The 57,671-nt window shown below is 64.6% G+C and carries 43 protein-coding genes, 5 tRNA genes and 1 pseudogene (1 of these 49 running past the window's edge); 21 read left to right on the forward strand and 28 right to left on the reverse strand.

The window, feature by feature from the left end; genetic code table 11:
* Positions 1-915 precede the first annotated feature (915 nt).
* Positions 916-2,268 (reverse strand): NADP-specific glutamate dehydrogenase, encoded by a 1,353-nt coding sequence (gene gdhA, locus Q0J54_RS03955; RefSeq protein ID WP_296304112.1) that lies wholly within the window; start codon positions 2,266-2,268, stop codon positions 916-918.
* Between the two features lie 239 nt (positions 2,269-2,507).
* On the opposite strand from gdhA, the gene Q0J54_RS03960 reads away from it, so the two are divergent.
* The 11 genes from Q0J54_RS03960 to Q0J54_RS04010 all read left to right on the forward strand — a co-directional run bounded on the left by Q0J54_RS03960 (position 2,508) and on the right by Q0J54_RS04010 (position 15,891).
* A complete protein-coding gene (locus Q0J54_RS03960; RefSeq protein ID WP_296304113.1) occupies positions 2,508-2,957 on the forward strand; it encodes a DUF134 domain-containing protein in 450 nt (149 codons plus the stop codon).
* Entirely contained in the window at positions 2,951-3,631 is a 681-nt protein-coding gene (locus tag Q0J54_RS03965; RefSeq protein WP_296304114.1) for a hypothetical protein, read from the forward strand. The genes Q0J54_RS03960 and Q0J54_RS03965 overlap by 7 nt, the downstream gene beginning before the upstream one ends.
* An 85-nt stretch (positions 3,632-3,716) precedes the next feature.
* Positions 3,717-3,971, forward strand: coding sequence for a hypothetical protein (locus tag Q0J54_RS03970; protein ID WP_296304115.1), 255 nt, complete (start codon positions 3,717-3,719; stop codon positions 3,969-3,971).
* 664 nt (positions 3,972-4,635) lie between these two features.
* Complete coding sequence (locus tag Q0J54_RS03975; protein WP_296304116.1) at positions 4,636-6,138, forward strand: phosphotransferase; 1,503 nt, start codon at positions 4,636-4,638, stop codon at positions 6,136-6,138.
* Positions 6,135-7,559 (forward strand): CDP-glycerol glycerophosphotransferase family protein, encoded by a 1,425-nt coding sequence (locus Q0J54_RS03980; RefSeq protein WP_296304117.1) that lies wholly within the window; start codon positions 6,135-6,137, stop codon positions 7,557-7,559. Before Q0J54_RS03975 ends, Q0J54_RS03980 begins: the two co-directional genes overlap by 4 nt.
* Positions 7,560-7,711: 152 nt before the next feature.
* Positions 7,712-10,252, forward strand: coding sequence for a YidC/Oxa1 family membrane protein insertase (locus tag Q0J54_RS03985; protein ID WP_296304118.1), 2,541 nt, complete (start codon positions 7,712-7,714; stop codon positions 10,250-10,252).
* A 93-nt stretch (positions 10,253-10,345) separates the two neighbouring features.
* Positions 10,346-11,443 (forward strand): hypothetical protein, encoded by a 1,098-nt coding sequence (locus Q0J54_RS03990; protein WP_296304120.1) that lies wholly within the window; start codon positions 10,346-10,348, stop codon positions 11,441-11,443.
* Between the two features lie 3 nt (positions 11,444-11,446).
* Positions 11,447-11,728: a hypothetical protein gene (locus Q0J54_RS03995; RefSeq protein ID WP_296304121.1), complete on the forward strand. Its 282-nt coding sequence runs from the start codon at positions 11,447-11,449 to the stop codon at positions 11,726-11,728.
* A 94-nt stretch (positions 11,729-11,822) separates the two neighbouring features.
* Positions 11,823-13,400 (forward strand): bifunctional metallophosphatase/5'-nucleotidase, encoded by a 1,578-nt coding sequence (locus Q0J54_RS04000; RefSeq protein WP_296304123.1) that lies wholly within the window; start codon positions 11,823-11,825, stop codon positions 13,398-13,400.
* 403 nt (positions 13,401-13,803) lie between these two features.
* Positions 13,804-14,658 carry a diaminopimelate epimerase gene (dapF, locus tag Q0J54_RS04005; RefSeq protein WP_296304124.1) on the forward strand — a complete coding sequence of 285 codons (855 nt, stop codon included), beginning with the start codon at positions 13,804-13,806 and terminating at the stop codon, positions 14,656-14,658.
* 9 nt (positions 14,659-14,667) lie between these two features.
* Complete coding sequence (locus tag Q0J54_RS04010; RefSeq protein WP_296304126.1) at positions 14,668-15,891, forward strand: LL-diaminopimelate aminotransferase; 1,224 nt, start codon at positions 14,668-14,670, stop codon at positions 15,889-15,891.
* 195 nt (positions 15,892-16,086) lie between these two features.
* Here Q0J54_RS04010 and Q0J54_RS04015 read toward each other — a convergent pair whose 3' ends face one another.
* The 11 genes from Q0J54_RS04015 to Q0J54_RS04065 form a co-directional block, all read right to left on the reverse strand.
* Positions 16,087-17,172, reverse strand: coding sequence for a radical SAM/SPASM domain-containing protein (locus Q0J54_RS04015; protein ID WP_296304127.1), 1,086 nt, complete (start codon positions 17,170-17,172; stop codon positions 16,087-16,089).
* A 34-nt stretch (positions 17,173-17,206) separates the two neighbouring features.
* Positions 17,207-17,713 carry a GNAT family N-acetyltransferase gene (locus Q0J54_RS04020; RefSeq protein WP_296304129.1) on the reverse strand — a complete coding sequence of 169 codons (507 nt, stop codon included), beginning with the start codon at positions 17,711-17,713 and terminating at the stop codon, positions 17,207-17,209.
* Between the two features lie 279 nt (positions 17,714-17,992).
* On the reverse strand, positions 17,993-18,892 hold the full coding sequence (locus tag Q0J54_RS04025) for a translation initiation factor IF-2 (protein WP_296304131.1): 900 nt from the start codon (positions 18,890-18,892) through the stop codon (positions 17,993-17,995).
* On the reverse strand, positions 18,885-20,741 hold the full coding sequence (locus tag Q0J54_RS04030; protein WP_296304132.1) for a TraB/GumN family protein: 1,857 nt from the start codon (positions 20,739-20,741) through the stop codon (positions 18,885-18,887). Before Q0J54_RS04030 ends, Q0J54_RS04025 begins: the two co-directional genes overlap by 8 nt.
* Positions 20,742-20,944: 203 nt before the next feature.
* Positions 20,945-22,462 (reverse strand): FliI/YscN family ATPase, encoded by a 1,518-nt coding sequence (locus Q0J54_RS04035; protein WP_296304133.1) that lies wholly within the window; start codon positions 22,460-22,462, stop codon positions 20,945-20,947.
* Positions 22,463-22,468: 6 nt separating this feature from the next.
* Positions 22,469-23,950 carry a FliH/SctL family protein gene (locus tag Q0J54_RS04040; RefSeq protein WP_296304134.1) on the reverse strand — a complete coding sequence of 494 codons (1,482 nt, stop codon included), beginning with the start codon at positions 23,948-23,950 and terminating at the stop codon, positions 22,469-22,471.
* A 28-nt stretch (positions 23,951-23,978) separates the two neighbouring features.
* Positions 23,979-24,974, reverse strand: coding sequence for a flagellar motor switch protein FliG (fliG, locus tag Q0J54_RS04045; RefSeq protein WP_296304135.1), 996 nt, complete (start codon positions 24,972-24,974; stop codon positions 23,979-23,981).
* Between the two features lie 139 nt (positions 24,975-25,113).
* Positions 25,114-25,314 carry a flagellar M-ring protein FliF gene (locus tag Q0J54_RS04050; protein ID WP_296304136.1) on the reverse strand — a complete coding sequence of 67 codons (201 nt, stop codon included), beginning with the start codon at positions 25,312-25,314 and terminating at the stop codon, positions 25,114-25,116.
* 1 nt (position 25,315) lies between these two features.
* Positions 25,316-26,959, reverse strand: a complete 1,644-nt coding sequence (gene fliF, locus Q0J54_RS04055; protein ID WP_296304138.1) for a flagellar basal-body MS-ring/collar protein FliF — start codon at positions 26,957-26,959, stop codon at positions 25,316-25,318.
* A gap of 325 nt (positions 26,960-27,284) precedes the next feature.
* Entirely contained in the window at positions 27,285-28,340 is a 1,056-nt protein-coding gene (locus Q0J54_RS04060; protein ID WP_296304139.1) for an NAD(P)-dependent alcohol dehydrogenase, read from the reverse strand.
* Positions 28,341-28,383: 43 nt separating this feature from the next.
* Entirely contained in the window at positions 28,384-28,662 is a 279-nt protein-coding gene (locus Q0J54_RS04065; protein ID WP_296304140.1) for a hypothetical protein, read from the reverse strand.
* 197 nt (positions 28,663-28,859) lie between these two features.
* On the opposite strand from Q0J54_RS04065, the gene Q0J54_RS04070 reads away from it, so the two are divergent.
* From Q0J54_RS04070 to mcrC, 3 genes are all read left to right on the forward strand, one after another.
* Positions 28,860-29,138, forward strand: coding sequence for a DUF1653 domain-containing protein (locus Q0J54_RS04070; protein ID WP_296304141.1), 279 nt, complete (start codon positions 28,860-28,862; stop codon positions 29,136-29,138).
* Between the two features lie 91 nt (positions 29,139-29,229).
* Positions 29,230-30,990, forward strand: coding sequence for an AAA family ATPase (locus Q0J54_RS04075; RefSeq protein WP_296304143.1), 1,761 nt, complete (start codon positions 29,230-29,232; stop codon positions 30,988-30,990).
* A 1-nt stretch (position 30,991) separates the two neighbouring features.
* On the forward strand, positions 30,992-32,137 hold the full coding sequence (mcrC, locus tag Q0J54_RS04080) for a 5-methylcytosine-specific restriction endonuclease system specificity protein McrC (protein ID WP_296304144.1): 1,146 nt from the start codon (positions 30,992-30,994) through the stop codon (positions 32,135-32,137).
* A 159-nt stretch (positions 32,138-32,296) separates the two neighbouring features.
* Here the strand turns inward: mcrC and Q0J54_RS04085 are convergent.
* Positions 32,297-32,372: transfer RNA gene (locus Q0J54_RS04085), tRNA-Lys, on the reverse strand.
* A gap of 229 nt (positions 32,373-32,601) precedes the next feature.
* Here Q0J54_RS04085 and Q0J54_RS04090 point away from each other — a divergent pair.
* The 3 genes from Q0J54_RS04090 (at position 32,602) to Q0J54_RS04100 (ending at position 34,993) form a co-directional block, all read left to right on the forward strand.
* Positions 32,602-34,611: a cytochrome c biogenesis protein CcdA gene (locus Q0J54_RS04090; protein ID WP_296304145.1), complete on the forward strand. Its 2,010-nt coding sequence runs from the start codon at positions 32,602-32,604 to the stop codon at positions 34,609-34,611.
* A 226-nt stretch (positions 34,612-34,837) separates the two neighbouring features.
* Positions 34,838-34,913 (forward strand) — tRNA-Val (locus Q0J54_RS04095).
* A gap of 3 nt (positions 34,914-34,916) precedes the next feature.
* A tRNA-Asp gene (locus Q0J54_RS04100) sits at positions 34,917-34,993 on the forward strand.
* Between the two features lie 188 nt (positions 34,994-35,181).
* On the opposite strand, the gene Q0J54_RS04105 is transcribed toward Q0J54_RS04100, so the two are convergent.
* From Q0J54_RS04105 to Q0J54_RS04140, 8 genes are all read right to left on the reverse strand, one after another.
* Complete coding sequence (locus Q0J54_RS04105) at positions 35,182-38,316, reverse strand: type I restriction endonuclease subunit R (RefSeq protein ID WP_296304146.1); 3,135 nt, start codon at positions 38,314-38,316, stop codon at positions 35,182-35,184.
* Positions 38,317-38,576: 260 nt separating this feature from the next.
* Positions 38,577-39,764, reverse strand: a complete 1,188-nt coding sequence (locus Q0J54_RS04110) for a restriction endonuclease subunit S (RefSeq protein WP_296304147.1) — start codon at positions 39,762-39,764, stop codon at positions 38,577-38,579.
* A gap of 3 nt (positions 39,765-39,767) precedes the next feature.
* Positions 39,768-39,971 carry a hypothetical protein gene (locus Q0J54_RS04115; protein WP_296304149.1) on the reverse strand — a complete coding sequence of 68 codons (204 nt, stop codon included), beginning with the start codon at positions 39,969-39,971 and terminating at the stop codon, positions 39,768-39,770.
* Positions 39,968-41,902: a class I SAM-dependent DNA methyltransferase gene (locus Q0J54_RS04120; RefSeq protein ID WP_296304150.1), complete on the reverse strand. Its 1,935-nt coding sequence runs from the start codon at positions 41,900-41,902 to the stop codon at positions 39,968-39,970. The genes Q0J54_RS04115 and Q0J54_RS04120 overlap by 4 nt, the downstream gene beginning before the upstream one ends.
* A gap of 417 nt (positions 41,903-42,319) precedes the next feature.
* Positions 42,320-42,404, reverse strand: a tRNA-Leu gene (locus tag Q0J54_RS04125).
* Between the two features lie 146 nt (positions 42,405-42,550).
* A complete protein-coding gene (locus Q0J54_RS04130) occupies positions 42,551-44,017 on the reverse strand; it encodes a hypothetical protein (protein WP_296304151.1) in 1,467 nt (488 codons plus the stop codon).
* Between the two features lie 179 nt (positions 44,018-44,196).
* A tRNA-Leu gene (locus Q0J54_RS04135) sits at positions 44,197-44,281 on the reverse strand.
* A 113-nt stretch (positions 44,282-44,394) separates the two neighbouring features.
* Complete coding sequence (locus tag Q0J54_RS04140) at positions 44,395-44,727, reverse strand: hypothetical protein (protein ID WP_296304152.1); 333 nt, start codon at positions 44,725-44,727, stop codon at positions 44,395-44,397.
* A 161-nt stretch (positions 44,728-44,888) separates the two neighbouring features.
* Between Q0J54_RS04140 and Q0J54_RS04145 the strand changes: the two genes are divergently transcribed.
* The 4 genes from Q0J54_RS04145 to Q0J54_RS04160 are packed head-to-tail and all read left to right on the forward strand — an operon-like array spanning position 44,889 to position 48,795.
* Positions 44,889-45,950 carry a DUF1786 domain-containing protein gene (locus Q0J54_RS04145; RefSeq protein ID WP_296304153.1) on the forward strand — a complete coding sequence of 354 codons (1,062 nt, stop codon included), beginning with the start codon at positions 44,889-44,891 and terminating at the stop codon, positions 45,948-45,950.
* 46 nt (positions 45,951-45,996) lie between these two features.
* The gene (locus Q0J54_RS04150) at positions 45,997-47,295 is read left to right on the forward strand and encodes a phenylacetate--CoA ligase family protein (protein WP_296304165.1); all 1,299 of its coding nucleotides are present in this window, start codon (positions 45,997-45,999) and stop codon (positions 47,293-47,295) included.
* Between the two features lie 8 nt (positions 47,296-47,303).
* Complete coding sequence (locus tag Q0J54_RS04155; protein ID WP_296304154.1) at positions 47,304-47,927, forward strand: DUF456 domain-containing protein; 624 nt, start codon at positions 47,304-47,306, stop codon at positions 47,925-47,927.
* Between the two features lie 37 nt (positions 47,928-47,964).
* The gene (locus tag Q0J54_RS04160; RefSeq protein ID WP_296304155.1) at positions 47,965-48,795 is read left to right on the forward strand and encodes an RNA methyltransferase; all 831 of its coding nucleotides are present in this window, start codon (positions 47,965-47,967) and stop codon (positions 48,793-48,795) included.
* A 737-nt stretch (positions 48,796-49,532) separates the two neighbouring features.
* On the opposite strand, the pseudogene Q0J54_RS04165 reads toward Q0J54_RS04160, so the two are convergent.
* The 7 genes and pseudogenes from Q0J54_RS04165 to Q0J54_RS04195 form a co-directional block, all read right to left on the reverse strand.
* A pseudogene (locus Q0J54_RS04165) lies at positions 49,533-50,174 on the reverse strand (DUF6056 family protein); the annotation flags it as partial.
* A gap of 40 nt (positions 50,175-50,214) precedes the next feature.
* The gene (locus Q0J54_RS04170) at positions 50,215-51,111 is read right to left on the reverse strand and encodes an NAD(P)-dependent oxidoreductase (RefSeq protein WP_296304157.1); all 897 of its coding nucleotides are present in this window, start codon (positions 51,109-51,111) and stop codon (positions 50,215-50,217) included.
* A gap of 352 nt (positions 51,112-51,463) precedes the next feature.
* On the reverse strand, positions 51,464-53,179 hold the full coding sequence (locus Q0J54_RS04175) for an SUMF1/EgtB/PvdO family nonheme iron enzyme (RefSeq protein WP_296304159.1): 1,716 nt from the start codon (positions 53,177-53,179) through the stop codon (positions 51,464-51,466).
* Complete coding sequence (locus Q0J54_RS04180) at positions 53,169-54,446, reverse strand: FtsX-like permease family protein (protein WP_296304160.1); 1,278 nt, start codon at positions 54,444-54,446, stop codon at positions 53,169-53,171. The genes Q0J54_RS04175 and Q0J54_RS04180 overlap by 11 nt, the downstream gene beginning before the upstream one ends.
* The gene (locus Q0J54_RS04185; RefSeq protein WP_296304161.1) at positions 54,446-55,165 is read right to left on the reverse strand and encodes an ABC transporter ATP-binding protein; all 720 of its coding nucleotides are present in this window, start codon (positions 55,163-55,165) and stop codon (positions 54,446-54,448) included. Before Q0J54_RS04185 ends, Q0J54_RS04180 begins: the two co-directional genes overlap by 1 nt.
* Before the next feature lie 183 nt (positions 55,166-55,348).
* Entirely contained in the window at positions 55,349-57,304 is a 1,956-nt protein-coding gene (locus tag Q0J54_RS04190; RefSeq protein ID WP_296304162.1) for a vWA domain-containing protein, read from the reverse strand.
* A gap of 10 nt (positions 57,305-57,314) precedes the next feature.
* Positions 57,315-57,671 carry the 3' end of a sel1 repeat family protein gene (locus tag Q0J54_RS04195; protein ID WP_296304163.1) on the reverse strand. The gene runs 687 nt beyond the window's last position, so 357 of the gene's 1,044 nt are visible here — the last part of the coding sequence; its start codon lies beyond the right edge, outside the window — the gene reads right to left on this strand; the stop codon is at positions 57,315-57,317.

Genomic DNA, 57,671 nt, shown 5'->3' on the forward strand with positions numbered 1-57,671 from the left:
TTTGTTTGCAAAACAACTGTCATGGGGCTTTCGTTTTTTGGCAAGCCCTCTGTTAACTTTCAATTTACAATCTGCCGGCGTGCCCCTCTACACCCCCTGCGACCCCCTACACCCCCTTGTCCGTGTGGCGTCGGGCGTCACTGTCGCCTGTTGTATACCTTGTCCGCCGCTCGCCGCAGGGGGCAGGTCGGCGCGCATCTTCCCGCTTCGCGGGTGATATGCGCGCCTGCTGCGGCGCTCCCGCGTTGCGGGGATCGCCTCCGCGCCCCGGCTCGCTGTGCCGGCGTTTTTTCTCCAGACTGTGCTCTGACCGACGGGGAGCATTTCCCCCCGGATGGAGCGTATTCCCCGGTGCGGGGTATCGCCTGACGGGGGGCTTTTTCTGCATGGGGCATTTCCCCAGTCTGCAAATTCTCTTTTGACGGGAAGGTTTTTTATTTTTCTGCCGCTGGCTTGCGGCTGCTGCCCGGCATGGGGCGTGCCCGTCAGGCGACGCAGGAACCTTACGGGCATCGACAGCAGGGATGCGGCAGGGGGCAAATTTGCTTCCGGCTCGCTGGTGAGGCGGGATGTTTCTCGGTCTGTGCGTTGGGCAGCGGGGAGCACCGTCCCGGCAGGAACGTTCCCGCATGACTGGCGGGGTGCGTATTTTCTTTTCCTCATCTTGCCGGGGGACGGGCAGGCGAAGGGGCGGCTTTTGTGTGGCGTAGTTTTTTCATCCTCCCTGATGAAGCGCGTTTGGGGAGGGATGGGGGGATGGGGGGGAAGGGGACCCCTTTACGCGCGAGCTAAAGGGGTCCCCTTCCCCCCGGACAAAAAAAAATCAGCCCGCAACGCTGTGAGCGTTACGGGCTGGAAAGCGGGGGAGGGGGCGCCCTCCCCGCACGATAGGAAGCGTGTGCCGGCGCCGGACGTCTAGCAGACGCCCTGAGCGATCATGGCGTCGGCCACCTTGCGGAAGCCGGCGATATTGGCGCCCAGCACGAGGTTGTGGGCGTTGCCGAATTCCTTGGCGGTCTCGGAGGCGCTGGTGAAGATGTGCTTCATAATGTCCTTGAGCTTGTTGTCCACGGTAGCGAAGTCCCAGGCCTGCATGCTGGCGTTCTGGGCCATTTCCAGCTGGCTGGTGGCCACGCCGCCGGCATTGGCGGCCTTGGCCGGGCCGTAGCAGATGCCCGCCTCGAGGAAGGCGTGCACGGCGTCGAGGGTGGAGGGCATGTTGGCCCCTTCGCTCACGCACTTGCAGCCGTTGGCCAGCAGGGCCTTGGCGTCCTCGAGGTTGAGCTCGTTCTGGGTGGCGCAGGGGAAGGCCGCGTCGCACGGCACACTCCACACGGCATTGCGGCCCGCGGGGTAGTCGGTCACGGGGGTGTATTTGGCGCCGGGGACCAGTTCGGCGTAGCGGGTCAGGGAGGCGCGTTCCACTTCCTTCACCTGCTTGAGCACATCCACCTTGATGCCGTCGGCGTCATGGATCATGCCGCGCGAATCGCAGACGGTAACGGGTTTGGCGCCGATCTGGAGGAGCTTTTCGCAGCAGTAGATGGCCACATTGCCCGCGCCGGACACCACGCAGGTCTTGCCTTCGAGGCTGTCGCCGCGGGATTCCATCATGCTTTGGGCAAAGTAGACGTTGCCGTACCCGGTGGCCTCGGTGCGGGCCAGCGAGCCGCCGAACAGCAGGTTCTTGCCGGTGAGCACGCCTTCATAGCTCCTGGTGAGCTTTTTGTACTGCCCGAACATGTAGCCCACTTCGCGGCCGCCCACGCCGATGTCGCCGGCGGGCACGTCGATGGTGTCGCCGATGTGGCGGAACAGCTCATTCATGAAGGCCTGGCAGAAGCGCATGACTTCCACTTCGGACTTGCCCTTGGGGTCGAAGTCCGCGCCGCCCTTGCCGCCGCCGATGGCCAGTCCGGTCAGGGAGTTCTTGAAGATCTGCTCGAAGCCGAGGAACTTGAGGATGCCGAGGTTGACGCTGGGATGGAAGCGCAGGCCGCCCTTGTAGGGGCCGATGGCGGAATTGTACTGCACGCGGTAGCCGCGGTTGACCTGGATCTCGCCCTTGTCGTCCACCCACTCCACGCGGAAGCTGATGGCGCGCTCCGGTTCCACGATACGTTCCAGGATTTTGTTTTTCTGGTATTTGGGATCCTTGTCCAGAGCGGGCTGGAGAGTCATCAGCACTTCCTGCACGGCTTGCAGGAAGACGGGTTCGCTGGCGTACTTCTGTTTCAGCCCATCCATGACGTTCTGTGCGTAAGACATCCTCTGTTCTCCTTGCGCTGCACTAAGGGTTGGGGGAAATAGCGTGAAAAACCCTGAATGTCATAGCTGAATCCCCAGCGGCTGGCAATGGCTGATCCAGGCCGGCATCGGCAAAATCATCCCTGCCGCCGGCAGAGGGCGCTTTGCCGGCAAACGGACGGGGGAGGCGTTTTCTTCCCTTGACAGGCCTGTGCCATGACCTTATATATGAAATATATTTCAAAACAGGAGGGCCGGACATGCGGCCGCAGAAGACCCGACATATCGAATATCCCCCGCTGTGGGAGCGCTATTTGCCGGAAGGGCGGCGGCAGGCGGCCGAGGTGACGCTGGGGCTGGACATGTACGAGGCCCTGCGCCTTGTGGATGCGGAAGGGCTGCCGCAGGATGCGGCGGCCGAACGTATGGGCGTTTCCACGCCGACGCTCTGCCGTCTGCTGGGTGAGGCCCGCCGGCGGGTGGCCACGGCCCTGCGTGACGGCTGGGCCCTGCGCTGCGAGGGCGGCAATGTGAAGGTGGGCCCAGGCGGCAGGCATGGTCAGGGGGGCCCGTGGCGTCATGGACGGCAGGCGGGCCCTGAACGCCGTGCCGAGGACTTGCGGACGGAAGGACCGGCCGCCGGCTGCGGACGACATGCCCGTGGCACGGGCCCTTGCCGTCAGGATAGGGAGGAAAGCGGATCATGCTGAGCAGGATGGGGCTGGTCATGCTGGCAGGCAAGGGCCTCCTGGGGACGCGGACTGGCCGCGCGCTCGTCGGGAGACTTGGCCGCCGCCTTGCGCGGACCGCGCTTGCCGGGATGGGCAGGACGGTTGCCGGAACGGACGGGGCGGAAGGGCCGCAGCCGGGCAGGCGGGAGGAACACCGCCGGGACGGGCAGGGCGGCCCGGGGAACGGGCGGGCCGGCGGCCACGGCGGAGGGCAGCGGCGGGGCGGACTTGCTGACGTGGCGCGGGCCCTGCTGTCAGCGACGGATGGGGCGGCAACCCGGCCCGTGCCTGTGCCGCCGGGCGATGCGGCCGCCGTATCAGCGGGTGAGGACACGACCGCCGGCATGAGGGCGGAGAGCGCCGCGGACTGGCGTCGGGCGGCCGCGCTGGAGGCGCTGGAGGCGCATATGGTCAGCTTCATCAATGGGCGGGCCCGTCTGCGCCATCCCGCCTTGCGGCTGGCGGCGGTGCATGCGCCCCTGAGGGACGCGCTCGCGCAGGCGGGATGCTTTACGGCGCTCATCTTTTCCGCCCGCACGGGGTCGCTCCTGCTGGAGTATGACGGCAGCCAGCTGTCCCGCGCGGATTTTTGCGCCGCGGCCTTGCCGCTGGGCTGGTTCCTGGCGCGGTGCGATGCGGCCAGCCGCGCGTAGACATCGGCGTTTGTGGAGCATGCCGGACCGGGGTCCGGCATTTTTCGGAACTTGTAATGAAATATGTTTCAAAAAGGAGCACATCATGGAAACGTTGCACACTGAACAAATGGCAGACGGACAGGAGCATCCGCAGCAGGAATGCGGTCGCGGCGAAGCGGAAAAGCGGGGACGGGGCGGAGAGGAAAAGCGGCATCGGCACGGCCAGTGCCACGGCAGGAGGAGGCAGGGCGGCTGCGGCGGCCATGCCGCGGCGGCTGCGTGTGCCGGACGGGCGGAGGATGCGCGGCAGGGGCATGGGCACGGCCACGGTCGCGGACAGGGCGGCCACGGCCTCTAGGTGTTGGGTTTCGACAGGCTGTTCACCCTTTCCTCCTCCGTCAAGCTGGAAGCTGCGCACAAACCCACGATCCAGCAAGGAGAGGGGTGAACAGCCATAAAAATGCCTAACTTGCGGCCAGAGGCCGAGAGGAAATGGGTAAGCGGCGGACAGCCCGCGGCGGACAGGCGCAGCAGCAGGCGAAGGCATTCCGCTCATCCCCCCTGCGTGCAGGAGGGATGAGCGCCATCAGGGGGGGGGCGTTTTCCGGGAGTGGCGGGGCCGTCTCCGTCGGCATGCGGTTCACAGGCGTTTCCTCCGTCATATTTTTCAGCGGGTCGCAGGCATCTGCCAGCACGATGCCGGCACTGCCGGCCGCATGCGTATGACCCGTCCGCCTGTCCCCTCTCTGCCGCGGGATGTCCTGCCGGCGGGGGAGGGGGCCTTGTCCGTGACGGAAATCGCACGCCGCGGCGGCAAAGAAGGATGGACAATCCTCACAAGATGTGGGAAAGAGGCAAAGGTATCCCTGTTGCCGCGTGACCGTGATACAGGTGAACCGCTTCAACTGTAACAAATTGTTTCCAATCGCGTCACGACGACGGCGATCGGGAACAGGTGGGGAAACAGCATCGTCCGTCATGTGCGGCGTTCTCTGGACCGTTTTGGACGGAGGCATGGCGCCATGATGTGTTTTGAAAGGGGAGATGCCTTGCGCGCCAATATCCTTTGCGCCGGTCTGGGGACGCGTCTGCGTCCGTTTACCTATATAAAGCCCAAGCCGCTGCTGAGCATCGGCGGCTACCCGCTGGTGGAGCGCACCATCCGCCAGCTCCGCGCCGACGGGGTGGACGACATCGCGCTGGTGGTGGGCTACAAGCGGGAGTGCTTTGAATACCTGCGGGAGCGCTACGGCGTGCGGCTCATCGTGTCCGAATGCTACGACACGGCCAACAACTTCTCGTCGCTGGAGCTGGTGGCGGACAGGCTGGGAGACAGCCTCGTCATCGACGGGGATCTCTACATCCGGCGGCCGCTGGTGCCGCTGGTGCGCCCCGGGGTCTCGCAGTTCATTACCCAGAAGACGGAACGCGGCAGGGAGTGGGAGCTCATCACCGACGCGACGGATCGTGTGGTGGCGGTGAAGAAGGATTCGCCCGACGGCTATGCCATGTCCGGCGTTTCGTACTGGACGGAGGAGGCCGCCGGCCTGCTGCGGCAGGAACTGGCCCGCAGCGGCCCGGACGATTACTGGGAGGACGCCGCCATCCGCATCCTGGACCGCGTGCCGGTGTACGCCACCCGGACGAAGCTGCTGCAATGCGAGATCGACAGTCTGGACGATGTGCTGTCGCTGGGCCTGCTTTCGGCCGACGAACTGGCCGACCAGTGCTCGGAAACAAGCATGGCCGAAAAGCTCAAGGGGTTGACCAACGATACCTACCGTATCCGGCTGCACGGCAAGGGCGTCGTGCTGCGCATCCCCGGCAGAGGCACGGATCAGATCATCGACCGCACGCTGGAATCGGCCATGCTGGGCCTGCTCGACGGCATGGACATCACGCCGCGCTGCAGCTTCTACTCCGGCGGCATCAAGACCACGGACTTCCTGGAAGAGTATGCGGTGCTGACCCCGGAAAGTCTGGACGCGTCCACCATCGCCGGCGTGGCCGGCATCATGCGGCGGCTGCACGCCATCGCCCTGCCGCAGGGCTTCAGGGAGCAGTACGGCCCCAATGCGGCCCTGTCGGTGCTCAATGAAGTCAAGCTCTACGAGCGCCAGAGCGGCATCAACCTGCTGGCCGATGAGGAACGCCGCCAGATCTACGATTTCGCCCGCGAGATGGACAGGGACGAAAAGCGTTTCTGCCACCGGGACTTCGTGCTGGAGAACATCCTTCGCCGCGGCGACCGCATGCAGCTCATCGATTTCGAGTACGCCTGTTTCTGCTCGCCGTACTGGGATTACGCCAGCTTCGTCACGGAGACGCGCCTTGCCGGGGAACGGCTGGAGACCTTCGTACGCCGCTGCGGCATGGACCGGCGGCGTCTGCTCAAGGCCATGATCATCGTGGACTACATCTGGGGTCTGTGGGGCTTCTACCGGGAGTGCATCGACTACGGCCGCGGCCGCATCGCGGAGATGGACAGGAATCTGCGCCTGTTGCAGGCGGGGGGCACGCTGTGAAGGCTTCGTCCGTTCCGCCGGCGCTGCGCTATCTCGGCCTGTTGGCCCTGCTGGAGGCGGCCTTCCCCGCGCCCGCGCAGGCCTACCTTGATCCCGGCACGGGCAACATCCTCGTGTATGTGGCCATCAGTCTGGTGGGAACCCTCCTCTATTTCCTGAAAAATCTGGTCTATGCGGTCATGGGCCGGGCCCGGGGCGAGCGGCCCGGCCGGCAGGAATTGCACCATGAACGCATCCTGCTTTTTTCCGAAGGGCGGACGTATTATTATACGTTCAAGCCCATCATCGAAGCCCTCCTGCGGCGGGGCATCCCCTTTTCCTATATCACGATGGATCTGGAGGATCCGGCCCTGACCATCGAGGACGACCTCATGGACTCCCGCTACATCGGCAACGGCGCGGCGGCCTACGCACGGGCGGCGGGCCGCCGGGCGGACGTCATGCTGTCCACCACGCCCAACATCGGCACGCCGGGCTTCCCCATGCCCCGGCCGCGCCGGGTGCGCTGCCTGGCCCATGTCTGCCACGGCGTGGGCGACATCGCCATGTATCAGAAAGGTTCTCTCGACCATTACGACGCCGTGCTCATGGTGGGGGACTTCATGCTGCCGGGCATACGCCGGCTGGAGGAGCTGCGCGGGCTGCCCGCCAAGGAATGCGTCTCCCTCGGTCTGCCCTATCTGGACGAGCTGGCGCGCAAGGCGAAGCCGAAGCAGGGGCAAAGCACGCCGCCCGTGGTGCTGGTGGCCCCGTCCTGGGGCAACAAGGGCTGTCTTTCGGTCTGCGGACCGCAATTCCTGGTGGATCTGGCCCGGGCGGGCCATGAGGTCATCTTCCGGCCCCATCCGCAGTCGCTCAAGGTGGAGACGGACATGCTGACCGCCATCCATGAACTGTTGCGCGATTTCCCCAACGTGCGGTTCGATACGGACATGGACGCCACGGCATCCATGAGCCGGGCCGACGTTATGATCTCCGACAAGTCCTGCGTGCGCTTCGACTTCGCTTTCCTCTACGAAAAGCCGGTTATCACGCTGGATATCCCGGTACGCAATCCCGAACTCTACGAAGTGGCGGACCTGGGCGTGATCTGGGAGGATACCGTGGCCGCCCGGCTGGGCGAGGTCGTCGCCCCGGATCAGTTCGACCGCATCCTGCCCGCCGTGGAGCGGGCCCTGGGCATGCCGTCCGCGGCTCTGGCGGCCTTTCGCGATCAGTGCGTGGCCTGCCGGGGCTGGAGCGGCGAAGCCATCGTGGACTGGACGCTGGATGTGCTGCGGCGTCACGACGCCCGCGAGGACGAGCGGACGACGGATGCCCCGCGGCAGGACGGCACGCCCGGCGGCCAGCCAGGGACGACGGCCGGAACGACGCCCGAGACGACATCGGGAGCGGCGTGCCCGGGACAGGCTTCCGCATGAGTGCCCCGCCCGGGCGAAGCCGTCCGAGGACCGCCGATCCTTCTGAGCCCGCCGCAACATGTTCATTGCCCCGGCCATCCCGCCGTCAGGCGGGATGACGCCGTACAGCCCGACGGCGACAAGCGCCGCGGGCCTGTGGAGAAAAGACATCCATGCTGTCATTGCTTTACGAGATATTCATCCTGCCCATTGAGATCATCTACCGCGCCATCTATCTTGGCAGCGTGCAGCTCACCGGCAATTACGGCCTGAGCATCCTTGTGCTCTCGGCCGTGAGCGCCGTGGCCTTCATCCCGCTGGGGCGGCTGGCCGTGGGCATGCAGGCCGGAGAAAAGAAGGTGCAACAGATCATGGCTCCCCAGATCGCCCGCATCCGCAGCGAGTCCAGGGGGGCGGAACGCCAGCGCCGCATCAACCGGCTGTATCGCCGCTATGCCTATCATCCGCTGCTGGCCATCCGCTCGGCCTTCGGCGTGGCCCTGCAGATCCCCTTTCTGACGGGCGCGTACTACATGATCCTGAGCCTCGACCAGCTGCGGGGGCAATCCTTCCTCTGCATCGCCGACCTTTCGCAGCCGGACGGTCTGCTCTGGGGCGTGAATTTCCTGCCTGTCCTCATGACCGTGGTGAACATCATCGCCACCTTCACCACCCCGGGCCTGAGCCGCAAGGACAGGCTCCAGGCCGTGCTCATCGCCTTTTTCTTCCTCCTGCTGCTCTATGGCGCGGCCTCGGCCCTGCTCATCTTCTGGACCATGAACAACGTCTTCTTCCTGCTCCAGAACCTGCGTCTGCCGGTGAAGCTGCCGCGCTTCCGCAAGCCCGTCTTTGTCCAGGGCGCCATGAGCACGGCCTCGGTCTCGCTGCTGCGCAGCGTGTACGGCCTGTCCTGCGCCGGGCTGGCCGCGCTGCTCTTCCTCTATGTGCCGTTCCAGACCTACGCCTCCGATCCGGCCTTCTTCGCCAGCGGGCCGCTGGACGTGCTGCTGGGCATGGTGCGCTATCTGTCGCTGACCTTCTTCATCGTCTTCGTGCTCTGGTTGTGGTTCCCCGCCCGGGGCAAGACCATCCCGGCCTTTGTGGCCTTCTGGGCCCTGTGTCTGGCCTTTGTGAACGTCTTCGTGCTGACCGGCGATTTCGGCGCGCTGGACGGCACCCGCTTCCTGGACGAGGCCCGCATCGGCCGGCCCATGCGGCTCTTTGCCGACGCCCTGCTGCCCGTGTTCGTGGCGCTGGCGGCGGCGGTCGCCGCCTTTGTCCCGGCGCGGGCGCGCCGGGCGCTGCCGGCCGCATTGTCCGTCGCGCTCTTTTCCCTGCTGGCCCTGACGGGCTATGCCGGCCTTTCCGCGCTGGGCGCGGTGGAGGAGGATACGGCCTTCACGCCGCCGCCCTACGCGCAGAGCATGCAGGCCTATTCCCGCGACGGGGAAAACGTCATCGTGGTCATCATGGACATGTTCACGGGCGGTCATATCGAAAAGATGCTGGACGATCCGTGGTTCGAGGACTTCCGGGCCGGCATGGACGGCTTCGTCTGGTATCCCGACACGGTGTCCATGGCCGACGCCACGGTGCTGAGCCTGCCCAGCATCTACGGCGGCCACGGCTACAGCCCGGCGGCCGTCAACGGGCGGCGCTCCCTGACGCTGGAGGAGAACATCAACAAGGCCTTCGCCCTCATGCCCCGCAACTTCGCGGCGCATGACTTCGACGTGTCCGTCATCAACGGTCTGGAATACTTCAATGAAGAACTCTACGCCCGGCACGGGGGCAAGGCGGACAACATCCTCACCGTGCCGCGCGTGCGCCGGACGTTTTTGCGCAAGTACTACGACGACGTGAGTCTGCGCGACTTCAGCGGTTTCTTCGCCATGCTGGGCCTTTTCCAGGCCTCGCCGGACATGCTCAAGCAGAAGCTCTACGACGACGGCAACTGGAAGAACGCCGGAGACGGCATCCTGGCCGCCAGCATGGATTTCTACAAGGAAGAGGACGCCTACTTCCGCTATGTGTTCACGTCCGGCATCACGGCGGACGCGCCGCGCAGCACGGCCAAGATCTTTTATACCATGCTCTCGCATTACATGTGGCATTACGCGCCCGACCTCGTGGACGGCACGCCGCGCATCGTGGCCGATCCCTGCCCGGAGACGGAAGGGCAGCTCCTGCACAAGGGCGGCGTCCTGCCGGAGCACTACTACGCGGAACGCCACCTCATGCGCTATCTTATGATCTTTTTCGCGCAGCTCAAGGAGGCGGGCGTCTACGACAACTCGCGTATCATCCTGGTCTCCGACCACGGCGAGCGGGACAGCCAGATGGTGGCCCGCGCCTACAACGACGGCAGGGAATTCGCCGACGGCGTCCCCTACGGCAGCGGACGCTACGCCCCCGGCCGGCCCCACGCCCTGCTCATGGTCAAGGAGCCCGGCCGGCGCGGGCCGCTGCGCATCAACGAGGCCTTCATGTCCAGCGCCGACGTGCCGCTGCTGGCCCTGAAAGGCATTGGCACATGCGACGAGTTCTCCCTGTATGACCCGGCCCGCGTGCCGGCGCCGCGTGTGCTGACCCACGCCCGCGGCGGCGCGCGCTGGAGCGAGCATAAGCGCAAGGCCTACATCTACGAACAGCACCGGCTGGAAGGGACCCTCTTCGACCCGGCCCGCAATACCTACGACGGGGACTATGAGTAGGGGAAACGGCACGACAGGAGATCGGGACAACAGCCCCGCGAGGGGAACGGCGCGGACGGCGGCGTCCGCCGGCATCGAGAAGGAAAAAACGATATGAGCACACAGGCATCACGGGTGGCGGACATCCCCAGCCCGGCGGCAGCGGCGGCGCGCAGGATACTCTTCCGGCGCTATCGTACATACGGCATAGCGGTAGCCGTGCTTTCCGGCATGTCCTATGGTCTGTATTCGGCCTTTATGACGCTGGGCATGAGTCTTGGCGTCTGGAGCGGCTGGTATGAAGGGGATTCCGGCCTGTCCCCCGTGGCGACGCTCTTTCTGCTCAGCGCGCTGGGAGCGGCCGTGACGGACTGTTTCAGCGCGCTCTGGGCGCTTGCGCTGGCCGCCGTCAAGGGCAAGCTCGGCGACGTGCCCCGCAGCTGGCGGACGCGCCCGGGGGCCATTATGACCCTGGCCGCCTTCATCGGCGGGCCGCTGGCCAGCACCTGTTATGTGCTGGGCCTGCAGAACGCCGGCTCGGTGGTCGTGCCGCTGAGCGCCCTGTGCCCGGCCATCGGGGCCATCCTGGGGCGGGCGATCTTCGGCCAGACGCTCAATGTGCGGATCATGGCGGGCATTCTCATCTGTTTTGCCGCCAGTTTTATGATCGGCAGCACCGGATTGACGGACGACGCCCCCGCCCACCTCTTCCTGGGGCTGGCCTTCGGCCTGCTGGCCGCGCTGGGCTGGGGCATCGAGGGATGCGTCTGCGGTTACGGCACGGCGCTCATCGATCCCGAGGTGGGCATCACCATCCGGCAGATCACCTCCGGTCTGTCCAATCTCCTGCTGCTGGTGCCGCTGTTCGGCTGGCTCGGCGGGGCGGATGCGGCGGGCATGGTCGCCGCCGCCTTTACGGACGGGCAGTCGGTGGGCTGGTTTGTGGTGGCCGGCCTCTGCGCCTATTTTGCCTTCATGCTCTGGTATCAGGGCAACGCCATGTGCGGGGCCGCCCTGGGCATGGCCTGCAACGGGGCCTTTTCCTTCTGGGGGCCGTTCTTCATCTGGCTCGTGCTGGGGGTCTGCCATGGCATGGAGGGCAAGAACATGCCGCCCATCGCCTGGCTGGCCTCGCTGGTCATGGTCGGCGGCATCTTCCTTATCGCCGTCGATCCGCTTGAACTATTCCGGCGCGGCCGGCAGGGGAGGTAGGGGATGAAGCCGCTCAACTTTGCCATCCTGGATTACATGACCACAGTTCCCGAAGCCTGCGCCGAGGATGTGGTGGAGGCGCTTGCGCCCAGGTACGGGAGATTCCGCGCCCTGACGGTGGAGTCCGTGCGTACGGCGCTTTTGACGGCCGCGGTCAACGGCCTGCTGGAAGAAAGCCGGTGCGAGCTGGACGACGACCGCGACCTGCGTCTGTATTTTCGGGCGCATCCCGAGGGGGCGGCCACCATCATCAAATACACCGGCGGCCCGCAGTCCCGCGACTGAGAGAAAAATGAGGCGGATCACAAGAAATCGCGGAAGCGACAAAAGGCTGCGGCGCGGGGCGGGGCTTGCGCTATGGGGCCTGCTTGCGCTGGGGATGGCGGACGGCCCGGCGCGGGCCGGCGAAGCGGCGGCGCAGGGCGGAGAACTGCGCATCCTGCACACCAACGACACGCACGCCTTTCTGGCCGGTCTGGACGACCGGGGGCAGGCCTGCTCCACGGATGCGGCCTGCCGGGGCGGCATGAGCCGCATCGCCGCCGCCATCGATGCCGCCCGGCGGGAGCGGGACAACGTGCTGGCCCTGGATGCGGGGGATCAGTTCCAGGGCACGCTTTTCTATGCCGTGGAAAAATGGCCCGTGCTGGCCGAATTCGACCGCCGCATGCCCTATGACGCCATGACGCTGGGCAATCATGAATTTGACGAGGGCTGCGGCGGGCTCCGGCACTTCCTGGACGCGCAGCCCATCCCCGTGGTGGCGGCCAATCTTGTGCCGGAACGGGGCTGCCCGCTGTTCGGCAGCCGCATCCGGCCCTTCCTGGTTCGGGAGGTGGAGGGCGAAGCCGTGGGCATCGTGGGGCTGGCCAATGACCGTGTGACGGCGCAGGCCCAGGCCTGTCCGCACACGACGTTCCGTGATGCCGCGCAAAGCCTGCGGCAGGCCGTGGCGGCGCTGGAGGCGCAGGGGGTGCGGCGCATCGTGGCGCTGTCCCATCTGGGCCTGCCCGCCGACCGTGCGCTGGCCCGGCAGGTGGATGGGGTGGACATCATCGTGGGCGGGCATACCCATACCTATCTGGGGCCGGGATCGACGGAGGGACCGTACCCCCTTGTGGAACGCTCGCCCTCCGGCCAGCCGGTACTGGTGGTGACGGCCGCCCGGGCCACGCGCTATATCGGCGATCTTTTTGTGACCTTTGATGCGCGGGGCATCCCCGTGCAGTGGCGGGGCGGGCCGCGCGAACTGCTGCCGGAGGCTCCGCGCCGGGAGGACCTCTCCGCGCTGACGGCGAGGCATGCCGCCGGGCTGGAACGCTATCAGGCGCAAAAGGTGGGCCGCCATGCCGTGATCATGCCCGACGGCATGGAGGCCTGTCGTTCAGGGGAATGCTTCAGCGGTCTGCTGCTGGCCGATGCTCTGCTGGATGTCGCGCGTCCGCAGGGAGCGCACATGGCGCTGGTCAACGCCGGCAGCATCCGTGCGGCCATCCCGCCCGGCGAGGTGAGCCGGGGCCTGCTGCTCACGGCCATCCCCTTCGGCAATGCCGTGGTGCTGCGTGAATATACGGGCAGACAGATCCTCCGGGCGCTGGAGCACGGCGTGGCCGGAGAGGGGGGGCGGGGCCCGGCCCTGCTCCAGCCGGCCGGTCTGCGCTACGCCGTGGACGCCTCCCGTCCCGCCGGCAGCCGCATCGTTGCCGCGGCCCTGCTCTCTCCTGACGGCAAGGCTGTGCCGCTGGAGGAGGAAAAGCGCTACCGTGTGGCGCTGCCCGCCTATCTGGCACGCGGCGGCGACGGTTACGCCATGCTGCGGGAGGGCAGCCCCCTGCCCCTGAAGGCCATGAAGGATGTGGAGGCCGTGGAGATCCACCTTGCGGCGCATTCGCCGCTGGAACGGATGTGCGGGGGACGCATCCGCCGGGCGACGGCGGAAAAACAGGTGGAGAAATGAGGGGGGGAGCCTGCTGTCCCCGTCCCTGCCGCCGCGCCGAGCGGCGCAAACAGCGCCATTATCGGCAAGACGAAGCAGCAGTAAAAAACGCTTGCTATTTGGTCTGATTTAACATATTGAATTCGTGTCTGTTTTTTCACAGACTCTGTGCAGGGCCCAAGATAGCCCATCACATTGCAGAGACCGGGCCTCAAGCCCGTTCAAAAATTGCCGGAAGCGGAGTGGTGTTATCCCGGGGGGGAAGATACGCTGCTCTGCTTCCGGCATTTTTGCATGCCGGCGGGGCCGGGCGGCAACGCGGGACTTCCTTTACTTTTTTCGGGGCAATGCCTATACTTTTATACTTCTGGAAGAGTCGAGCGCCGTCTGACGGCAGGGGGCGCAAGCTGCCAAAGGAAAAAAAATGAAAGGCATAAAATTTACCAAAATGCATGGGCTGGGTAACGATTATGTGTACATCAACGGGTTCACGTCACATGTGACCGACCCCGGCGCGCTGTCCAAACGGGTGAGCGACCGTCATTTCGGCATCGGCTCGGACGGACTGGTGCTTATCCTGCCGTCCAACAAGGCCGATGTGCGCATGCGTATGTTCAATCCCGACGGCAGCGAAGCGGAGATGTGCGGCAACGCCATCCGCTGCGTGGGCAAGTTCGTCTTTGACAACGGGCTGTGCACCAAGGACACCATACAGGTGGAGACGGCGGCCGGCATCCGCATCGTGCGTCTGCTCAAGGACGGCGGCATCGTGACCGGGGCCACCGTGGATATGGGCGCGCCCATCCTCGTCCCGGCGGACATCCCCGCCATCCTGCCCGACGGCGTGGACAAGACCCAGTTCGTGGACTGCCCGGTCACGGTGGACGGCACGGTCTACCGTGTGACGGCCGTGTCCATGGGCAATCCGCATGCCGTCATCTTCCTGCAGGGCATCGACGACCTGGATCTGCCGGCGATCGGCCCCAAATTCGAGCATCATCCCCTCTTCCCGCAGCGGACCAACACCGAATTCGTGAAGGTGCTCTCTTCCAGCCGGGTGCGCATGCGCGTATGGGAACGCGGCACCGGCGAGACGCTGGCCTGCGGCACGGGCGCGTGCGCCGTGGCGGTTGCCTGTGTGCTCAATGAACAGACCGGCCGCACCGTGGACGTGGAACTGCGCGGCGGCGTGCTGCACATCGTCTGGGACAAAGCGGACAATCATGTCTACATGAGCGGCCCGGCCGTCACCGTGTTTGACGGCGAGCTGCCGGCGTAGGGGGGGGATATGCTGCGCATCAATCCGAATTTCTGTCGTCTGGAAAGTCAGTATCTTTTTGCCGACATCGCCCGCAAGGTCGCCGCCTTCCGGGAGGAGCATCCCGAACGGCGCGTCATCAGCCTCGGCATCGGCGACGTGAGCCGTCCGCTCATGCCGTCCGTCATCACGGCCCTGCACAAGGCCGTGGACGAGATGGGCACGGCCGCGGGCTTCCACGGCTACGGACCGGAGCAGGGCTATGCCTTCCTGCGCGAGGCCATCGTGGCGCAGGACTACGCCACGCGCGGCGTGAGCCTCCAGCCGGACGAGATCTTCATCAGCGACGGCGCCAAATGTGATGTGGGCAACTTCCAGGAGCTCTTTGCCCAGGACTGCGTGGTGGCGGTGATGGATCCGGTCTATCCGGTCTATGTGGACTCCAACGTCATGGCGGGCCGGGCCGGCGAGCTGACGGAGAGAGGCTGGAACAGCCTCGTCTATCTGCCCTGCACGCGGGATAACGACTTCGTGCCCGATTTCCCGGCCACGCGGCCGGACATCATCTATCTGTGCTACCCCAACAATCCCACGGGGACGGTGCTGCGGCGCGATGCGCTGACCGCCTGGGTGGACTACGCCCGGCGCGAAGGCTGCCTCATCCTTTATGATTCGGCGTATGAGGCCTTCATCCGTGAGGCTGACGTGCCCCACAGCATCTACGAGATCGACGGCGCGCGGGAAGTGGCCGTGGAATTCCGCAGTTACTCCAAGACCGCCGGCTTCACCGGCCTGCGCTGCGCCTACACCGTCGTGCCGCATGCCGTGCGCATCAGCAACGGCAAGGGCGGTACGGTGAGCCTCAATGCCTTCTGGAACCGCCGCCAGTGCACCAAGTACAACGGCTGCCCCTACATCGTGCAGCGGGCCGCCGAAGCCGTGCACAGCGAACAGGGCAGGCGGGAAGCGCAGGAGATCGTCGACGGCTATCTGGCCAACGGCGCCCGCATCGCCAATGCCGTACGCGGCATGGGGCTTGAGGTCTACGGCGGCAAAAACGCCCCCTACCTCTGGGTGCGCGTGCCCGCCGACACCACGTCCTGGGGCTTCTTCGACAGGCTGCTCCACAAGGCTGCCCTCGTCTGCACCCCCGGCGTGGGCTTCGGCCTCAGCGGAGAAGGCTATGTGCGCCTGACCGCCTTCGGTTCGCCGGAAGACACCACCGAAGCCATCGAACGCCTGCGCTCCCTCTAGCTCTGCTGTCGATGCCTGTAAGGCTCCTGCGTCGCCTGACGGGCACGGCCTGCGCTCGCCATTTGGTCGTTCATTAGCGCGAAAGGGGGTTCCCCCTCCCAACGCGCCTTATTCTGGAAGATGCACAGGGAGCGAGACGCGCAATTCGTCTCTTGCCTGATGGTCTCCCGGAGGGAGGAGGAAAGGTGGGGAGGGTCAGACAAAGCTTTCGTAGCGTTTGGGGCAGCGGAGGCAGGGGGGCGGAGGCACGTCGTGGCTCAGATCGCCACGAAAGTCGACGAATTCCGGCCGCCGCCAGACCTCCAGCGGATCGTCGTGCGGAAGTCGGCCGAATACCCACGGGGACGCCGTGGCCGAGGGCTGAGCGCAGGGCACATTGACGTAGATACAGGGGGAGATGTTGCCGTCGGCATCCACATAACAGCTTTTGTCGATGTCTTCGCGGCAGGCGTGGATGGGATGGGCTTGCGGCAGGCCGTAGCGGATGCGGCGGCCGTCGGCGGCGGCGCGGGCGGCCGCCGCATCCAGCAGGGCGCGTGCGGCGGCGATCTTTTCGCCTTCCTCCGGGGCAAAGGCCAGCCGGCGGTGTTCCGGCAGCACGGGCATGTCCAGCGTGCTCACCACGCAGACGGGCACGTCCCACTCCCGCATGAGTTCGGGCAGGCGGCGGGCGCTCTCCTCATTGCCCGCCAGCAGCAGATAGGCCAGATGGATGTGCGGCGTGTCCCGGCGCAGGCGTCGTTTGGCCGTCCGCACACAGGCCACGGCCTGCGCCACGCGGGCAAAGGGCACATGCCGCCGGGCCGCGTTGCCTGCCTCGTCCGTGCCGGCAAGCGAAAAGGCGAGGATGTCCATGCCGCCGCGCACGATGTCCCCGGCCAGCGCCTCGTCCATCCGCAGGCCGCAGGTGGTGCTGGAAACGGCGCAGCCCGCATCCCGCGCCAGCGCCACATAGTCCAGGAAACGCGGATGCAGGAGAGGTTCCCCCCAGCCCTGCAAATGGACACGGCGGCTGCGGCGCATGAGCGGCCAGAGCGCCGCAAAGGTGCTGTCGGCCATGTGCCGTGCCCGCCAGGTGTCGGCATGGACGGCGCGCGGGCAGTAACAGCAGGCCCCCGGGCAATGGGAGGTCACTTCCACCTGGATATGCTGCAGCGGACGGTCGTCCGTCCAGCGTTCCCGCAGCCGCCGCCACCAGCCCGGACGCTGGCGGGCGGCTTCGGCCAGCGGGTCGGGGGCTTGCGTCGTCGGCGTCCGTTGCGGCGAAGGGGGAGGGAACATGGCATACCTCCGGGAGAGCGGCGGGGCGCGCCGGTCATTCCATGATCTTTTCAAAAAGAAAATACTTTTCCGTTCCGGGCTGATGCGTGTCGTCGTGCGGCAAGTCCGGGTCGATGTGATGGGGATTGAAGAACTCGACGATGCGAAACCCGCACTTGTTGACGTAAAAATGGATGTTTCGTTCCTCAAAATACGGGGTGATGGTTCGCCAGACGCGTGTATCGGGATAGGCGGCCTCAATGGCGAGCCATGCGGCATGGCCGATGCCGCGACTGTGGTGCTCCGGCGAAATGAAAAAGAGCTCAAGGACGTTGCAGCGCGTTTTTTCGTCAATGGCAAGGACGGCCCCGCCCACGCGCTGCTCGTCCAGCACGATATGACACGTTTCCGTCCCCGCCTTGCCGACCGTTTTCCGTATATCGTCATCCGCAGGGACGACATCATTTCCGCCGAATTTTTCCCTGACGGCAAGGGAAAAGGCCTCCTGCAACTTCCTGATGAATCGCGGAAGTTCCTCCGGCGCAACCTTTTCCAATCGCATATGCGCATATCCCGTCATATGATATCCCTTTTCTCCTGTGGTGACGATTGTTAAAAATACTATTAAATTTTAACATGTTACATTATTCATCTTTCTCCATCCCGCCGGGAGACCAGCGAGCGAAGGGCCGGTTTTCGTGTTGCCCTGCCCTTGCATCCTCCTGAATAAAGCGCGCTGGGGAAGGGATGGGGGGACTGGGGGGAAGGGGACCCCCTCACGCGCGAGCTGAGGGGTTCCTCTTCCCCCCAGTCGGGCCGCCGCGAGCGTCAGTCGGGCCGCTTACCGATCGCCGCGCAGGAAGGCGAGCAGGCGCGCCAGGATGGGGGGGCGGCTGGGGGCGGCGATGTCCCAGGCGCATTCCACGAGGGGCAGCCAGGGTTGTGCCTGCCATTTGCGTTTGAAGAAGCGGATGCCGTCGTGGATGCCGAGCCCCAGATTGCAGCGGCGCTGGCCGCGTCGGGCGGCCTCTTCCAGCAGGGCGAGGAGGAGGGCGTCCGCCGTGCCGGGGGGCGCGTCGGGACTGCGGAAGGCGAAGAGGTAAAAGGCGGTGGCGTAGGCGGCGTGGTCGGCCACGGCCAGTGCGCAGAGGCTGCCGTCGGACAGGCGTCGGGCCGAGTAGCAGCGGGCCGCCGGGCCTGCGGCGCGCAGATAGTGCCCGATGCGGGTAAAGAGCAGGGCGGAGGCGTCGGAAAGGGTGCGTTCGCCGGGCTGGGCCAGCAGACGGCGGCTGGCCTTCAGCACGAGGTCCTCATGCTCGCCCGTCCAGCCTTCGGCGCCGTGCTGGTCGATGCGGATCTCCCGCAGGGCGCGGCGGATCTGATTGCCCAGTTTGCCGTGCGGCGGGGCCACGGGCAGGGAGACGCTCCAGCAGGCGTCCTCGTGGCAATGGGCCGAGGGGGGCGCGCAGCGGGGCCGGAAGGGGGCCAGCACCACCAGATGTCGTACCCAGGGCAGGGAGGCGGCAAGGGCGGCGGCCTCCTCAACGGATGCGCGCTCAGTCGGGCCGAAGGGCGGCTCCGTGAGCGGGAAGGCGGCCAGCACGAGATGGTCGTCCTGCCGCCAGCCGAGGCAGGAGCCCGCACGCAGGGGCTGCATGCCGCTCATGCCGCGCACATAGTGGACAAGTTGCTCGGGGATGAGCGCCCCCAGGCTGAACGTGCGCCAGTCGTCATCAGTCATCGTCATCCTCCCGCAGGCCGCGCCATTTTCGCCGCAGCCGGAAGAACAGGCCCCGGCCAGCGGGGGTGACGGTAAAGCCGTCTTCGCGCAGCATGTGCCGCAGATTGAGCAGATGGGCCGAGCCCACCAGCGCGCAGCAGCCGCCGCGCTCCAGATAGGGGCGCATGCGCTCGCGAAAACGCTGATCCCGTTCCGCGATTACCTGCCCCGTACGGGTGGGGAACTCCGTGCTGGTCCCCATCATGCCCAGGAGGTCTCCGGCCAGATAGGTACGCACATTGGCCCGCAGGTAGGCGGCCCATTGTCCGCAGGCCCGAAAATGCGCCACGGCCCGTGCGGGGGGGACGCTTTCCAGCGCGGCGATCTGTTCCGCGAGGTCCTCCATGGCCAGCACGCGTTTGCCCATGCCGTGGGCCGTGCGCCAGGCTTCCAGGTCCACGGAATACCGCCAGCCGCGCCGTTCCAGATAGGCGCACCAGAGGGAAAAGAAGGCGTACCACGGGCGCGTCCGGCGCAGGAACCAGTCCACATCGGCCTTGTTCTCCGCTTCCATGTTGAGGGCCCGCCAGAAGGGGCCCTCCGGCCCGCGGACCACCCGGGCCAGCGCGGCCCGTTCGGACGGCGTCAGCAGATCGTAGAGGCAGGCGTCCGGCGCGGGCGGGCGCTTGCCGGCCCGGGCGACCGTCTCCAGGCTGTCCTCGTCCAGATGGCCTTCAAAGAGGACGGTATCCACCTCACGGAACAGGCGCTTGAAGGCATTTTCAAAGGAATAGGGAAAAAAGTGAGCCGTGCCGCCCAGCCAGGAGATGCGGCCGTCCTTTTCCACCTTCCAGAGCATGCGGTAGGGGCGCTGCACCTGGGCGTGTTCCATCTCTCGCCGGGCTTCGTGCCAGGCGGCGTCAGGGGCGGTATGCATGCTCGCCAGCAGGGCCAGCATGAAAGCTTCGTCCCGTTTGGGCTCCTCCCAGTCGGCGCGCACATAGCGCAGGGCGGGGCGGCCGCCCCATTTGCGTTTGAAGCGGCTGATGCCCGCATTGACGCCCAGCCCCAGATGGATGAAACGCTTGCCGCGCTGCCGGGCCCGCTCCAGCATGAGGGCAAAGAGGGCGTCCGTGGCGTAGGGCGTTGCGTGTTCCCGCGAGTGCGCGCCCAGCAGATAGGTGTCGAAATGCGCCGGAGCCTCGTCCATGACGAGACAGGCGGCCAGATGCCCGTCGGCGTCGAAAGCATTGAGCAGACGGACGCGGCAGCGGGCGTCCCGCAGCAGATCTTCCACCCGGCCGTACAGCGCGCGTACGGACGGCGGCAGGGCGGCACGGCCCAGGAATTCCCCCCAGAGGCGGCGGTGGGCGGACGTGAACTCCCGCCCGGCCTCCAGCCGCAGCGCGGCCCGCGCGCGGGCCAGGGGCGTCCGCAGGCGCGCGGGCACGGGGGCCAGCGCCGACAGCACATAGTAGCGATCCGTTTCCGTCGTATGGCCGCGCAGAGAGGCAGGCAGGCGCGGCGCCATGAGATGGAAGATCCGCGCGCCGGTGCGGCGTTTCGCCTCCCGGAAGGCGGCCTCGAAGGCGGCGGGGGAGGATCCCCCCGTGAGGGCATAGCCGATGCCGATGAGCCGCTCCCCGGCATGGAGGAACAGATAATCTCCCACCCGTAGCGGCGTGCCGCCAGAGGCGACGGCCATGAGCGCCGGGGAATGCTCGGGGATGCGGGCCGGAAAAGCGGTGGGGGACAGATCCGGCGCAGACGTATCCGCTTCGTCGGGATGTCCGCCGGACAGGATGTCGGGCGCGCCCTCATCGTGCGGCGGAGCGGCAAAAACAGATGACGTGACGGAGGTTGTCGGCATGGCGGTACTCCTGCGGCCTGCCTTCAGCATAGCCGCCAATGCCGCCCTGCGCCAAGGGAAAAATGGGCGGTGGCCGGCGCATCGTTTTCCTGCCTGGGCATTGAGGGGGATGCTGGCCGGAGGAGGACGGAACCCCTCCCGCAGCGGCGCGGGACGTTTTTTCTTCAGGAACGCCCCCCCGGCAAAACGTTTTTCGCGTCGTTTCAGCCGCGGGAGGGCATGGTGATGGGCATCCCCGGCTGGACGGGCGGTTTGCCGGGCATCCCCGGCTGTGGCGACGCGGGCTGGCCGGAGGCGGCAAGGTCGCGCAGTTTCTGCATGCAGCTGTCGAGGAATTCGGGATCGGCCACATCCTGCCGCAAAAAGGCGTTGATGGCCGGCATCTTGGCGATGGCCTCGTCGATCTCGGGATTGCTGCCGCGGGCGTAGGCACCGATATTGATCATGTCCTCCACGCGGCGGTAGGTGCTCATATGGCGCGTCACCACGCGGCCGGCCAGCACATCCTCCCGGGTACAGATGTCCGAACGCAGACGGCTGATGGAGCGCAGTACGTCGATGGCCGGGAAATGGCCCTGGTCGGCCAGCTCGCGCGTCAGCACGATGTGGCCGTCGAGGATGGAGCGCACCGCGTCGGCAATGGGCTCGTTGAAGTCGTCGCCGTCCACCAGTACGGTATAAATGCCGGTGATGGTCCCGGTGGACGACCGTCCGGCGCGTTCCAGCAGCTTGGGGAGCTGGGCGAAGACGGTGGGGGTGTACCCCTTGGTGGTCGGCGGTTCGCCCACGGCCAGGCCCACTTCGCGCGCGGCCATGGCGAAACGGGTCACGGAGTCCATCATAAGCAGGACGTCCATGCCCTTGTCGCGGAAATATTCGGCCACGGCCGTAGCGGAATAGGCGGCGCGCATACGCACCAGCGGCGACTGGTCGGACGTGGCGATGACGAGCACCGAGCGGGCCATGCCCTCGGGACCGAGGTCGCGCTCCATGAATTCCACCACTTCGCGGCCGCGTTCGCCGATAAGGGCGATAACGTTGACGTCGGCCTTGGTGTAACGGGCCATCATGCCCATGAGCGTGGATTTGCCCACCCCGGAACCGGCCATGATGCCCACACGCTGTCCCTTGCCCAGGGTGATGAGGCTGTTGATGGCCCGCACGCCCACATCGAGGATGTCGGTGATGCGGGGCCGCATGAGGGGGCTCGGCGGATCGGCATAGATGGGGGCAAGCTCCGACTGCCATTTGGCGCGCGCTTCCGCGAGCCAGGCGGGCTTGAAGGGGGCCTGCGCGGCCATCTGGGACTCAAAGTCGGCCCTGCCGCCATCGGCGGTGCCGAGGGGCGACTCGCACAGTTCGGTGCTGACCGGCGGCCCGGAGTCCAGCGGCGTGCCGAAGGCGTCAAAGGCGCGGCCCAGGGAGTCCGGGCCCACGGGGAAGACGGGCGGCAGGCTGGTATTGCGGATGCGGCTGCCCGGGCGGATGCCGCGCATGTCGCCATAGGGCATGAAGAGCAGGTTCCCTTCGCGGAAGCCGACGACTTCGGCGGCGATGCCGTGGGCATCGTCATCGGGCAGCATGTGACAGACGGCGCCCAGCGGCGCGCGTATCCCGCTGCCTTCGGCCACGAGACCGACCACCTTGGTCACCTTGCCGTAGGAACGGACGGGATTGCTGGCCCGCAGCAGGCGGGAGCAGGCCTGGGGATCAAGCAGCATGGCGGGCTACCCCTTCTTTTCGCCGTCCGGCGCAAGGAAGCCCCCCCGCAGCAGGGCTTCGTCCATATCGTCTTCCAGCGGGAAAAGTTCCTCTTCCAGTTCCTCGAGCGTGGGATCCGCCTTCTTGCTGCGGGCGATGGTGGGAGGTGGGGGCGTCCGCCCGCCGTCATCCTCGCCCAGCGGCGGCAGATAGGCTTCGGGAACGATCTCCTGCGCTCCGGCAGCCGGGGCGGGCGCGCCCTTGCCGCTCGTCACGGGCGGCTGGCCGTCATCGTCAAGATCGGCGGGCAGGCTGTCGATCTCGTCATCATCGGGCAGGAGCGCTATGTCGTCCTCTTCAGCGGGAACGGGCAGTTCCCGCGCCGTTTCGTCAGGGGCCGGCGGCAGCGCCTCTTCCTCGGGCGCGGCTTCCGCCGTGTCTTCGGCCCCGGCCGGGGGCAGCGCTTCTTCAGTCCGGGCGGCCTCGGCAGGCGTCGCCTCCTCCGGCGTCGCGGCATCAGCCGCGGCCTCGGCGGCCGGCGCGCTTTCTTCCGCCTTCACCGGTTCGGGTCCGAGCTGGCGCGCCCGCTCCAGCAGCGTGTCCAGCAGCCGGGCTTCCTTCTCTTCATTGGCGCGATCCTCGTCCGTGGTTGGCAGGCCAAGATGAACCAGGATATTTTCCACCAGTTCCCGGAAATGTTCCCGGCGACAGTCCACGCTGCCGCTGCAACTTTCGGCCACAAAGCCGCCGGGCTCCATCGTGTCGTCCGTATTGACGATCCATTGCTGGAGTTCGGGCACGCGCTCCTTGGCCGCGGCGAACATGTCGGTGACGGCTTCCTCGTCTTCGGGATGCACGCGCACGGTGATGGTGGTGCGATCCTCCAGCTGCCGGACGGCGGTCAGCATGAGCGTACGCAGCACGTCTTCATGCTGGCTGCTGAGCACATAGCCCGTGCCCGCGCTGACGGCGGCCCTGGTCAGTTCCACCAGCGACTCGCGCCACTGGCGGCAGATGTCGTGCGTCTGGATCTGCACGGCCTGCATCATCCAGCCCACATACTGCGCCAGCTCGAAGCGGATCTGCTGCAGATCGCCGGCCACCTGATCCATGCCGTCCTTGTAGCCCTCGTCATGGGCGGCGGCGCGGATGCGCTCGGCCTCGGCCAGTTCCTTGCTGGTCTTGCCGCGCTCAAGCTGCATGGCCTCGTAGCCGTCACGCGTGGACTGCCGGATGCTCTCGGCTTCGGAGATGATGCGCTGGTAGCTGGCCTGCGCGTCCCGCTTGGCTTCTTCCAGCACGCGCTGGCGCTCGGCATAGGCTTCGCCGAGGATCTGGCGGGCACGCTCCACGGCGCGCGCCTTGACGCGCTCCATGTAGTCTTCCTGGTTCTGCTGCCGCTCCTGTTCCCTGCGGATGGGCTCCTGCATGGCTTCCAGCTGTGCCATCGAAGCCTCGCGATCGCCCATGAAGATGGTGCCCCATTTTTTTCGCAGATCCATAGACATGCTCCGTCACCCGCCCTGCCGTTTTCAGCTAGACAAAGATGTCCCCGCCGCCGCGGCTGACTACAAGCTTGTTTTCGGCCTCCAGACGACGCACGATCTTGACGATGTTCTGCTGGGCGGCTTCCACGTCCGACAGCTTGGTCGGCCCCATGTATTCCAGTTCCTCGCGGATCATGTTGCCCGCGCGTTCGGACATGTTGCGGAAGAACTTTTCCTTGAGCTCGTCGCTGGCCCCGCGCAGGGCAAGGGTGAGGTCCTCGTTGGAAATCTCCTTGAGCATCTCGCGCACGCCGCGGTCGTCGATATTCTTGCAGTCCTCGAAGACGAACATGAGGTTGCGGATATCTTCGGCCATCTGGGCGGAATCCTCTTCGATCTCGGAGAGCACTTCCTCTTCGGTGGCGCGGTCCACGGCATTGAGGATCTCGGCCACGGACTGGACGCCGCCCACCTTCTTGCCTTCCTTGCCGCCCATGGCGATGAGCTGGCTCGTGAGCACCTTGTCCACTTCCATGAGCATGTCCTCGGGCACGGATTCCAGGCGGGCCAGGCGCATGAGCACTTCGGCGCGCACGCCGGCGGGCAGGCTCGTCAAAAGATTGGCGGCCTGATCGGGATTGAGATGCCCCATGATGAGGGCCAGCGTCTGCGGGTGTTCGTTGCGCAGGATCTGCGAGAGCAGGCGCGGGCTGACCGATTCCAGCTCGCGGAAGGGCGCCGGGCCGGTATCCAGGTTCAGGGCATCCATGATGTACTTGGCCGTCTCGGGATCAAGGTTCTTGACCAGGAGGCGCTTCAGGATGTCGCTGCCGCCGGAGATCATGTCCACGCCTTCCACAAGGGACTCGTGGAACTCGCGCAACACTTCCTCCACGGTTTCCTTGGGCACGGAGGGCAGCTCCACGATGGCTTTGGAAATATCGGCGATCTCCTGCCGCTCCATACGCTTGAAAACATCCGCCGTGAATTTGTCGCCCATGGCGAGCAGCAGTACGGCTATGCGCTGTTGACCTGTCAGAACCATCCCGGACGTCTCCTTGGAACAATTTCAGCCTGAATCTGTAATGCACTTGCGCGCTGCTGTCCAGCCCGCCGAAGCGGCGGCGGGGACCCCGGCCACCCCCAGCGCAGCGAATGACGGGCTTTTCCGTCACTTTTTCCGTCTAGCGTTTTTTTGTCTTGCCGGGATCGGCGTCCATCCAGCGCTTGATGATCCGGATGGCCTGATCCATGTGCTGCTCCGTCATGCGGAACAGCCGTAACCGCAATTCCTCCACGCGCCGGTTGGTTTCCTTCTGGGCGTGGCGATAGGCCCGCAACTCCGCCAGCGAGGGCACATGGCCCTCGCCGGCGGCAGGCTCCATATTAGGCTGCTTTGGCTTCATTCTTCATCCACCCGCGCACAAGGGTCACCACCTGTTCCATATGCTGATCGGACAGGGAGAAGATGTGCGCCTTGAGAGCTTCGATATCCTTGAACACCAGTTCATCATCCTCGTCGCCGGCTTCGATGGCCTTTTCCTCGCCCTTGGCCGCTTCTTCCAGCGCCTCATAGAGAGCGAGCTGTTCTTCGGCGGCGGGCAGGCCTTCCAGGCCTTCCACCATTTCGCCGGCTTCCACCTTGGGCCGGATAAGGGCCAGCACCACGGGCCGGACGACCAGCATGAGGAAGAGGAAGGCCAGAAGGGCATTGAGCAGGGGCTTGCCCAGACGTTCGGCGTAGTCGGAGAGCAGGTCGCCGAAGTTGGGTTCCGCCGGCGGCTCGGAGCCGGAGAAGGGGATGGAGCTCACTTCCAGGGAGTCGCCGCGGGTGTTGTCCAGCCCCACGGCGTTGGACACCAGCTGCCGGACCTGCGCCAGTTCTTCCTCGGTGCGCGGCACGAAGGACCAGGCGCCGTCCACCTTCTGGTAGGTCCCGTCGATGATGACGGCCACGGTCAGGCGGCGCAGATCGCCCACGTTGGACACGATCTGATGTTCTTCCTTGTTGATCTCGTAGTTGGTGGTGCGGGTCTCGCGGCTGCCGTTCTGATTGGACACGGAACCGGTGATGCCGTCCCCGCGGAAGTTGGTGTCCGGCGCGCCGGCTTCCAGGTTGGCCTGGCCCTGCTGGGCTTCTTCGCTGCGCTGTTCGCTGCGGACGGCCGTCTTTTCCGGGTCATAGAGTTCGCGGCGGATGGTCTTCTGGCTGAAGTCCATATCCGCATTGACCTTGGCGATGACGCGGCCGGGCCCGAAGAGCGGCTGCAACATCTCCTCGATGCGGCGTTCAAGGTTGCGCTGCACCTGGAGGCGGTGTTCCATCTGGGTGCTGGACGCGCCGGCGAGGCTGTCCTCCTCGGGCTGATAGAGCACCTTGCCGCCGTTGTCCGTGATGGACACATGCTGCTTGTCCAGCCCTTCCACGGACATGATCATCATGTTGAGGATGGCGGTGATCTCCTTCTGGTCGGGCTTGGCGCTGGGGCTGTTCAGCTTGAGGACGACAGAGGCCGAGGGTTCCTCGCGCTCTTCCACAAAGAGGCTGCGCTTGGGGATGACCAGATGCACGCGGGCGCTCTCCACGCTGGGGAACTCGCTGATGGTGCGGGCCAGTTCGCCCTGGAGCGCGCGGGTGTAGTTGATCTTCTGCACGAAGTCGGTCTGGCCTACCTTGACCTTGTCGAAGATCTCGAAGCCGATGCCCTGCCCCACCAGGCCGCCTTCGCCGGCGATCTTGATGCGCTGGTCGTAGACCACTTCCTGCGGCACCATGATGGTGGTGCCGTTGTCGGCAAGTTTGTACGGGATCTTGTCCGCCTGCAGCATCTTGACGACGCGGTTGGCGTCCTCGCCGCTCAGATTGGAGTACAGGACGCGGTAGTCGGGGCGTGTGGCGTAGATGGACAGGCCAATGATGGCCGCCAGCAGCAGTACGGCGCCGCCGGCGGAAAGCACGCGCTGCGCTGTGCTCATGCTGGACCACGAGTCCCGGAAACGATTCACGGCATTGTTAAGAGGGGCTGGCATCGGCATAACGAACTTCCTTACTCCTGCGTTAGGCGGTCACGGACCGCGGACGGCCTTATTTTTGCAATTCGTATGCCAATTTTTTAATATACTGAAATCAAATGATTATTTTTAAAATTTTTGGCTATCCCCTTGTCGGCGTTCATATTTTGACGCCCAGGCCCGCCGGCCCGGTCGCGAAAAAACGCCCGCCGGCACGTCCCCGCCGGCCGGCGTGCGGCGACGCCGCCGGATCGAGGCCCGACGGCGTCGCAAGGAGCCGAAAAAGAAGGAAAAGCGCGGGGGAAACCCGGTTTCCGCCCTTCCCGTGCTTTTCGGGAAGGGGTTACAGCGTCACCACCGGCTTGATGAGGTCGCGCGGCTTGTCCTTCATAAGGAGGAGAGCCTCCTCGATATGCTCGAAGCCCTGGAAGCGGTGGGTCAGCAGGGGGGCCACATCCAGCCGGCCGGCCGTGATGACGGCGGCCAGCTTTTCCATGCGCAGCCGGCCGCCGGGCATGAGGCCGCAGGCGATGACCTTGTGGCTCATGCCGCAGCCCCATTCCACGCGCGGCACCAGCACATTGTCGCCGGAGCCCAGATAATTGACGTTGCCGATACGGCCGCCGGGCTTGAGCATCTTGATCACTTCGCCGATGGTGCTCACGTCGCCCCCGGCGATGATGGCCTTGTCCACGCCCTTGCCGCGCGTCAGTTCCCTGACCTGTTCTCCGATGTCGCCATCCCGGTAATTGATGATCTCCGTTGCGCCGTAGCCGCGGGCGGCCTCGGCGCAGACCGTGCGCGAGCCCACGGCAAAGATGCGGCCCGCCCCGCGCAGGGCGGCCCCGGCCACGCCCATGAGACCCACCGGGCCGATGCCGATCACCAGCACGTCGTCGCCGTACTGGATGTCGGCCAGTTCCGCGCCATGAAAGCCGGTGGGGACCATGTCGCAGAGCATGACGGCCTCGGCCGCGTCAAGCCCGGCCGGCAGGTGCGCCAGATTGCCGTCGGCATCGTTGACATGGAAGAACTCGCCGAACACCCCGTCCTTGAAATTGGAGAATTTCCAGCCGGCCAGCATGCCGCCGGAATGCATGGCAAACCCTTTCTGCGCTTCCAGCGAATTCCAGTCCGGCGTGATGGCCGGCACGATGACCTTGTCGCCGGGCTTGAAATCCCTGACCAGCGGTCCCACTTCCGCCACCTCGCCCACGGCCTCGTGCCCGAGGATCATGTTCGTGCGCTCGCCCAGCGCGCCCTCCCAGACGGTGTGCACATCCGATGTGCAGGGGGACAGGGCAATGGGGCGCACCAGCGCGTCAAGCGGGCCGCAGGCAGGCTTTTCCTTTTCGATCCAGCCGACCTTGCTGATGCCGAGCATGGCAAATCCCTTCATGGCTATCCTCCTTTGAGGTAAAAAGAGTTTATCAATGCCTACACTACGGAAAGAAAACTTTTTTGTACAGTAAAAAATTGTTTATTGTTATTGTTGTAACGCAACTGCTTGCAACATCCTTCACAATGCGGGGAACTTCATATTTTTGGCGCTTGTAATGGAAAAATACACAAAATGCCTTTCTTTTTCTCATGTGATGCCGTAAAAAAAGGAGGACGGAAGCAAAAAACGAGGGGACCGAGATATTTTCCGCCGGGGCCGCCTGTCCGCGGCCGCCGCGCCGCATCCGGTAACGCGCCGCGCTGCCGCGTTTGCGTGCCATGACGGCCGCCATCCGCGTTCCGGCGTCGGAAACAGGAAAACAGAGGGGCCCCGTATGGACGAACGGTCTGCCGAAAAAGACGCCGGCCGGAGCGATCGGCTCACGGGCGGCATCCCCCCGTCGCGGGACGCCGCTTTTCTGGCCGCCGCTCGATGCGGCATCCGCCCTGTCCGCTTCCACACCGAACAGGAGGACGTATGGCCGCCGTGTACCGGCATTTCAAGGGCAAATACTATCAGGTGGTGGGCGAGGGACTGGATACCCGCGACGATTCGCCCATCGTCATTTATCGGACGCTCTATCCGTCGGAGCACGCGCTCTTTTCGCGACCGAGGGCGGAATTCCTGGGCATGGCCCGCCTGCCGGACGGCCGGGAGGTGCGGCGTTTCACGCCGGTAAAAGTGGACGACCTGCCGGAAGAGGCCCGCGCCCGCCTGTGCGCGAGCTTGCCCGTGGCGGACGAGCCGCTGGCGTAGGGGAGTGAGCGCGGGCTTTTTGAAGAGACATCCTGCCCGGCGAGGCGAACGAAAATCCGTTGTGCGGCCGGAGAGCGAAAGGGGGAACTGTATGGAACTTCACAAGCAGGACATGGCCGCCTCCCGGCCGGGGAACGTGGAACAGACAGCCGGAGCAGAGGAAGAGTTCGCTTGGACTGTGTTTTATACGGCGATAGCCGACAAGCTCCTGACTTTTCGGAAAAGGCGCGGGGAACTGATCGAGGGCATCCACGCGATCGCATCTGATGTCGATTGCCTTTCCATCCTGCAGGACAAGCTGGCGGATGGGACGTCCGTCCCCTTGCGGGACATTTGTCCCTTCACGACGATCGGTATTTTCAATCGAGGCATAACATCGGCTAATCGACGTCTTCTGGCGGGACGGCTTGCCCGTTTGCTGGGCGTTTCAGAGGATGTCCCGCAAAGCTTCAACGGGGTTCCGTGTCTCAGCAATCAGAGGTCGTGGTTCTTTGCCTACAGCAAGAAGCGCGGGGAGGACGACATAGACGTGCTGTGGGACGTGTTCGCCAAGGCCATCGCCCTTGCCGACTTCGGCGAGGAAGCGGCGAGGGCGGACTTTTGCGCTGCCTATGATGAGGCGATCTCCCGGCCCTATGTCAAGTGGAACCTCAGCATCGGGCTGTACTGGACGCGCCCCTGGTTCTTTCCGCCTCTAGATAGTTCGTCCCGGGACTATATCGAAAAATACTGTGGCATCCACATAGAATATCCTTCCTCGGGGTGCTGCAACGCGGAAAAATATTTGGAAGTGCGGAACAAGCTTGCGGAGCAATTCCATAAACCGGACTCCTCCATCAATTCCTTTCCGGCCTTGTCATTTGCCGCTTATGACGGGGCGCAGGCGATCCCCACTCAGAAAGCGGCCCCGGTAGTTCCGGATACGCAGCCTGCCGTCTCCGCCATGCCGGCGGCGGATGCGTCCGGCCGGTATGACGTGGAGCGCATCCTGAAGGAGGGGTGCTTTGTTCCGCGGGAAAAACTGGAGATGATGCTTGCCCGCTGGCGCAACAAGAAAAACCTGATCTTGCAGGGGCCTCCCGGCACGGGGAAAACCTGGCTGGCCCGGCGGCTGGCCTATGCCCTGATGGGAGAGCGCGACGCCGACCGCCTGCGTGCCGTACAGTTTCATCCGAACCTTTCCTACGAGGATTTTATCCGCGGCTGGCGTCCGGCGGGCGAGGGCAGGCTCACATTGTGTGACGGGCCGTTCCTCGAGATGGCGGACATGGCCGGGAAGTCCCCCGACAAGGTGCATGTCGTCCTGATCGAAGAGATCAACCGCGGCAATCCGGCCCAGATATTCGGGGAGATGCTGACCCTGCTGGAAGCGGACAAGCGGACGCCCGATGCGGCGCTGGAGCTTGCGTACCGCCGCACGGACGGTGAGCGTGTCTACCTTCCTCCGAATCTCTACATCATCGGGACCATGAACATCGCGGATCGTTCCCTTGCGCTGGTGGATCTGGCGTTGCGCCGCCGTTTTGCCTTCATGGAGCTTGAGCCGGTCTTTTCGGATGCATGGCGGGACTGGGTCCATGCGCATTGCGGCGTGCCGAAGGATGAACTCGATAGGATAGGTCAAAATCTTAAGACGCTGAATGACAAGATAGCCCTTGAGGCTGGCCTTGGGCCGCAATACCGGGTGGGGCACAGTTATGTCACGCCACCTGCCGACAGCAAGATCGAAAATGTCGGGGAGTGGTTTCGTCAAATCGTGGCAACGGAGATCGGTTCGTTGCTTGACGAATATTGGTTCGATGCGCCGGACAAGGCCGACGAGGCCAAAAAATTGCTGTTGAAAGGATATTGATATGCAGTCCTCGGGCAGACGGGAGGTCATCCCTGGCGAATGCGAGAAAATCGGCGCCATTCCTGTACGCAATCTCTGGCTGCTCATGCTCTACGCCTCGCCGCTGTTCCGGGAACTCGACAGCGCCCATGTGGCAGTGGAGGACATGCCCGATGAGCTCCCGGACATATTGGCGGAACTGCTGTGCCGCCGTGTGGAAAAGCGCATCCGGCACAGTCTGCGTCCGGGCTATCGGCATCGCGAAGAGGTGCTGTGCCGTCTGCGGGGACGCGTCGATCTGCTGCGGACGGAGCGAAAGCATCTGTTGGAGCGCGGCAAGGTGGCCTGCCGCTATGACGAGCTGACCGTGGACACGGTGCGCAACCGTTTTGTGCTGGCAGCTTTGGAAAAAGCCGCCGGGCTTGTCCGCAGGGAAGAGCTGGCGTGTCGCTGCCGTTCACTGGGCCGCGCGTTGCGGCACATGGGCGTACGCGGGGAACGGCCGACACGTCAGGAGGTATCCCGTGAGCGTATCGGCCGGCATGACGCGGAAGATGGCGCCATGCTTGCGGCGGCGCGCCTGATCTTCGACTTTGCCCTGCCGTCGGAATCGGCGGGAGATGTCCTCCTTTCCCGCCCGGACAGGGAGAATATGCACTGGCTACGAAAGCTGTTTGAAACGGGCGTGGCGGGATTTTATGATGTGGCGCTTTCCCCTGACGGCTGGCGGATCGATCCCAATAAGCCGCTGGAATGGCAGCAGCGGTCGGACCTCTGCGAGGGGATGAACGAAATATTTCCCGGTATGCGTGCCGACATCATCCTGACGCATCGAGGCAAGGGGAGGCGTATCGTGGTCGATACCAAGTTCACGGTCATGTTGGAGGACGGCCATTATCGGGAAAAGACGCTGCGCAGCAGCCATATTTATCAGATGTACGTCTACTTGCGCTCTCAGGAGGGAGGGGAGGAAACGCTTGCCGATACCGCCACCGGGGTGCTCCTCTATCCGTCAGTGGGGGAGCGGAGACAGGGAGCCGTCGTCATCCAGGGACACGAACTCCGCTTTGCCGCGGTGGATTTGGCGGCATCGGCACGCGAGATACGGGAACAGCTCCTGCAGGCCGTGGGCGAAACTTTCCACTTCCTTGCCGCCTGCGCCCCATAGAGCATTTCCCGTTTGAAACGCAAAGTGTGTCAAACGGAAAATGCCCTAAACAGAGGGGCCGTGTTGCGGCAGAGGCCGTTCCGCCGGGCGGGCATATCGCCTCCGCAGGTCTGCATGAAAAAAAGCCCTCGCGGGGATACCGCAAGGGCTGTTTTTCTCTGGTGGGCCATCAGGGACTCGAACCCCGAACCAACTGATTAAGAGTCAGCTGCTCTACCAATTGAGCTAATGACCCGCTGCGCGTGAGATGTCTTCTACGCGCAGGGGCGCTGCATGTCAACGCTTTTTTGGGTGAGGAAAAAATTTTTTTTTTGTGGTAGGGAGGGGCAATGTCTGGAGGATGGCGCGAAGCCCTGCCGCACGGCATGCCGGATACCGGCGGCTCGCGGGGGGCGGGAAAGACGGCGAGCGCCGCGTCGCGTCCGGGACAGAGAGGAGAGGGGGAGCATATCCCTGGGAAAAATATGAAGAAAAATTCGTTTATCCGGCAGATGCGGTTGACGCCGCTGCTGCTTGTCCTTCTGCTGCTGGGGCTGGTCGTCCCCGTCCGCGCACAGGAAATCGGCGTGCGGGTGGAGACGGCGCAGGACGGCGGCAGGCGACTGCTCGTCATCAGCCTGACTGTGCCGCCCGGTTATCATGCCTATGCCCACAGGGCCGGGGATGCGGGACGTCCCACCACGCTGCGGCTGTCGGTCGATGGCGGCGGTCCGCTGCCGGTGTGGTATCCCGAAGGGGCCATGCAGCGCGATATTTACGATCCCGAGGCCACGGTCTTCGTCTATGAGGATACGGTGCGGCTCTTTGCCGAACTCCCCGCCGAGGACGGCGGGACGGCCACGGGAGAGAGCGTCGCCCTTCCGGCGGGGACGGCGATGCCGCTCCCCGGCAAGGTTTCCCCGCCGTCGGCGCGGGCCGGGCAAGAGGCCGCCCCCGGCGGGGAAGGACGGCTACCCTATACGCTGGACATCAGCCTGCTGCTGTGCTCGTCACGGCATTGCGTGCCCGTCGATCACGACATGCGCGGCGAACTGCCGCCCCTTCCCTGGCCGGAGGCCGCGCAGCAGCCGTGGTACGGGCAGTGGCAGGACCTTTCCCGCCGGCAGCCCGCGGAGGCGGACGCCGTGTACGAGGGTGGACCGCGCTTTTCGGCCACCGGGGGCGATTCCATGGCCCAGTCGGTGGAGGCCTTCCTTGGCCGCAAGCGGCAGGCGGACGCGCTGCCCGCGCCGGCGGACTTCGACTTCGTCCTTGAGCCGCGCTACGAGGCCGAGACCTTCGAGATCTCCGGTTTCGGCACGGCCGTGCTGGTGGGCCTGCTGGCCGGTCTGCTGCTCAATGCCATGCCCTGCGTGCTGCCGGTGCTGACCTTCAAGGTCAGCGGCCTGCTGCTCATGGGCGGATCGGCGGACAAGGAGGGCCTGCGGCGCTTCCGGGAACACAACCTGCTTTTTTCCGCCGGGGTGCTGACCCTGTTCACCGTGCTGGGCCTGCTTTTCGGCGCGGCGGACATGATGTGGGGGCAGCTCTATCAGCATGAAAGCATCCTGCTCGTCATGCTGGTGCTGGTCTTTCTCATGGGGCTTTCCATGCTGGGGGTGTTCACGCTGCCCGTCATCGACCTGAAAACCGGGGAGAACAGCCGCAACCCCCGCCTGCAATCCTATCTGACCGGGCTGGTCTCCACCTTTCTGGCCACGCCGTGCAGCGGCCCCATGCTGGGCGGCGTGCTGGGCTGGGCCTTCACCCAGTCGCTCGTGGTGCTGGTCATCATTTTCTGGTCCGTGGGCGTGGGCATGGCGCTGCCTTACCTCATCTTCAGCATCTGGCCGCAGTTTGCGCGCGTCCTGCCGCGCCCCGGCGCGTGGATGAAGGTGTTTGAGCGCTTCCTCGGCTTCTGTCTGCTGGGCACGGCGCTCTACCTCCTCTCCATCCTGCCGGTGGCCAGGCACATGCAAGTGCTCATGGTGCTTCTGCTGGTCTCGCTGGGGGCCTGGCTCTGGGGGCAGTTCTGCGGGCCGGCGGCTCCTGTTTTGCGGCGGCGGATCATGGGCATGCTGTGTCTGGGCATCCTTGTCGGCGCGGTGGTCTGGGTGCTGCGGCCCGTGGCCCCGCTGCCGCACTGGCGGGACTTCTCGTCCGAGGCCTTCCTGGCGGAACTGGGCGAAAAGCCGTTGCTGCTGGAATTCACGGCGGATTACTGCCCCAACTGCAAATTCGTGGAAGCGACCGTCCTGACCGACGAACGCCTGCGCGATCTGCGCGCCCGCTACGGCATGGAGCTCATCCGCGTCGACCTGACCAGCCCCGACGCCTTCGCCATGCGTCTGCTGGACGCTCTCGGCAGCCGCAGCATCCCGCTCACCGCCCTTTTCCCCGCCGGTGAAGCCGCCCGGCAGCCCGTGGTCCTGCGGGATGTCTATACCGCCGGCCAGCTTGAGGACGCCGCGGAACGGGCCTTTGCCGGTTCCTGACGCGCGGGCGCGGCGTTGGGGGAGGGCGGGCGCTTCCATGAGCGCGCCTTTCCTGGCGCAGCGGGGCTCCCGCGGCCGCCATTCGGCGGCCCGCCGGGAGGCGACCACGCCCGGATGCCGGGCAAAAGCCGTCAGCCAGCGACGGAAAAGAAAACAGGAAGAAGACCGCCCCCGTTTCCCGCCGCTTGACGCTGCCGGGCATATCGGGTAAGAGTACGCGAGTCATGGGCAGTTAGCTCAGTTGGTTGAGCACCGCCCTTACAAGGCGGGGGCCACAGGTTCAAGTCCTGTACTGCCCACCAGCCGGAGCGGTAGTTAAGACGGTTATAACGCCGGCCTGTCACGCCGGAGGCCGAGGGTTCGAGTCCCTTCCGCTCCGCCAGAACGCAAGACGCACTATGGGGATGCCCATAGTGCGTTTTTTTCGCTTCCCGCCAGTCTCCCGGGACGCGGAAAGAAAGCCGCCCACGGGTGCGGGGGACGGTCCGTCGCAGGCAAGCTCTTCTTTCCGGCTGGCTGAGGCTGTCCCGGCCACCGCAGCGCCGGCGCAAAGTCGGGCTGGCCGGCGGCTCAGGCGGCATCCCGAAAGCGCATGAAGACGTATTCGTAGATCCTGTCGCGGTAGGCCGGGATGCTTTCGTCCGGGAAGCTTTCCGGCAGGCTTTTCCACAGCACGTCCCGGATGAGGTTGCCCAAGGCGTCACGGGTCGCCTGCTTTTGCGTCCAGTGATCCATTTCGGCGATCTTTTCCCTAATCCTGGCCAGCAGGTCCCGGGCCACGGCCTTGATGGTCCTGATGTCCTGCGGGGACAGGTCCTCCGAAAAGAGCATATCGTAGACGCTCAGTTCTTCCACGCTGCTGAAGCCCTCGCGGATGTAGCGGGTGCTTTCCTCGTCCATGTCGGCGGCCAGCCGCATCAGTTCCATGAAGGTCTGTTCGATGCCGGCCCTGTCCTGTTCCCTGTTGTAGGCTTCGATGATCTTCTGGTAGCGCTCGTAATAGTCGATGCGGCGGGGATCGGCCTGGAGCATGGCGTCGAGCCGCTGCCGCATGATGTCTTCCATATCCTTCAGGATGAGATGCCGGCGTCTGGAGCGGGCGAATTCCCTCTGGAGCAGGGCAAAGTCGATCCTGCTGATGTCGAACCGGGCGCTGTCGTGCGCGGATGCCGGCTCCACGGCGACGTACTCGCTGATGATGGCATTGATCTGGGCTTTCAGGGGCTCGTTGTCCGCGGGCTTGCGGCGTGCCTGCACGATGCCGAGTATGGCCTCCAGAGCGTCGCGCCGGGCGCGGACATCTTCCGTCACGTCGTCACGATCGACATATTTGCACAGGCGGAGCAGTTCGCCCACGCGGGACTGGAAGGCCTTTTTCGTCTCCTCGTCGCCGCAGACGGCGTTCGCCGCCTGCTGGAGCAGATCGAGCCTGGCGAAATGACGGGCGTCGACGATGTCCGCCAGCACGATGCCCGGGCCGGCCAGGAGGCGCTCCGCGGCGTCGATGTCCTCCCGCAGGCGGTCCAGCAGCTTCGCCTTGTCCACCGCCGGGCAGTTGCCGCCGCTGCCGCCGTCGCGGGCCGTGTAGTCGGCAAGAGCCTTGCGGAGCGCCTTGACGATGCCCACATAGTCGATGATGAGGCCGTTGCTCTTGCCTTCGGCAACGCGGTTGGCGCGGGCGATGGTCTGCATCAGGGTGTGAGCCTTGAGGGGCTTGTCCAGATACAGACAGGACAGGCTCGGCACGTCGAAACCGGTGAGCCACATGGCGCAGACGAAGACCACCCGCAGCGGATGGGCGACATCCTTGAACTCCTTGTCCAGCTCGCGTTTTTCCATCTTTTCGCGGTGGGGGGCGATGTCCAGCCCCCAGGCGCGAAAGGTCTGTATTTCGTTCTGCTCCTGACTGATGACCACGGCCATCTCGGTTTCTTCCATCCATGCCAGCTTGCGGGCAAGCTCCTGGGCTTCCTGCTGTCCGGCCTGAGCCGCCCGCCGGGCAAGCGCTTCCTTCTCCTCCTGCCAGAAGCGGACCGCAAGTTCGTACATGCGTACGCAGGTGACCTTGTTCAGACAAACGAACATGGCCTTGCCGCTGGTCCACAGATCGGAATAATGCCGCACGAAGTCGCGGGCCACGGCTTCCAGGCGGGGCGTCGCGGTGAGGAGATGGATCTCCCGGGCGAATTCACGCTCCAGCCGCTCCTGTCGACTGGGGTCGAGGTCGGCCTGTTCGATGGCCTCAAGGATCCTGTCGCTGATGTCGGGGGCGGGGATGTCCTTCAGGCGCTCGCCCCGGTTCTCATAATAGAGCGGGACGGTGGCGTGGTCGTCCACGGCGCGCTGGAAATCGTAAATGGAGATGTAGCCGCCGAAGGTGCGCTCGGTGATGTTGTCGTCGGCAAACAGAGGCGTGCCGGTGAAGCCGATGCGCGAGGCCGTGGGCAGCAGGCGGCACATGTTCTCGGCGAACAGGCCGTATTGCGAGCGGTGCGCCTCGTCCGACATGATGATGATGTCGTGGGCCGGCGTGATGGGCGGATCGTCCGGCTGGTTGAATTTCTGGATCAGCGTGAAGATGAAGCCGGGATTGCCCCGCAGCTTGCGTACAAGGTCGCTGCCGCTGGTGGCGACGCACTGTTCGGCCTTGAGGCCGTCGCCCAGCGCATCGCAGTTCTCGAAGGTCTCGCTGATCTGGCGGTTGAGCTCCTCGCGGTCGGTGAGGATGACGAAGGTCGGCGAGCCGGGGAACTTGCGGCGGATCTTCCGGGCCAGGAAAAGCATGGAATAGCTCTTGCCGCTGCCCTGCGTATGCCAGAAGACCCCCAGTTTGCCGTGGCGCAGCTTGCGGCCGGCATAGGCTTTGACGGCCTCGTTGACGCCCAGATACTGATGGTTGCGGGCAAGGATCTTGACCAGCCTGCCGCCGCTGCGGTCGAACAGGAGGAAATTCTCCAGCAGGTCGAGGAAGTTCTCCTTGCGGCAGATGCCGCGTAACATGGTCTCCAGCGCCACGCTGCCCGCGTCGCTTTCCGCAAGGCGTTTCCATTCATGGAAAAAGGCGTACTTGCCGCCCAGCGTCCCCACTCTGGCCTCCGTCCCGTTGGAGAGGATGATGAAGGCATTGAAGTGGAAAAGCTGGGGGATGGTGTCCAGATAGTCGGTGTAATTGTCGGTATAGGCGTTTTCCACCGCCACGGAGGGCTTTTTCAGCTCCACGAAAAGCAGCGGTATGCCGTTGACGAACCCCACGATGTCCGTGCGGCGGCGGTACAGACTGCCGTGGATCTTCATCTCCCTGATGGCCAGAAAGTGATCGTTCTCCGGCTTGTCGAAGTCGATGACGCGGGCGCGGCGCTCCTCGCTCCCGCCGTCCGGCAGCCGGACGCTGACCGGTATGCCGTTGCGGATGAGCGCGTATTTCTCCTTGTTGATCTGAAGCAGGGACGACGTGACAAGGCAGCTCCTGAGCCTGCTCTCGGCCTCGTCCATCTGGGCCGCCGTAAGCCAGGGATTGAGCCGCGCCAGGGCCGCGCGGAAATACCGGCTGAGCAGAGCGTCCGAATACGCCGTGCGCCCGAACGTCCCCTCAGGCCCCAGCACCTCGCGGTCGTGGGCAAAGGCCACCTCCCAGCCCAGCTCCCGCTGAAGCAGCTCGCCCGCGCTTTCCTGCACCAGTATGTTTTCGGAGTAGTCATAGCTCAAGGGATGGCCTCCCTTTTTTATAGCGTGTGCGCACAAGCACAAGTCCATTTCTGGGGGAAGGGGAACCCCTCCGCCAGCGCGGGAGGGGTTCCCCTTCCCCCAGGCCCCCATCCTCTCCCCAGCGCGCTTTTATCAGGGGCAAATACCGTTGCCTTTCATACGGGAAAAGAGGTGGAATGCTATAAAAATTTCGCTAAGTTTACGTCGCGAGATTGCAAATACGATTTATCCATCATAAGATATGTGTATTGCTTATTAGTTTATTTATGGGATATGAGTTTGGGAAGTAATATTTTTTTTGTTTTTTCAATATGTCTTATTGCATTTTTAGTGACTTCTATTTTTTTTATAAAGGGAAAAATAATGCTATAAAATTTGTATAGTGTGTCCATGTCTGGCTCGATAATTTCAAAATTTTTAAATGTGCTTTTGCTGATTTCTAAAAAAGTTGACCCTTTCGATTTGCCTATGATTTCTTCTTTCCTCGATATGAGATTATATAGTAAATAAAATGTCATATATTTTTTGTGAGGTATGCATGATATAAACCCTTGATTTGTACAGAGTTCTTTCTCACAAACTGCAAAAAAACCAATACTGGCTCTACTTGTCATAAGGATAGTGTACGGGGGCAATATTTTTGCGGCACAGCTGCGGAGTCCTTGCTGAGTTATTTTTTTCTCAGTATCTAGGAGAACAATATCTTTATTTTTTGTTATATCTGTTGGTGTTGCCCATAGGATGTTTCCGCCTTCATAGTTTTCTTTTATCTTTGTCGAAGGTGTTGCTCCGCCAACAATATTACATATGTCATCTATTTTTCTTCTTTCCCACCCCTCAGGCACGCCATCCACGATCCGCGTGGTTTCGTGGCCGGGGAAGCGCAGGTCAACGAACCATTCCTTGTACAAACGCTGCGCGGCCTCTTCCAGAAGCTGTATCTGCTTCTGGTTGTTTTCGATGAGGTCATCATAGGCGGAAAGGATACCGGCTATTTTTTGCTGTGCTGAATAGGACGGCAAGCTTATATGTAAATTTCTGATATCGGGAAGATTGACATGCGGAACGGTAGCTCCACTAGCAAATTTTAATAAATTGTGCTGCTGTTGCGGAGCAAGCATATAATAAACAAGAAAATCAGGAAAAACTTTTGTTCTATCGGGGCGAATCAAAACAGTCCGCTGGCCAAGGCAAACTTTTGCTCCGTTTTTGATGATGGCAATATTGCCCGCAGGTGCTTCACGGGCGAAAATCAGGTCATCATCTTGTGGGACGGCGCGAGACGTTCTGGCATGATATACTTTTTCAGAAACTTTGTGGACATTCTCCAGTATCAAGCGTCCTTTGCCGATATTAGGCGTTCTGATAAGAGGGAATCCTGTCCCTTCATCAGGTGAGGTCGAGTGGGGGCAATCGACAATGAATTCACAGACATCAATTAACCGCATCAGCTATCTCGCAACGCTTATGATATTGTTTTTCAAGGCTTTTGAAGGTGTTTTGCAAATGCAGTCAATGGATGCAAAAGCGAAAATATTGGGTATGCCATTACTACCGCAGATGTCAGGGGTATTTGCTCTGCAACAATAGGTCTGGCTTTCTGTATCTCTTTTTTGAAGGGGAGCATTGAAAGCGATTTTTAGCTCTTTATTCATAGCCCCATCTCCTGCCAGTTTCGGGAAATGGTCTCCATGAGCGCGTTGCTTTCGGCCTGGAGGCGCACGAGCTCCGCGTGTATCTCGTTCATGCGCCGGGCAAAGTCCACGCCGTCGTCTTCCGCCGGGGGCACGCCCACATACGCGCCCGGGGTGAGGGAAAAGTTCTTTTCCTCTATCTCCTTGCGTCCGGCCACGCGGCACAGGCCGGGGATGTCGGCATACACGCCGTCCCCGAATCGTGCGTAGAGCCACTGGGCCTCCCGCGCGGCAAGGAGGGCGTTCTCCACCTCGGCAAGGCGTTCCTCCCAGAGGGCGGCGGCCTGTTTCTTTTCCGCGCGTTTGGCGGCGGCCGCCGCCGCGCGGGACTGCTCCCGCTGCTCCTCAAGGAAGGACTGGAGCGCTTCGAGACAGCTTTGGAAGGAGGCGTCAGGCGGCAGGGAGAAGGTCACGTCCTTCGGGCGGGAGGCAGCGGCCAGGGGCAGGGGCAGGCTGGCCCCCTTGTCGGAGAGACGCCGTTTCCCCGTGATCCAGACGCAGACGGACAGCGTTTGCCGGTAGGCGGCCAGCAGGTCGCGGTACGGCTGCGTCTCGCCGCGGTAGAGCCGGACGATGGCGGTCAGGTTCTGGAGCTGCCACTCGTTCCACTCGTTGAGGGTGCGGTCCACCACGGTGTAGTAGTTGCGGGCGTCGATGAAGAGCACCGAGTCCCGCAGGCGGTCGGGCTTGCCCTTGTCGAAGAACCAGAGGGTACAGGGCAGGCTCTTGGTGTAGAAGAAGTTATTGCCCACGCTGATCATCACGTCCACATGGCCGGTTTCCACAAGCTGTCTGCGGATGTCCCTGTCCTTGTTCTGGCTGTCGGTGGCGGAGGAGGCCATGACGAAGCCCGCCCGGCCCCGTTCGTTCAGATAGGCGTAGAAATAGGATATCCACAGATAGTTGGCGTTGCTCACCTCCTTGTTCTTGTTGACGGCGGGCAGGCCGAAGGGCAGCCGCCCGGCGCTGAGGGCGGACTCGGCCTTGACCTTGTCCACATTGAAGGGCGGGTTGGCCATCACATAGTCGCAGCGGCCCGCGAGAGAGTGGGCATCCTGATAAAAGCTGTTGGCCTCGTCGCCGGAGACGATGGAGGCGGTCAGGCCGTGTACGGCCATGTTCATCAGACAAAGACGGGCGTTGTATTCCACCTTTTCCTGGCCGTAAAAGGTCATGGCGTTGTTGGCGGCCATGCCCGCCGCGTGGACGAAATCCCCCGTCTGCACGAACATGCCGCCGCTGCCGCAGGCCGGGTCAAGCAGGATGCCCCGCTCCGGCTCAAGGATGTTGACGATCATCTTCACCAGTGATTTGGGCGTGAAGAACACGCCGTCGTCCGCGGCGATGTTCTTGGCGAACTTGTTGAGGAAATATTCATAGATGCGGCCGATGACGTCGCCATCCACGGCATCGAGGGCGTCGTCGTTGAAGATGCGGAGGAGGGTGCTCAGAAGTTCCGAAGAGAACTTGCCGTATTCCCGGGGCAGGACGCCGGAAAGCTGGTCGTTCTGGGCCTCGATGAGCTCCACGGCGTTGTTCACCACCTCGCCGAGGCTGTTCAGCGGCTGGCCGCCCACACCGTGCAGACCGGCCGAGGGGATGTCGGCGGGCAGCCCCACCAGAAAGGGGTAGCGCGCCATTTCCGGGAGATAGAGGGCGCTCTTGGCGCTGAAGTCCGAGGCCGTCACGGGCAGCGCGCGCCCCTTGCGCACGGGGCGGTGCTTGAGGATCTCGGCCTCCACCAGCGTGAAGCGGCTGTAAGCGTAGCGCAGGAAGATCAGGCCGAGCACCGGCATGCAATATTCATTGGAGGTCAGCTTGGAATCGGCGCGGAGCGTGTCGGCGGATTCCCATAATCTGGCTTCCAGCTTTTTCAGGCTTTTGTTGTCCATGCAGCATCCTTGTATGCTCTCGTGCGGGCACGCGGGGGGCGGCACACGGCCTGATGATAGCCTTTTTCCCGCCGGCGGAGAAGGGGGAGGGCAGGCGCTCCCCTGCCGGCGGCAGGCCGGGCGGCGGCTTCACGATAACGTATTTAAAATATGTAAAAATATGTTTCACTTGCCGCGCATGCTCCGGCGCGAGGCGGGGATCGTCCCGCACGCGACGCTGGCGAAACGTGTCTGTACGGCGGGACGGGCCGCCTGCCGTCCGCCGTCGCACGATATGGACACACGGGCAGCGCGACCATGCCGCGGGAGGAGCGGCCCTGCCGCCGCAACGAAAAGCCGGCCGGACAGCGGGCGCATCAAGGCATGGCGGCATAACAAAAAAGGGTCACGGAATCTCCGTGACCCTTGCTTGCGGACTGGTGCCGAGGGCGGGACTCGAACCCGCACAGCTATTGCCACTACCCCCTCAAGATAGCGTGTCTACCAGTTCCACCACCTCGGCGGCAGAAAGAGTTTATACGCGAAGCCGCGGCGCTTGGCAAGTCTTTTTTCAGTGCCTTTTTTCCGGGCCGCTTGTCCGCCTGCGGTCGTCCGTGTGCCGCTTTTCCTGTGGGACAGGCGGAGAAGGGCACGCCGGGCCCGGCCATGTCATTCCTTCGATTTCAGATGCCATGACGGCGGGTTGATGCCCTTGACCGTACAGGCGAGGAAGCGATCCCAGGGGAAGGACTGTCCGTCTTCCCCCTGGGCAAGCTCGCCGTAAAAGCAGCGGCCGTCGGGGCTCATGACGGCGTCCAGAATATCTCCCTTCGCGGGGATGACGAGGCCGAAGGCCTCCAGATAGTCCCTGAGCGGCATGGCCCGGGGCCACGGCCCGTAGGGATGGAAATCCTCATCCCAGATCCACATTTCCCGGCCTTTCGTGTACAGGGCGATTTTGCCGTTGTCGCTGATATCGCCAAAGTCGGGGGAGCCGTAGGTGACGCTTTTGTTGTCGTCGATGGGGACGGCCTTCCCGGTGTCGTCCAGTCGTGCCAGCAGGGTCAGCTCATCGGAGATCCGCCTCCCGGACGGGTGGATCTCATTCAGTCTGACGCTGCACAGGACATGGCGGGCATCAAAATCGGGCGTACAGTAGGCGATGTCCCTGACGTACCAGTTCCTGAACAGCGGACTGCGCCGATCCGCCTTTTTCAGCTCCACATCCGTCAGCACCCGACTGGGCCCGGCAATGGCTATCCCCCAGCGGTGCAGGGGATTGTCCGGGTCGCCGGCCCGCAGGATCTTCGTGTTGTCGTCGGGCATGCCGGTGGCCGCGGCGCCGCCGAAGAGCAGCTCGCGTTCCTTGCCGGTGGCGAGATCGCGCACATGGGTGGTGGGCGACATGGTACGCAGAATCTTTTTGCCGTCACGGCTCAGGATGCGTTTGGGCGCCGCGCTTTCATGCGCGAAGGCATCCAGCTCCCTGTAGTTCCCTCCCTTCATCCAGAACCAGAGCGGCCGGTTCTGGATGTAGCCCCGGCTCATGGCCTCCTTGCCCTGCGGCGTTTGGGCGAAGCGCTCGAGCTCCTCCCCGGACGCATCAGGCCCGGGCGCGCCGGGAACCGGCTCCATGCCCTTGCCGGCGGCCACCGTGCCGTCGGCCGACAGACCGCGCCATGTCACGTCAACAAGTCCGTGCTGGGGCATGAGGAGCAGCTCCTTGTCGTACTGCCAGAAAAAGCCGAGGCTGGCCCATGTCTGTCCGTAGCCGGGCGGGGCGCCTTCATCGCGGTGCCGGATGAAGCCGATCACGGTGCGTCCATCATCGCTCAGGGCTTCCCCCATGCCGTAATACTCGGATGGCGGCGTCAGGAGGATCGAATCGAAATCCCGATTCCAGATAAAAGGGCGGCCGTCGACGATGCCGGTGAGCGCGCGACAGTCCGGCGCTATGGCCAGGATGCGTCCGTTTTCGCCGAGCAGCGGCGACATGTCCTTGATGAAGCCTTGCGAGGGCGGCGCTTCCGGGGCGGCACTGTGCCCCGTGGCGGGCAACAGCAGCAGGGGGAGCGCCGGGAGCATCGCTGCCGCGCGACGTGCCCAGCGGCTGCCGAATCGGAAAAGGTGTTTCATGCTGTCCTCCTTGCGTAGATCGAGAGGGGGTAAGAGGCCGGTGCGACAGAATATATTCGGGAAGGGAGAAAAGGGTCAATGCCGCGCGCCCAGCGGGACAGGGGCGAGGCCGGAGCAGGGGGGCGGCGCACAACGCAAAAAGGGTCGCAGTATCCATACTGCGACCCTTGCTTGCGGACTGGTGCCGAGGGCGGGACTCGAACCCGCACAGCTATTGCCACTACCCCCTCAAGATAGCGTGTCTACCAGTTCCACCACCTCGGCGGCGAAGAGAATCTTTACCTTTTTTCCGCGCGGCTGGCAAGTCTTTTTTCAGGGCTTTTCCTGTTTCCGCCGCGCCTTTTCCGCCCTTGCGCGGGCCCTGCGGGAGCCGTGCCTTACGGGCGCGTGTTTTTCGGGGGTTTCCTCAGGGTCCAGTGCGGCGGCTCGATGCCCTCGCCCGTGCAGGCGAGAAATTCCCGGTAAGGGAACTGCTTTTCATCCTCTTCGGCGGCGAGCCGGCCGTAAAAGCAGCGTCCGTCCGGGCTCATAAGGGCGTCCGCGATCCTGCGTCCCGGAGGGAGGGCAAGACCGAACGAGGCCAGATAGTCCCGGAGCGTCCATGCGTTGGCATACCGGTCGGGAGTCGGTATGTCCTCATTCCAGACGTACATGTCACGCTTCTGCTCGTAAAGGACGATCTTTCCGTTGTCGCTGATGTCCCACAGCACGCCCAGCGGACCCGCTGCAAAGTCGTCATCGTCAGCGATGGGGGTGACGCCGCCCTTGTCGTCCAGTCGGGCCAGCAGGCTGAAGCCGCCCGGCAGCGGCCTGTCGGGGCTTGCGCTGGGCGGGGCTTACGCGTACACCAAGACGACGTGAGGTATGTACTATGGATGCCCAGATCCAGGAATTCCTGCGCCGGTCAGGGCCGGTGCTCTGTGTGGATATCGGCAGCGGCACACAGGATGCGCTGCTGGTCCGGCCCGGCCTTGAGCCGCACAACTGGCCGCGTTTCGTCTTGCCGTCTCCGGCGCGCATGGTGGCGCAGCGCATCCGGGAGATGACGTTGCTCAAGCGTGACGTCTGGCTGTACGGCGGCAATATGGGGGGCGGCTTTGGTCAGGCGGTGCGGGAACACATCGCCGCGGGCCTGAAGATAAGCGCCACGGCGGCTGCCTCGCGCGCCCTGCACGACAGGGAAGATGTGGTCTGCGGCATGGGCGTGCACCTGGCCGAGGACTGCCCGGCGGGGCATGTGCCGCTGTTTCTGACGGATTATTCGCCGGAATTCTGGGCTTCGCTCCTGCGTCATGCGGGCCTGCCGCAGCCGCATCTTGTCCTTGCGGCCGCGCAGGATCATGGCGAGCACGGGCAGGGCAACCGGGCGGGGCGCATGCGGATCTGGCAGGACCTGCTGCAAAAGTCCGCCAGCCCGGAGGAATGGATACATACGACGGTGCCGCCCCTGCTGACCCGCCTGCGCGCCCTGCGGGAAAAGACGGGCGGCCCGGTGGCGGATACGGGCGTGAGCATCCTGCTGGGGGCGCTGAGCGAGCCGGAGGTCATGGAGCGCAGCTTCCGCGAGGGCATCACCATCGTCAACGTGGGCAACGGCCATACGGTGGCCGCGCTGGTCTACAAGGGCATCGTGCGCGGGATGTATGAGCACCATACCGGCATGCGCTCCCTGCCGGAGATCCTGTCGGATCTGGAGCAGTTCCGCAAAACGTGGCTGCCGGCAGAGGAAGTGCAGGCCAGCGGCGGGCACGGCACGGCCTTCGGCCCGTATTGCGAGGAGGCGGGAGGCTATGCCCCCACCTTCATCCTGGGGCCGCGCCGGGATATGCTGGCGGGGCAGGGGAAATTTTTGTCCCCGCACGGGGACATGATGCAGGCGGGCAGTTTCGGCCTGCTCTGGGGCTGGGCCCGGCGGCAGGCAGGCCGGAACTGAGCCCGAAGGATTTTTTTGTGCAGCGTGCCTGTGAAGGAGAGCAATGATGGACGTTTTTGATCCGGCGGAACTGTGGAGCCGCGACCAGATTGAACACACGCAGCTTACGCGGCTGCGCGCCACGGTGGCGCAGGCCCGCAAATGCGAATTCTACCGTCGCCGCCTCGATGAGGCGGGCGTGACGCCTGAGAGCATCCGCAGCCTGGACGACGTGCGCCGCATCCCCTTCACCACCAAGCAGGACCTGCGCGACCAGTATCCCACGGGCATGCTCTGCGTGCCGCAGTCGGAGATCGTGCGCATGCACTGCTCCAGCGGCACCACCGGCAGCCCGGTGGCCATCTGCCATACCCAGAACGACATCAACTCCTGGGCGGACCTCGTGGCCCGCAGCTTTTATATGGTTGGCGTGCGCAAGGAGGACGTCTTCCAGAACATGTCCGGTTACGGCCTGTTCACCGGCGGCCTCGGCATCCACTTCGGGGCCGAACGCATCGGCTGCATGACCATCCCCGCCGGGCCGGGCAACTCCCGCCGCCAGATCAAGCTGGCCAAGGACTTCAAGACCACGGTGGCCCACATCCTGCCGTCGTACGCGCTCATCCTGGGCGAGCATCTGCGCGGCATGGGCGAGGACCCGCGGGAATTCCCCCTGCGCATCGCCGTGGTGGGCGCGGAGCCATATACCGAGGAATTCCGTCGCCGTATCGAGGACCTGTTCAATATGAAGGCCTACAATTCCTACGGCCTCTCGGAGATGAACGGGCCGGGCGTGGCCTTTGAATGTCTGCAACAGCACGGCATGCACGTCTGGGAGGACTGCTACATCCCGGAGATCATCGATCCCGAAACGGGCGAGCCCGTGCCGGACGGTCAGACGGGCGAACTGGTTATGACCTGTCTGTGCCGGCAGGGCATGCCCATCCTGCGGTACCGCACCCGCGACCTGACCCGCTTCCTGCCCGGCGAATGCGCCTGCGGCCGCAAGCATCGCCGTCTTGACCGCATCGTGGGCCGCTCGGACGACATGTTCATCATCAAGGGCGTCAACGTCTATCCCATGCAGATCGAACAGGTGGTTATGAGCTTCCCGCAGGTGGGCCAGAATTACCTCATCCTGCTGGAGAACGACGGTTTCGGGGACGTGATGCGCGTGCAGGTGGAGATCCGCGACGAGTATTTCGTGGAAGATATGCGTACCCTGCAGGGCCTGCAGAAGACCATAGCCAACCGCCTGCGCGACGAGATCCTCATCACGCCGCGTGTGGAGCTCGTGCAGAGCAACAGCCTGCCCTCCTCGGAAGGAAAGGCCGTGCGCGTGCAGGATACGCGTCTCAAGAAATAGGCCAGGGCATGGAAGGACTGCTGCACGTTTTTTCCTTCGGGATGGCGTACTTTTTCGTGGTGCTGCTGGCCCTTGTCCTCCTGCTCAACATCCCCGGGCTGCCGGCCAACTGGCTGGTGCTCGTGTTGGTGGGCATCTGGCAGTTCGTGCATCCGCAGCCGGGCGATCTGGATGCCTGGTACTGGATCATGGCCGTCGGCCTGGCCGTGCTGGGCGAAGTGCTGGAGACAGGCGTGCAGATCATCAAGGGCCGCCGTCACGGGTCGAGCAAAACGGGGACTTTCGCCGGCATGGTGGGGGCCTTCGTGGGGGCCATCGTCTTTGCGCCCTTCCTGCTGGGCATCGGCGCGCTGCTCGGCGCGCTGTTCGGAGCCTGGCTGGGCTGCCTGCTGGTGGAACTGATGCGCGGCCGTCCTCTCCAGCAAAGCCTGGATGCGGCCTTCGGCACCATGATGGGGCGCTTTCTGGGGACCGTCTGCAAATGCGGGGTGGGCGGGGCCATCGTGGCCCTCACCGCCCGGCGCATCTGGCCGGAGATGTCGCCCGTCGTGCTGCCGCTGCCGGATATGCCGCCCGCCCCGCCCGCGGAGCCGGGACAGGTGGTCCTCTGGCTGGGACATCTTTTCTGCTGAGGGACGGGGCAGGCCGCCCCGTCTGCAAGGAGCCGGCATGGAACATCCGCTGCACGGGCTGGACGTGGTGCTCGTCCAGACCCGCTTCCCCGAAAATATCGGCATGGCGGCGCGGGCCTGCGTCAACATGGGCTGCGGGCACATCTCGCTGGTGGAACCGGAGCGCTGGTTGCGCGACAAGGCCTCGCCCCTGGCCACGCCCAAGGGACAGGCCCTGTTGGACGGCATAACCGTCCATGACAGCCTTGCCGACGCCGTGGCCGACAGCGCGCTGGTCATCGGCACGACGGCCCGTCGCGGCGGCTGGCGGCAGGCCATGCTTTCGCCGGAGCGCTGCGCCGCCGAGGTCGCGGCCTGTCTGCGACAGGGCGGCCGGGTGAGTCTGGTGTTCGGGCCCGAAGACAGGGGGCTGGACAATGCCGCCATTACGCACTGTCACCGTCTGGTGTGCATCCCCACGGACCCGGCGGCCAGCTCGCTCAATCTGGCGCAGGCCGTGCTGATCGTGCTCTATGCCTGCGCCGCGGCCATGCGGGAGGCGGACAGGCCGGAGGCCGGCGCGGCCGCCGGCGGGGAGCCCCACGGCCCCCGGAACGTGCCGCAGCCGGAAGCCGTCGAGCCCGCGTCCCTTGCCGGGAAGGCGGACGCCCCCGGCCCGCTGGCCTCGGCGGCGGATCAGGAACGCCTCATGGCCGCCCTGCGGGACATGCTGCTGCGTATCGACTACCTCCACGGCGACAATCCCGATTACTTCCTCATGCCGTGGCGGCGGCTGTTCGGCCGGGCCCGGCTGCGGCGACACGAATATGACGCCCTCATGGGCATGTGCCGGCAGGTGCGGCGGGCGCTGGAACGGAAAGAAGGATGAGTGGGGGTATCGCACGGGCGGCAACGCCGTGTGCACGGAACACATCTTGCTGAAAAAAGGGGGGCGATATGCCCTCCTTTTCTGTTTTGGACAGCTTCCCCTTCACCGGCGGGATCAGCGCGTGTCGCGGGCGGTCCATCGCCGCCCCGGATGTCGATCGGCGTCGATGCCCGCCGTCTGCCAGCCGCAGCCGGAAGGGCCGAACAGCGGCGTTTCGCAGTGACCGGTCGGGCCGCGTTCTGTCCCTGTCCCAGGGCGTCCTGATAAATGATCCTGGTCTCCCGGGGCAGGCGGTAATAGGCCATGATCCAGGGTTCGATATAATCTCTGCCATCGTAAGGCATACATTCCGCGTAGTTCTTGTCGGGGAGCCTGTAGAAGACGACCTCCGCCGGCGGTGGCGTCTGCCGGCCGGCGGCACGCGGATTGCGGTCGTTGGCAAGGATGGTCGGATAATTGCGATAGTGGCCGCGAATGACGGCTATCCCGTGGTGGGACAGGGCGAAGATCAGCAGGATCCCGGCCAGAAAATGTCTGGCGCGGAGCGAAAGCGAGCAATTTTCCAGTGCCAGGGTCCAGATGCCGGTAAAGACGATGGTGAGCAGGTAACTGGCGGGAAAAAAGAAGCGTGCGCGCCGAAACGACGCTTTATGACGTAAAATATGCCCACGGACAGCAGGCTGCCGATCAGAAAGGGCAGGAAGCGGCGGAGGGACGTCCGTGGCAGATTTGAACAGCCAGAAGCCGAGAAGAGGGATCAGGCCGACGGTGACGACCGCCACCTGCTCCTGGGAGGCGGCTGCGAGGAAAAAGGAGACAGGCACGGCCACGCATACGGGCAGAGGCAGTCTGTCGCGCTGTCGCGTGGCCAGCAGGAGGTACACGCCAAGCGTCAGCGGGCAGAATGACCAGACGTAGAGGACGGAAGCCGTGGCCCAGAACAGACCTCCCCGGTAGATGCCCTCATTGTAGAGAAGGAAGGTGGACAGCAGCAGGGACAGGACGAGCCAGGAGTCCTGTTCCTTTCCAAGCAGCAGGGTGGCGGCCAGCACCAGCGCCTGAGCAAGGAAGAAGCAGGACATGCCGCCCTGCATGAGCAGAAGCTCAAAAAAGAAAAAGACGACCCTGCCCCCCCATTCCATGTAATGCCGCGTGAGGTAGTCGATGATGTTCGGCAGCGTCCTTTCCGCGTAGTGGGCATCAACGGCGCAGGTAAGCGATCCGTAGCCATAATCATCATGGTAAAAGCCAATATATTTGTTCTGGAGATAGGTGATGCAGAGGATGACGGCGAAGATCGCGATATTTTTTTCATGGGTGGAATGTCCCTTTTGGTGTGAGATCCTCGGGCAAAAAGAAGAAAAAGAGCTCCCCGCCATGCGGCAGGGGGCTCGATCAACGAGTGGGGCGCGTGCGCGCCTACCGTTTCCACTGTTTGCCGCAGGCCCGCGCCAGCGTGCGGACAAGACTTTGCGTGCCGTCCTTGCCGCCGCCCAGGGCCTGCACCATGCGGTAACATTCCTCGGCGCGCTCCGTGCCGGGCAGGACAAGGCCCATGCGGCGGCATTCCTCAAGGCAGAGGCCGAGGTCCTTCACAAAGTGCTCCACAAAGAAGCCCGGGGCGAAGTCCCCCTTGAGGATGCGGCGGCCCAGCGTGTTCATGGCCGTGCTGCCGCCCGCGCCGGGAACGACCAGCTCCAGCCATGCGTCCACATCCAGCCCGGCCTCCTGCGCGTAGAGCAGGGACTCGCAGACGCTGAACATGACGCCGGCCACGGCGATCTGATTGGCCAGCTTGGCCTGCTGGCCGCTGCCTGCCGCGCCGCAGTGCATGAGCGACGTGCCCATGACCTCGAGACAGGGACGGACACGCTGGTACGCGTCGGCTTCGCCGCCCACGAAGATGGAGAGGCGGGCCTCGCGCGCGCCGATGTCGCCGCCGGTCACCGGAGCATCCAGTGCGGCGCAGCCGCGGGCGGCGGCCTCGTGCGCGATGCGGGCGGCAAGGGCGGGGCTTGAGGTGGTCATGTCGCAGAGGATGCCTCCCCGCGCCAGGCCGGACAGTGCCCCGTCCGGGCCGAGCATGACGGCTTCCACATCGGCGGGGTAGCCCACGATGGAAAAGACCACGTCGCTGTGTTGGGCCACCTCGGCCGGGCTGTCGGCCCAGCGCGCGCCCTTGTCCAGCAGGGGCTGTGATTTGGAACGGGTGCGGCTGCAGACCGTCAGCGGGAAGCCGGCTTTCAGGATGTGCCCGGCCATGGAAAGCCCCATGACGCCGGTGCCGATCCAGCCGACACGCAAGCTAGTGTTCATAACGACGCTCCTTTGTTGAGGTCAGGGATGGATGCCCCGTCACGGACGGGGCGGGCCAGGGTATATCGCCACAAATCTTGCAGATCATCACGATGGATAAGGTCGGTCAGCTGCATACGCTCCGCTTGCCATTGGAAGGCGCCTCGTATCCCCGTCTCTTCCCCGGATAAAAGCGCGCTGGGGAAGGGATGGGGCCTGGGGGAAGGGGAACACCTCCCGCGCCGGCGGCGACCGAAAGGCGGCCCGCAGGGCCGCGCCCGTTAGGCGACGCGGGAGCCTTACGGGCATCGACAGCAGAGCGCGAGGGGTTCTCCTTCCCCCCCAAACAGGTAACGAATAGTGTTGACAGCCCCTATTTGGCAAGGATCTGCTGCAGGATGCGGCGGCGGTCAAGGGCCTTGCCGCGCCGGGCCTCCTGTGTCTGCCGGGTGAAGATGTCCATATTGCGGCGCATGTTTTTGTTGAAGACGTCGCTGCCCGGAAAGTCCTTGCCGAGCTGCTCCATGCTGTCCGCAAAGAGGGCGGCATCCATCCTGCCCGCTTCCTCAAGCTTGCCGAGATAGAAGGACAATGTGCGCTCGATGCCCGTGCCGTACTGCTTGCGGGCCTCGGTGGACTGGGTGATGAGCTTTTGCAGGCGCTGCTTTACTTCGCCCCTTGCGACCTTCACATCCTTCTTCATCAGCACAAGCTGGCTGTCCAGCGACTGCTGGCGGCTGGCATAATTGCGGATGGTCTCGATGAGGTAGAGGCCGGTACGCAGCAGGGACTGAGCCTCCAGCTGCTTTTGCCGCTCCCGCATGATGTTGTTTTCCTTGAGGGTGGTACGCAGGGACAGCAGGTTTTTCCTGACGCCCTCATTGGGGGCGGAGGCCAGGAGCCGATCCAGCTCTTCCAGCGGATCGCGGCCGGCCTGCTGATCCTGCGCGGACAGGGGAGAGCTCGCCTCCCCGGCCCGGTCCCATTCGGCCACGAGTGTTTCCGGCCGGTTGCCGCCGGGCGTGTTGATGCCGGAAATGACGGGCCGGAAACCAAGGTCGCGTGCATGGGCCGGTCCGTCCTGCAAAAAGAAGGGCGTCTCCTCGCGGCGGCCGGGCATGATCTCGGCCTCGCCGGACAGGAAGGAGCCCCCCTTGCGTACCATGCCGCCGGCCGAACCGTGCAGGCGTCCGGCCACGGAAAAGCGGAAGGGGTCCAGCGTCATCTCCGCGGCATTGCCCGCCGTATCGTAGAGGCCCAGCGGATTGGGCCTGCGCGAACCGATACGGTTGACGTCCTCCTCTATACGGCCTGCCCCTTCAGGGCGATAGACGGCATAATCAGCGTAATTCGTGCCGTCGGCCATGACGAAGAAATCTTCCTGCATGAGCTGCTGTGTGCCCGCGAACTGGCCGCCGCGGGCCGCGTATTCCCATTCGGTCTCGGTGGGCAGGCGAACAAAGCCCACGTTACGGCTGTCGCCGGCAAAATGCGGCAGGCTGTCCGGCGCATTCTGCAACAGCCATTGCGTGTAGCGCCGGGTAAAGTCCACGGCATCGTACCAGCTTATGTCCGTAACGGGCCGGGCCGCATCGGGCGCAAGGCTGGCGGTATCGGGCGGCGTGGCCTGCATGACGGCGTCATATTGCAGGCGGCTCACCTCGTACTTGGCCACCAGATAGAAATAATGCGATCCCTTGGGGGCCGCCTTGCGCCAGTCGGCGGGCAGATCTTCGAGGCTGAAGGGCGCGGCCAGCGCGGCGGCGTAGCGACGATCGTAAAAGGCCCGCTCGTTGTTGGACGCATCGTCGCGGCCGGGACGCAGGGGCATGTCCCAGAGCAGCCCCTTGGCCGGTACGGCCACCAGACGGAAGGCCATCGTCAGGCCGCCGGGCATGGGCAGGAGGATGTCGTCCGCTGCGGGCTGCGGATTGGTGGCCGCCTCCACGGAAACGCTTTCTTTGGCCCGCAGAGCGGCTCCGGCCTCGTGGACAAGGCCGGGGGGGCACAGGCTCGCCAGCGTCAGCAGGGCGGCAAAAAGGAACTTCCGGCAACGGGGAACACGGCGGCATGAGACGTCAGATTTCACGGATGACCTCCGAAGGTTCGATGCGCCCGGCCCGCAGGGCGGGGCCAAGGGCGGCCAGCAGAGAAAGTCCGGCCACGATGAGCAGGGTGGCCGCATAATGCGCCGGCAGCAGGCGGCAGACACTCTCGATCCCGCTGAGCGAGGCCGCAAAGAGATGGTTGACCACCTGGGCGGCCAGCAGATACAGCCCGCACGCAAGGCCCGTGCCCAGGAAGGCGGTCAGCAGGCTCTGGGCCAGCGGAAAGAGCAGCAGCGAGGCCGTGCTGAAGCCCATGAGCCGCAGCAGGCCGAGCAGCCGCTCCTTGCGGGCCACCGCGGCCAGCATGCTGCTGGCCGTGGACGTGAGGAAGCCTACCCCCGCCGCCAGGCCAATAAGGGAGAAGATCAGATCCAGAGAGGCGGAAAGCTGCCGGATCTGCGCGATGGCCTCGGCCTGCGTATAGACCTCAAGGCCCCGTGCGGCAAAGGCGTCCCGCAGGATCATCACGTCGTCCAGGCTGCGGGCATGCAGCCGGAAGCCCGCATAGGCGCGCGGGCCATCGGGACGGGGCTCGCCCGTCCAGCCGCGATCCGCGCCGAAAAGCGGCACGGCCCGCCCGTCGCGGAAGTCCTCCGCGGCGTCCACCACTTCCAGCGGGGCAAAGACCAGATTTTTTTGCTCCGCTGCCAGCGGCAGAATGGCCGTGACCCGCAGCGACAGCCGGGACCGCTGGACGGCTCCCCGATAGCGCCGCTCGAAGCGGCCCTCCAGTTCGTCGCCTACGCCCACCCCCAGTTTTTCCGCCACCGGAGCCGAGAGGGCGACGCCGCTCCAGAGGATGCGGCGGGACGTGTCGGGCGCCGCGCCGTGCAGGCCGCTGTCCAGCATGAGGGCCGGGATGGCGGCTCCATGCCGTTGCAGCAGGGGGTCCCCCGCCGCGGTGGGCTCCAGTGAGGCCGTGAGGCGTGCGCCATCTTTGGCGACCAGGTCGATGGTGGCCGCAATGGCGCGCGTGCGCGGCAACACGAAGGCCACGGAGGGATGCTGCCGCAACTGCGCCAGATAGTCCGGCGTAAAACGGCCACTGCCCACAGGGCTGATCTCCAGCGTGCGCGGATCATTCTGCAGGCGGTCGGTCAGGGTCTGCACCACGCCGAACTTGACGCCGTACAGGATGAGCAGCGGCGTCAGCACCGCTGCCAGCGTCAGGACGGCACACAGAGACAGTAGCCGCTCATGGCAATAATCGGCGGCGGCCAGCCGCAGGCTTTGCAGGGCAAGGCGCATCAGTCAGCCTCCTCCTGGACGGCGTGCCGGATGCGCGAAAGAGGCGCGCCGTTCCCGTCCTGCATCGTCGTTACCTGCACCAGCCGGAAGCCCGCCTCCACGGCCATGTCCGGCGCGTGCGTCACCATGACCACCGTCACCCCGCGCTCTTCGGCCAGCTCCGCCAGCAGCCCCAGCACCAGCCGGGCATGCGGCGGATCAAGGGCCGCCGTGGGCTCGTCGGCCAGCAGGATGGACGGACCGTGCGCCAGCGCGCGGGCGATGGCCACCCGCTGTCGCTCGCCCACCGAGAGCGTGGCCGGCATCTGCCGCAGCAGGCGGTCGATATGCAGGCGCTCGCACAGCTCCCGCACGCTCTCCCTCTGAGCGGCCAGGTTCCCCAGCGCCCGGCAGGGCAACAAGATGTTCTCCCCCGCACTGAGGAACGGCAGCAGCCCCCCCACCTGGAGGACATAACCCAAATGACGCAGTCGCGCCACCGCCAGCCTGTCCTCACGGCTCCGCCGCCAGAGCTCCAGCATGTCCAGCGCCGGAGCCTCCGCCTGCGGCGCAAAAAGGAAACGCTCCCCCGCGTCGGGCCGCAGCACCCCCGCCAGCAGATCCAGCGCCGTGCTCTTGCCGCAGCCCGATGGCCCCACCAGCGCCAGCCTGTCACCCCGCAGCACGTCCAGCGACTCCAGCTCAAGGCAAAAGCCCTCATTGCCCGGCCGTCGCTTCATGACCCGCCTGAGCGAAAAAAGCTTGTCCGATCCCATGCTCATCCTTGCGTCCATGCTCTGGAACGTTTGTTGTTTTGGAGGAAAGGGGAACCCCCCTGGCTAGCGCGCAAGGGAGTTCCCCTTTCCCCAGTCGCGCCGTACCCGCAACGCCATAGGTGGTACGGGTACGCGCCCACGGCATGCTCAGGGGAGCATGTTGAGGGGGACGCGATAGACCCAGTCGCCGGCGTTGGGCTGTCCGAAGCTTTCCCAGTTGGCGCGGTCGCGGTCGTATTCTTCGTAGCGGGCCAGCCGGGACTTGAGGCGGTTGATGAAGGCGGTCTGTTCGCCGATGCTCATGCGGTACCAGTCCTCTTCGCGCAGCAGCATGATGTCGCTCTTGTAGGGCAGGCCTTCCAGGAATTCGGCAAGGACGCCCAGTTCGGCGAGGCTTTTGCCCTGGGTGGGCAGGTTGGGGTCGCGGGCCATCTGGGCGGAGGCGGAGAGGATGCCCCGGAAGAAGTCGCGCGAGTCGGTCTTTTTGGTGCGTTCGGCGTTGTCGATGATGGTCTTGAGCTGGGTGCTCAGGTCGTTGAGCTGGTTTTTGGTCAGCAGCACGGCCACGTCCACGGTGGGGGTCTGGTTGCCCCGGGCCAGTTTGGCGAGATCCATGTCCGCCATCCAGGAGTTGACGACGCTGGGGGCCTGATTCTGCCGGCGTGCGCCGAGGTACTGCAACTGCATGGCGTAGCCGAGGGTGGCGGCGAGCTGGCGCGCCTGGTCTTCGGGGGTCTGCGCCGGGGCTTCGTCCTTGGGGCGGGTCATTATCTTGCCGGCGGCGGTATTCTTGACCATGCTGACCATGCCCTGCGCCAGCGTGGCGGCCACGGCGCCGAACTGGCGTGCGCCGGTGGCGGCATCCGGGGCATTGATGACCTGATAATTGCTGCGATCGCCGGAGAGGCGGCTCAGGGTGCGGTAGCTCTGCTCGGCGTAGGCATGGTTTGTGGAGCCGCCGGGGCTCTTGATGTGCAGGACGGTGATCCATATGCCTTTCTGGCGGGCGAGGTCGTTCATCTCCGCCGGGCCGAGCAGGACGGAGGCGTACGGGTCGCCGCCGCGCAGGGGGCCGGCATCGCTGATGAGCAGGATGAGGCGGGAGGAGTAGTTGCCCCAGCTCAGTTTTTCCACGGCGTCATAAACGCCGGCAAGGGAGTCCTCGTTGAAGTCGTGACTGGAGACGGAAGCCTGCTGCACGGCGGCCAGACGGCTTTCCAGCGCGGCCCGATCCTTTGCCGTGGCAAAGTCGCTGACCACGGTGCTCGTGTACTCCAGCCCGGGGGTGGCGGCGGTGCTGCTGCGGAAGGCCACCACGGCAAAGCCCACGTTGTCGGTCATCTTTTCCTTTTCGAGCTGATCGTAGATGCGGCGCACCACGTCGCGGCTCTGGTCGATGTAGGGCTTCATGGAGATGGAGGTATCCATCACCAGGGCTATGCCGGTCTTGGGCGGCCCGTCGGGGGCCTGCGCCGTGCCGGAACCGGGATCGATGGAGGCCACATTGAGGAATTTCACGTCGTCAAAGGGCTCGCTCATGCCGAGGATGGGCATGAGGTAAAAGCGCTTCTCGTCCACCGCGCCCTGGGCTTCGGCGGGCTCGCTGGCCAGCACGGGGGAGCTTTCGTCCATCTTGCCGGCTGCCGCCCGCGTCAGCAGGCTTGCGAGCTGCTTTTCCATGTCGTTGGCGGAGCAGAGGGTCTTGAGGGCGTTTTCCGTCTTGAAGAAAAGGACGGGATCACGGCCGGCGCGCGGCGCGAAGAGCAGGGTAAGGGACTGGTTCCAGGCGGTGGATCTGGCCTCTTCCAGCCAGCCTTGCGGTTCGGCGAGCCCCGTGCCCACGCGCAGCCAGCCGTTGGCGCGCTCGTAGACGTAGAAGACCGTAAAGGGGACGACCTTGTCCGTGACCACGGCGGAGGCGGCGTCGGCGCTCTGGCGCAGCACTGCGCCGGGATGGCTGATGACGCGCTGGTAAAGGCTTTTCTTGCCTTCCTGCAGCAAGGGGGCGGCTTCGCCCGGCAGGGGGCTGGTCAGACAGCACAGCAGGGCGGCCAGGAGCAGCATGCCTCGCAGCAGGCATGGCCGAAGGGGACGGGAAAACATGACGGACCTCCTATTTCCAGCTCTGGAGCAGCATCCTGGCTTCCATATCGCCCTTGCCGGCCTCGGCTTCCACATGGGCGCGCAGGGTCTTCAGGGACGCGTCGGCCTGGGCCACGCCCGCGGCTTTCGCCTTCTCGTACCATTGACGGGCCAGGGACATGTCCACGGGGATGCTGCCGCGCGGCAGGCCGGCGGTGGGATCATAGAACTGTCCCACCAGCCACATGGCCTCGGCATTGCCTTTCTGGGCGGCATCCTCCAGCAGGAGGAAGGCCGCGTCCGAATCTTCCGGGCTGGCCTCGGGCGTACGCAGGGGTTTGGCCAGGGCCAGACTGCCCGCCGGATCCGCCGCGCCGCGCAGATGCTT

The organism is uncultured Desulfovibrio sp. (assembly GCF_944324935.1).
Taxonomy (GTDB): Bacteria; Desulfobacterota; Desulfovibrionia; order Desulfovibrionales; family Desulfovibrionaceae; genus Desulfovibrio.

What these genes read in the sequence shown, in the direction of transcription:
- gdhA (WP_296304112.1), bottom strand. Translation starts at nt 2,268, where the DNA reads ATGTCTTACGCACAGAACGTCATGGATGGGCTGAAACAGAAGTACGCC.
- Q0J54_RS03960 (WP_296304113.1), top strand. Translation starts at nt 2,508, where the DNA reads ATGCGGCCGCAGAAGACCCGACATATCGAATATCCCCCGCTGTGGGAG.
- Q0J54_RS03965 (WP_296304114.1), top strand. Translation starts at nt 2,951, where the DNA reads ATGCTGAGCAGGATGGGGCTGGTCATGCTGGCAGGCAAGGGCCTCCTG.
- Q0J54_RS03970 (WP_296304115.1), top strand. Translation starts at nt 3,717, where the DNA reads ATGGAAACGTTGCACACTGAACAAATGGCAGACGGACAGGAGCATCCG.
- Q0J54_RS03975 (WP_296304116.1), top strand. Translation starts at nt 4,636, where the DNA reads ATGATGTGTTTTGAAAGGGGAGATGCCTTGCGCGCCAATATCCTTTGC.
- Q0J54_RS03985 (WP_296304118.1), top strand. Translation starts at nt 7,712, where the DNA reads ATGCTGTCATTGCTTTACGAGATATTCATCCTGCCCATTGAGATCATC.
- Q0J54_RS03990 (WP_296304120.1), top strand. Translation starts at nt 10,346, where the DNA reads ATGAGCACACAGGCATCACGGGTGGCGGACATCCCCAGCCCGGCGGCA.
- Q0J54_RS03995 (WP_296304121.1), top strand. Translation starts at nt 11,447, where the DNA reads ATGAAGCCGCTCAACTTTGCCATCCTGGATTACATGACCACAGTTCCC.
- Q0J54_RS04000 (WP_296304123.1), top strand. Translation starts at nt 11,823, where the DNA reads ATGGCGGACGGCCCGGCGCGGGCCGGCGAAGCGGCGGCGCAGGGCGGA.
- dapF (WP_296304124.1), top strand. Translation starts at nt 13,804, where the DNA reads ATGAAAGGCATAAAATTTACCAAAATGCATGGGCTGGGTAACGATTAT.
- Q0J54_RS04010 (WP_296304126.1), top strand. Translation starts at nt 14,668, where the DNA reads ATGCTGCGCATCAATCCGAATTTCTGTCGTCTGGAAAGTCAGTATCTT.
- Q0J54_RS04015 (WP_296304127.1), bottom strand. Translation starts at nt 17,172, where the DNA reads ATGTTCCCTCCCCCTTCGCCGCAACGGACGCCGACGACGCAAGCCCCC.
- Q0J54_RS04020 (WP_296304129.1), bottom strand. Translation starts at nt 17,713, where the DNA reads ATGCGATTGGAAAAGGTTGCGCCGGAGGAACTTCCGCGATTCATCAGG.
- Q0J54_RS04025 (WP_296304131.1), bottom strand. Translation starts at nt 18,892, where the DNA reads ATGACTGATGACGACTGGCGCACGTTCAGCCTGGGGGCGCTCATCCCC.
- Q0J54_RS04030 (WP_296304132.1), bottom strand. Translation starts at nt 20,741, where the DNA reads ATGCCGACAACCTCCGTCACGTCATCTGTTTTTGCCGCTCCGCCGCAC.
- Q0J54_RS04035 (WP_296304133.1), bottom strand. Translation starts at nt 22,462, where the DNA reads ATGCTGCTTGATCCCCAGGCCTGCTCCCGCCTGCTGCGGGCCAGCAAT.
- Q0J54_RS04040 (WP_296304134.1), bottom strand. Translation starts at nt 23,950, where the DNA reads ATGTCTATGGATCTGCGAAAAAAATGGGGCACCATCTTCATGGGCGAT.
- fliG (WP_296304135.1), bottom strand. Translation starts at nt 24,974, where the DNA reads ATGGTTCTGACAGGTCAACAGCGCATAGCCGTACTGCTGCTCGCCATG.
- Q0J54_RS04050 (WP_296304136.1), bottom strand. Translation starts at nt 25,314, where the DNA reads ATGGAGCCTGCCGCCGGCGAGGGCCATGTGCCCTCGCTGGCGGAGTTG.
- fliF (WP_296304138.1), bottom strand. Translation starts at nt 26,959, where the DNA reads ATGCCAGCCCCTCTTAACAATGCCGTGAATCGTTTCCGGGACTCGTGG.
- Q0J54_RS04060 (WP_296304139.1), bottom strand. Translation starts at nt 28,340, where the DNA reads ATGAAGGGATTTGCCATGCTCGGCATCAGCAAGGTCGGCTGGATCGAA.
- Q0J54_RS04065 (WP_296304140.1), bottom strand. Translation starts at nt 28,662, where the DNA reads ATGGCACGCAAACGCGGCAGCGCGGCGCGTTACCGGATGCGGCGCGGC.
- Q0J54_RS04070 (WP_296304141.1), top strand. Translation starts at nt 28,860, where the DNA reads ATGGCCGCCGTGTACCGGCATTTCAAGGGCAAATACTATCAGGTGGTG.
- Q0J54_RS04075 (WP_296304143.1), top strand. Translation starts at nt 29,230, where the DNA reads ATGGAACTTCACAAGCAGGACATGGCCGCCTCCCGGCCGGGGAACGTG.
- mcrC (WP_296304144.1), top strand. Translation starts at nt 30,992, where the DNA reads ATGCAGTCCTCGGGCAGACGGGAGGTCATCCCTGGCGAATGCGAGAAA.
- Q0J54_RS04090 (WP_296304145.1), top strand. Translation starts at nt 32,602, where the DNA reads ATGAAGAAAAATTCGTTTATCCGGCAGATGCGGTTGACGCCGCTGCTG.
- Q0J54_RS04110 (WP_296304147.1), bottom strand. Translation starts at nt 39,764, where the DNA reads ATGCGGTTAATTGATGTCTGTGAATTCATTGTCGATTGCCCCCACTCG.
- Q0J54_RS04115 (WP_296304149.1), bottom strand. Translation starts at nt 39,971, where the DNA reads ATGAATAAAGAGCTAAAAATCGCTTTCAATGCTCCCCTTCAAAAAAGA.
- Q0J54_RS04120 (WP_296304150.1), bottom strand. Translation starts at nt 41,902, where the DNA reads ATGGACAACAAAAGCCTGAAAAAGCTGGAAGCCAGATTATGGGAATCC.
- Q0J54_RS04130 (WP_296304151.1), bottom strand. Translation starts at nt 44,017, where the DNA reads ATGAAACACCTTTTCCGATTCGGCAGCCGCTGGGCACGTCGCGCGGCA.
- Q0J54_RS04145 (WP_296304153.1), top strand. Translation starts at nt 44,889, where the DNA reads ATGGATGCCCAGATCCAGGAATTCCTGCGCCGGTCAGGGCCGGTGCTC.
- Q0J54_RS04150 (WP_296304165.1), top strand. Translation starts at nt 45,997, where the DNA reads ATGGACGTTTTTGATCCGGCGGAACTGTGGAGCCGCGACCAGATTGAA.
- Q0J54_RS04155 (WP_296304154.1), top strand. Translation starts at nt 47,304, where the DNA reads ATGGAAGGACTGCTGCACGTTTTTTCCTTCGGGATGGCGTACTTTTTC.
- Q0J54_RS04160 (WP_296304155.1), top strand. Translation starts at nt 47,965, where the DNA reads ATGGAACATCCGCTGCACGGGCTGGACGTGGTGCTCGTCCAGACCCGC.
- Q0J54_RS04170 (WP_296304157.1), bottom strand. Translation starts at nt 51,111, where the DNA reads ATGAACACTAGCTTGCGTGTCGGCTGGATCGGCACCGGCGTCATGGGG.
- Q0J54_RS04180 (WP_296304160.1), bottom strand. Translation starts at nt 54,446, where the DNA reads ATGCGCCTTGCCCTGCAAAGCCTGCGGCTGGCCGCCGCCGATTATTGC.
- Q0J54_RS04185 (WP_296304161.1), bottom strand. Translation starts at nt 55,165, where the DNA reads ATGAAGCGACGGCCGGGCAATGAGGGCTTTTGCCTTGAGCTGGAGTCG.
- Q0J54_RS04190 (WP_296304162.1), bottom strand. Translation starts at nt 57,304, where the DNA reads ATGTTTTCCCGTCCCCTTCGGCCATGCCTGCTGCGAGGCATGCTGCTC.